Genomic DNA, 57,428 nt, shown 5'->3' on the forward strand with positions numbered 1-57,428 from the left:
ACCTCCCGCGCGGCTGGCTGCACGCGGCCACCGCACTCGGGGGTGTCTCGGCGCACCTGACCGTGGGCGTGCACGTCGTCACCCGGTTCGCCCTGGTGGAGGCGCTGACGGCGCTCGTGGCGCACGACCCGCGGCTGCGGGCGTCGCTGCCGCTCGGCGTCGACGTGGCCGACCCGGCCGCGCTCGCCCCGCACCTCGACGCCGTGCGCGACGCGCTCACCGGCGCGCTGGCCGGTGTCGACGCCGGGGACGTGGCCCGGCACGTGCGCCGGCAGGTGTGGCAGGGCGGGCGGCCGGAGCCGGTGGGCCCGCTCGCGGCGGCCGCGTTCACCGCGGGCCTCGCGGCGGGCGACGCGGTCCGGCTGCGGCTGGGCCTGCCGCACCGGCTCGTCCGGTGCGGGGAGCGGGTGCGGCTGGAGCTGCCCGACCGGCGGATCGAGCTGCCGGTCGCGTGCGCGGAACCGCTGCGCGCGCTGCTCTCCGGAGAGGCGTCTCGCGTTGGTAGCCTTCCCGGGATGGACGAAGCCGACCAGCTGGTGCTGGTGCGCCGCCTCCTGCGGGAGGGCGTGCTGGTGCCGGCGTCCCGGACGTGACGGGCCCCTGGCCGCGCTGCTCGTTCGCCGCGCAGGCGGCGGGTGACCCGATCGAGGGCACGGCCCCGCCCGGCGACCGCTGGCTGCTCGTCGAGCACCCGGGCCCGTGGCCCGCGCAGGCGCTGGCCGCGCTGCCGGTCGCGGTGGCGGCCGAGCTGGCCGGCTGGGCGGCGCGGTCGAGGGGCAGGGTGGTGCTGGTCCGGCGACCCGGGCGGGCGCGAACCGGCGGGCGCCGCCGCTGGTTCCGGGTCGACACCCGGCCGGGCCACGAGTCGGTGCGGACGGGCACGTACGCCGCCGAGTCCCGGCTGCCGGCCGTCGTCGACGCATCCGGCGAGCCGTACGACGGCCCGCTGGTCCTCGTCTGCGCCCACGGCCGGCACGACACCTGCTGCGCCGTCCGCGGCCGCCCCGTGGCCGCGGCGCTCGCCGCCGAGGACCCCGAGGCGGTCTGGGAGACCACACACGTGGGCGGGTGCCGCTTCGCGCCCGCCGTGATCCTGCTCCCCCACGGCTACGTGCTGGCGGGCCTCGACCCGGCCGACGCACCCGCCGTCGTCGACGCCTACCGCGGCGGCAGCGTCGTACCGGGACTCCTGCGCGGCCGGACGGCACTGCCGCCCGCCGTCCAGGCCGCACAGCACCACGCCCGGCCGGCCACCGGCGCCACCGGCGTGGACGACCTGCGGCTCGTGCACGTCACCGGCGACCACCATCCCGACGGCGGCACGGACTGGCACGTCGAGCTCGCCGGCCCCGACTGCTCCGTGCTCCTGCGGGAGCGGTTCGTCGACACCGGGCGCCCGCTCACGTGCGCGGCCGCCCATTCCGGCCGGATGCGGGTCTTCGAGCTGCGGAAGCTCGGCATCCCGTAGGAGGGTCAACCGGCGGCTCGCACGTCGTCGAGCGCGGTGGCGTCGAGCAGGCCCAGCTGGGCCGCGTGCGCGGCGATCTGCACGCTGTCGTCGACGGCGAGCATGGGCACCCCGGCCGCGGTGACCTCGGCGGCGAGGGCGTCGACCTCGGCGATCCGGCCGGGGAGCGCGTGGCGGGTGCGGCGGATGTAGACGGCGCGGATGCGGTCCGGGTGCTCGCGGGCGAGCACGGCGTAGATCTCCGGGTCGAGCTGCCCGCAGTCGCCGACCAGCACGAGCCCGAGCCGCGGGTGCTCCTCGAGCATCCGCTCGACCAGCCCGGCCTTGTGCTCCTGCGCACCGATCCGGAACAGGCCGCTGCGCGAGGGTCCCCAGTCGGTCAGGAGCAGCGGGCCGAGCGGGAAGCGGCGCAGCGCGACGAACTCCAGGAGCATCTCGTGCAGGTTCCACGGGCTCGTCGAGACGTAGAAGACCGGTCGGGCCGGGCCGTCGGCCGGCTCCGTGAGCGCGCGGTAGAGCGCCGCCGCGCCGGCGAGGGGCGTGCGCTCGCGCACCGGGGTGAGCAGGGTGGCCCGCACGAACTCGATCCCCCGGGTCAGGCCGGTCTCCAGGATCGTGTCGTCGACGTCGCTGACCAGGCCGACCCGCGCGTCCGGGTCGACCACCAGCACCTGCGCCGACACCGTGGCCCCGTCCCGCAGCCGCAGCTCGAACGCGTGCCATCCGGGGCGCAGCGGCTCGGCGACGTCGATCACGGCGTCGAGGTAGCCGTCGCGGTCGGCCCGGATCTGGGTGACGACCCCGGGACCGCTCACGGTCACGACGGCCCCCGGGACCTCCACGGTGAGGAAGCGCGCGACGGTGGCCCGCAGCACCGCGCGCCGCGACCGCGGGGTCGGCGCCGGCGCCTCCGGGACCCCGACCGCGGGCGCCGCCGCCTCCGGCCTGCCGAGCACGACCCGGCCGCCCACCCGCACTCGCCGGGTGGTGCCGTGGCCGATGAACGGCACGATCATCGGCAGGTGCCGGCCCCGCACCCGCAGCGTGAGCAGCACCCCGGCCTGGATCGCGCTCTCGGCGGCCATCGCGGCCCGGGCCACCAGCTTGCGCACCTGCACGCCGCAGACCTACAGCACGGCACCCGCCGGGGCCACCGCGGGGCCCACGTACCATGCGATCAGTGCGCACCGTCCTCCTTGACGTCGACGGCACCCTCGTCGACTCGGCCACCACGATCGTCGAACACCTGGCCGCGGCCATCGCCGAAGTCGGCTTCCCGGTGCCCGACGAGGCCCGGCTGCGCCGGTTCGTCGGGCCACCGTTCGAGACCGCGCTGCCCGAGCTGGGCCTGACTCAGGAGCAGACGGCGGCGGCGATCGTGGCGTACCGCGCCTCCTACGACGCGGTCGCGGCCACGGTCACGCCCGTCTACCCGGGGATCCCCGCGTTCCTGGAAAGGCTGCGCGAGGACGGGATGCGCCTGGCGACCGCGACGTCCAAGCCCGAGGAGCTGGCCCGCAAGATCATCGCCGGCACCGGCCTCGCGAGCTACTTCGACCTCGTGGGCGGGGCCGATCACCTGGGCGGCCGCGTGGGCAAGGCGGCCGTCGTCGGGTCCGTGCTCGAGCGGCTGCGGCTCGACCCCGCGCGCCACCCGGTGGTGCTCGTCGGCGACCGCCACCACGACGTCGAGGGCGGCGACGCGCACGGGGTGCCCACGATCGGCGTCGCCTGGGGCTACGCGGAGCCCGGCGAGCTGGCCGGCGCCCGCCGCATCGTGGCGGACCTCGACGAGCTGGCCGCGGTGCTGCGCGGCGACGAGGTGTGGTCGACGACGGCTCCGCGGGACGCGGCCTGACCACCGGCCCGTTCCTCGACCCGGGACTGCGCTACTTCCTCGCCGTGGCGCAGGCCGGCTCCATCGCGGAGGCGTCCGCCGAGCTGCACGTCGCGGCGTCGGCGATCAGCCGCCAGATCACCCGCCTCGAGCACGAGATCGGCGTGCCGCTGTTCGAGCGGCAGCCCCGCGGGATGCTGCTCTCCGACGCCGGCGTGCGGCTGGCCGCCGTCGTCCGGCGCAACGTCGCGGACGTCGACCAGGTGATCGGGGACATCCGGCGCTCCCGGGGCGGCCACCGCGTGCGGATCCGGGTGGCCAGCGCCGAGGGCTTCGCGTGGGACCTGCTGCCGGAGGCGATCGCCTCCTTCCACCGCGACCACGCCGACGTCGGCTTCGACCTGCACGTCACGTCGTCGGCAGCGGCCACGGAGCGGGTGCGCGACGCCGCCGCGGACCTCGCGGTGACCTTCAACCTCACGCCCGCCCGTGACGTCCGGGTGGAGTACTCGCAGCGCGAGTACGTCCACGCCGTCGTGGGCGCCACGCACCCCGTCGCGGGCCGGCCCGCGGTGTCGCTCGCCGAGCTGCGCCCGTACGCGCTCGCGATCGTCGACGACTCCACCACCGTGCGGCAGCTGTTCGACGTCTGCTGCAGCGCCGAGGGGCTCACGTTCGACCCGGTCTTCGAGACCGACTACTCCGGCGCGCTCTACACGTTCGCGAAGCTCGCCGACGCCGTCACCCTGACCGGCCGGCTGCCGGCCCGCCGCCGGCTCGCGGCCGACGGGCTCGTCGCGGTCCCGCTCACCGACCGCGGGATGCACCAGCGCTACGTGCAGATCCAGTCCACGGCCGGGCGTGAGCTGCCACCCGTCGTGCAGGAGTTCGTGGCCCACCTCGTGGGGCGCGTGCAGGCGCCGTAGGGCGCCGTCCCGCGTAAACGCGGCGACGCCGATGGCCGTCCCCGCGATGATGGCCGGCATGGATGCGGTCGAGATCGTCGTCGCCCACCAGGAGCGCACGACGCTGCGCGTCGGCGACGTGTTCCTGAAGGTCGACGTCGATCAGGCGCGCACCGACGTCGAGGTCCGGGCGATGGCCGTGGCACCGATCCCGACTCCCCGGGTGCTGTGGCACCAGCCGCCCGCGCTCGCGCTCGCCGCCGTCGGCGGCACGGCACTCGGCCGCCTCGGCGAGCCGTCGAGCGCGTCGCCTGCGGCGTGGGCCGCGGCGGGTGCCGCCGTGCGGGAACTGCACGACGCGCCGCTGCCGCCGTGGCCCGGTCGGAGTGTCGAGGAGATCGCATCGGAGCTCGACCGCGAGTGCGAGTGGCTCGCCGCGTCCGGCACGCTCCCCGCCGCCGTGGTCACGCGCAACCGCGCGGTCGCCGAGGCTGCGCTCCGGCCGTGGACCCCCGTGTTCACGCACGGCGACCTGCAGCTCGACCACGTGTTCGTCGACGGTGACGAGGTCACCGGCGTGATCGACTGGTCCGAGGCGGCGCCGGGCGACGCCCTGTACGACCTCGCCACCTTGACGTTGGGGCACCAGGAGCGCCTGGGAGACGTCGTCGCGGGTTACGGCGCCGACGTCGACCTCGACGTGATCCGCGCGTGGTGGTCGTTGCGGAGCCTGCGGGGCGCGCGCTGGCTGGTCGAGCACGGCTTCGACCCGGACTCGCCCGGCTGCGAGTTCGACGTGCTGAGATCCCGGATGTGAGGCGTCCGACGGGGCCCGTGGTCCGTGCGCCGTGCCGCTACGGCAACGGTCGTTGCCGGATCGGTGATGGTCGCCGGGAGGAAGCGCTCCTACGCTTCGCCGAAACCGGTTCCGGCAGGCGGAGGAATGCCAGTGACCCGCAGCGACGCCATCGGGCGCGCAGCCACGTACGTCGACTCGGGCGCATTCCGGGAGGAGCTCGGCCGCCGGGTCGCCCTGCGCACCGAGAGCCAGGACCCGGCCGCGCTGCCGCAGCTGCACCGCTACCTCACCGGCGAGATCGGACCGGCGCTCGACCGGATCGGTGCGCGCTGGCACGTGGTCGAGAACCCGCTCCCCGGCGGTGGCCCGTTCCTGATCGGGCACCGGGCCGAGGACCCAGCCCGGCCCACCGTGCTCGTCTACGGGCACGGCGACGTCGTGCTCGGCCAGCCGGAGCGGTGGCGCGCCGGGCTGTCGCCGTGGTCGATCACGGTCGAGGGCGACCGCTGGTACGGCCGCGGCACTGCCGACAACAAGGGCCAGCACACCCTCAACCTCGCGGCGCTGGAGCAGGTGCTCGCCGCGCGCCGCGGGCGGCTGGGCTTCAACCTCAAGGTCCTCGTCGAGACCGGCGAGGAGGCCGGGTCCGCCGGGCTGCGCGAGATGGCCGCCGCGCACGCCGACGAGCTCGCCGCCGACGTGCTGATCGCCTCCGACGGCCCGCGCCTCGCGGCGGACCGGCCGACGGTGTTCCTCGGGTCGCGCGGAGCGGTGGGCTTCACGCTGAGCCTGGACCTGCGCGAGGGCACCTACCACTCCGGCAACTGGGGCGGGCTGCTGCGCAACCCGGCCACCGTGCTCGCGAACGCGATCGCGAGCCTCGTCGACGGTCGGGGCGTGATCCGGGTGCCCGGCCTGCGCGCTCCCGCCATCCCGGAGTCCGTGCGCCGGGCGCTCGCCGACATCTCGCCCGGCGGCGGCCCGGACGACCCGGCCATCGACGAGGGCTGGGGCGAGCCGGACCTCGGTCCCGCCGAGCGGCTGCTGGGCGCGAACTCCCTCGAGGTGCTCGCCTTCACCGCCGGCACCCCGGACGCGCCGGTCAACGCGATCCCGGCCACCGCGCGGGCGCACTGCCAGCTGCGCTACGTCGTCGGGACGCCCGCGCAGGACCTGCAGTCGATCGTGCGCGAGCACCTCGACGCGCACGGCTTCGGCATGGTCGCCGTGCACGTCGACCACCTGATGGCGGCCACCCGCGTCGACCCAGACCACCCGTGGGTGCGCTGGGCCGTCGACTCGATCGCGCGCACCACCGGGGCGCCGCCCGCCGTGCTGCCCAACCTCGGCGGCTCGCTGCCCAACGACGTGTTCACCGACGTCGTCGGGGTGCCGACGGTGTGGGTCCCGCACTCCTACCCGGCCTGCGCACAGCACGGGCCGGACGAGCACCTGCTCGTGCCCGTCGCCCGCGAAGGCGCGCAGATCATGGCCGGCTTGTTCTGGGACCTCGGCGAGCCCGGCCCCGACGGCCCGCCCGCCTGACCGCAGCGGAGAGGACGCCCGGATGTCGAATGCCCCGGAGTCGGCGCAGCAGACGAAGCAGCCGAGCCCCGCCCGGATCATCACCGCGGCGTGCGTCGGCAACGCACTCGAGTGGTACGACATCGCCGTCTACAGCTACTTCGCGGTGTACGTCGCGAAGGTGTTCTTCCCCGCGAGCGACCCGACCACCGGCCTGCTGCTCGCACTCGGCACGTTCGCCGTCTCGTTCCTGATCCGGCCGATCGGCGCGGTCGTCCTCGGCTCGTACGCCGACCGGGCGGGCCGCAAGCCCGCGCTCGCGCTCTCGATCGCCCTGATGGTGCTCGGGACGCTGATCATCGTCGTCATGCCGTCGTACGAGGCGGTGGGGCTGCTCGCGCCGATCGGGATCCTCGTGGCGCGGCTCGTCCAGGGCTTCTCGGCGGGTGGTGAGTTCGGCAGCGCCACCGCGCTGATGGTCGAGCACCTCCCCGGGCGACGCGGTTACGCCGCGAGCTGGCAGTTCGCCAGCCAGTCCGCGGCCACGCTGCTCGCCGCCACGCTCGGCACCGTGCTCACCTCCACGCTGTCGGACGACCAGCTCCTCTCGTGGGGATTCCGGATCCCGTTCGCCGTCGGGCTGCTGGTCGGTCCGGTGGGCTGGTACATCAGGCGCCACGTGCCCGAGGCACCGCAGTTCGCCCGCACGGACGACCTGGCGCCCGACCACCGGCCCGGCCGCGTGATCCTGCGCGAGCAGAAGGTGCGCGTGCTGCTCACGATCGGCGTCCTCGCCGCGACGACCTGCCTCAACTACCTGATCAGCTACATGCCGACGTTCGCGATCAAGAACCTTGGGCTGCCGGCGTCGACCGGGTTCGCCGGGGTCATCCTGGGCGGGCTCGTGCTGCTGATCGCCACGCCGCTGGCCGGACACCTCTCGGACCGGTTCGGGCAGATCAAGATCATGGTCCCGGCCGCGGCGCTGATCCTCGTGCTGATCTACCCGCTGTTCGCGCTGCTCGTCGCGGTTCCCGGGCTGACGGTCATGCTCGGCATGCTGGCGGTGCTCGGCGTGCTGAAGGCCGCGTACTTCGGGCCGATGGGCGCGCTCATGGCGAACCTCTTCCCCACCGGGACCCGCGCCACCGGCATGGCGGTGGGCTACAACATCGGCGTCGCCGTGTTCGGCGGCTTCACCCCGTTCATCGCCACCTGGCTGATCGCCACGACCGGGAGCCCGCTCGCCCCCAGCTTCTGGGTGATGGTCACCGCCGTGCTGAGCCTCGGAACGCTCGCCACCATCCGCCGCCTCGGGCTCCACTGACCCGTCGAACCCATCAGAGCCCGATCGCCGGGGTCCGGCCCGGAATCCGATGACACCCCGCCCATCTCGGGTGAGGCGGGACCTCGGGCCCCGGGCGAAGGCTGACCGGACCGCGACGGCGTCGAGGGAGGCCCTGGTGCGAACGTTGCTGAACGTGATCTGGCTACTCCTCTGCGGGATCTGGCTGGCCATCGGCTATGCGCTGGCCGGTGTGGTCTGCTGCATCCTCATCGTGACGATCCCGTTCGGGCTGGCGTCGTTCCGGATCGCCGACTTCACGCTGTGGCCGTTCGGCCGGAGGCTCGTACGGCGCGACGACGCCGGTGTCCCGTCCGTGCTCGGCAACATCATCTGGATCATCGTTGCGGGATGGTGGCTGGCCATCGGGCATCTCGCGACGGCGGTGGCACTGGCCGTGACGATCATCGGGATCCCGCTGGCCCTGGCCAACCTGAAGCTGATCCCCGTGTCGCTCCTCCCGCTCGGGCGGGTCATCGTGGATACGGACGACCTGCAGGCCGGGCGGTATCCGATGGTGAGCTGACCCGCGGCCGTCGGCGGCGACGGTCAGGACGCGACGCCGGCGACCCGCGATTCCCCGGCGCTGTGCGCGATCGCGTTCAGCGCAGCCAGGCAGACCAATACTCGCCGGCCGGATCACGGTGGTGGCGGCGAGGACGAGTGCCTCCGTGCTCATGGCACCGGAGCGCGATCAGGAGCTCAGGATGGTGCGCTTCTGCAGCACGTCCTCCGGCACGCTCGCATCCGCGAACTCCACGACGATGTGGTCGACCGGCCCCATGACGTCCATCCCGTCCCTCATACTGCCCCCCTTCGCAGCGTTGGTGCGTCCGACATGGTGAACCCGGCCATCCCCGCGGCCTCACCTGTCGGGGATGAGCGGCCGGCGATCAGGTCTGGGCGGGCGAAACACGCGGGCCCCGCCCCCTACCTATCGGCGTGCGGCGTGGCCAGGTGCGATCATCGCCCTCAGGCGCGCGAAGAACCACGTCAAGAGCCACCCGAACAGCAGCCACACCAGCCGTGGCAGCCCCCGGGACGGCGGCGCCGCGGGGGTCGACCGGGTTCGCACCGCCTCGGCCCGCTGCGGCCCGGGCACGACCCGCTCCTCCCCACCCGGGCCCGCAGCGCCCGCCGTGTCGGCGCCGGCCGGTGGGCCGGGAGGCACCCGGTCACCCCCGGCGTCGCGGCTCAACCGGGCCCGGAACACGTGGTACGCCCAGCCCTGGTAGACGAGGACGACGGGCAGCAGGACGACGAGCGTGACGGTCATGACCCGAAGCGTGTACGGCGACGACGCGGCCGCGCTCACCGTGAGGTCGTTCGCCGCCCCGAGGCTCGAGACCATCACCCGTGGGTAGAGCTCGGCGAACAGCGCCACGACGACGGCCGCCATCGTGGCGCAGGTGGCGGCGAAGGCGGCGCCGTCGCGATCCGCGTGGATCAGCACGGCCGCCGCGATCACGGCGATCACCGCGCCGAACTCGATCGCCGACCACAGGACGCCGCTCCCGGAGTCGATCTGGGTGGAGACGACGAAGGCGATCACCGCCACGGTGGTGATCGGCCCCAGGATCCGGCCGGCGCGCAGCGCCCGCTGCCGCACGTCGCCGTCCGTCCGGAGGGCGAGGAACGCCGCGCCGTGGAACAGGCAGATCAGCGTGATCGTCACCCCGACCGTCACCGCGTAGGGGCTGAACAGGTCGCCGACGCTCCCCACGAACTCCTGCCGGTCGTCGATGGGGACCCCGCCCAGGAGGCTTCCGAGCACGATCCCCAGGCCGAGCGGGGTGACGAAGCTGCCCACCGTGAGCGCGAGACCCCAGAACCGGCGGCCGCGCTCTCCCGCTGCGTGGGCGCGGTACTCGAAGGAGACGCCACGCAGGATCAGCGCGACGACCACGACGAGGAAGATCGGGTAGAAGCCGGACAGCATCGTCGCGTACCAGTCCGGGAAGGCGGCGAACGTGCCGGCGACCGCGACGATCAGCCAGACCTCGTTGCCGTCCCACACCGGACCGATCGCCCGGATCGCCGTGTCCCGTCCGGCCTCGTCCCTGCCCACCACCCCGTGGAGCATCCCGACGCCGAAGTCGAAGCCCTCGAGCAGCAGGAAGCCCGTCCACACGACGACGAGGACGATGAACCAGAAGGCGGCAAGTGTCATCTCGGCCGTCCTCAGTAGGTCGGTTGCACTTCGGGCTTCGTGGCCTGCGGCTCGTCGGGCGACGGAGCGGGCTCGAGCTCCTTGCGGGCGTAGCGCGCCATCAGCCACCAGTCGACGACCGCGAGCACGGCGTAGAGCAGCGCGAACACCGCCAGGCTCGTCACGATCGCCCCCGGGCCGACCGAGGGCGACTCGGCGTCCTCGGTGCGCAGCAGCCCCTGCACGATCCAGGGCTGGCGGCCGTTCTCGGTGAGGATCCAGCCCGCGGTGTTCACGATGAACGGCAGCGGCAACGTCCAGATCGCGACGCGCAGGAACCACGGCGAGCTCGCCAGCCGGTTGCGCCGCCACAGCCCCCACAGCGCGACGAGCAGGATGAGGCTGCCGAGGTAGGCCATCGTCCGCATCGACCAGTACTGGATGAAGACGTTCGGGACGTAGTAGCCCGGCCCGTACTGCGCGGTGTACTGGGCCTGGAGCTCGTTCAGCCCCACCACCTGCCCGTTCCAGGAGTTCGTCGCGAGCACCGACAGCAGGTGCGGCACCTGGATGACCTTCGTCGGGGTCTGGTCCTCGTTGCCGCCGCCGATCTGGAACAGCGAGAACGAGCACGGCTGGCACGTCTCCCACTGCGCCTCGGCGGCGGCGATCTTCATCGGCTGGTACACGCCCTCGGTGACGCCGAGCTCGCTGCCCACGAGCAGGTTGAGCGCGACGGCCGGCGTCAGCACCACGAGCGCGATCCGCGCCGACAGGTCGAACTCCTTCGCCCCGCCCCGGCGCAGGTGCCACGCCGAGACCGCCAGCATCACGACGGTGGCGGTGACCAGCGACGCGAGCAGCACGTGCAGGTAGCTGCGCAGGAACACCGGGTTGGTCAGCACCGCGCCGATGTCGGTGAGCCGCGCCTGGCCGGTGGTGGGATCGATCGTGTAGCCGACCGGGTTCTGCATCCACGAGTTGGCGGCCATGATGAACGCCGCCGACAGCGCCCCGCCCACGGCGACCGCCCAGATCGTGGCCAGGTGCACCCGCGGCGAGAGCCGGCCCCAACCGAACAGCCACAGGCCGAGGAACACCGACTCGAGGAAGAACGCGGCCAGTCCCTCCATCGCGAGCGGGGCCCCGAACACGTCGCCCACGAACCGCGAGAAGCCCGACCAGTTCATCCCGATCTGGAACTCCTGCACCAGCCCGGTGACCACCCCGATCGCGATGTTGATCACCAGGAGAGTCCCGAAGAACTTGGTCAGGCGCAGGTGCCCCGGCTCGCCGGTCCGGTGCCACCGCGTCTGGAGCAGGGCGGTGAGGAACGCGAGCCCGATCGTGAGCGGCACGAACAGGAAGTGGTAGATCGTCGTGGTGGCGAACTGGAGGCGGGCCAGGTCGACCGCGGACACGTCAGCTCCCCGTCACCGCCGGGCCTTCGCCCGGTCGAGCTCCTCGTCCAGCGTGATCGCGGCGTCGATCAGCGCGAGGTGCGTGAATGCCTGCGGGAAGTTGCCGATCTGCTCCCCGGTGATGGCGATCTCCTCGGAGAAGAGCCCCACGTGGTTGGCGTAGGTGAGCATCTTCTCGAAGGCCAACCGCGCGTCCTCCAGCCGGCCGGCCCGGGCGAGCGCGTCCACGTACATGAACGAGCAGAGCGAGAACGTGCCCTCCGCGCCCAGCAGCCCGTCGGGAGAGGCCGCGGGGTCGTACCGGTAGACGAGGCTGTCGGTGACGAGCTCGTCGTCCATCGCCCGCAGCGTCGAGCCCCACATCGGGTCGTGCGGGGTGATGAACCCGACGCTCGACATGCGCAGCAGCGACGAGTCCAGCACCGGGCTGCCGTAGTGCTGCACGAAGGCCTTGCGGTCGGGGTTCCAGCCCTTGTCCATGATCTGGTCGTAGATCGCGTCCCGGGCCTCGGTCCACGTCGCGACGGCACCCGGCCGGCCGTGGGTGGCCGCCATCCGGATGCCGCGGTCGAAGGCAACCCAGCACATCAGCCGTCCGTACGTGAAGTCCTGGCGCCCGCCGCGGGTCTCCCAGATGCCCTCCTCCGGCTGGTCCCAGTGGGTGCTCAGCCAGTCGAGCAACTCCCGGACCGAGTTCCAGCCGCGATGGCCGACCTCGAGGCCCCGGCGGTCGGCGAAGTAGATGCTGTCGAGCGCCTCGCCGTAGATGTCGAGCTGGAGCTGGTCGGCGGCCCCGTTGCCGATCCGGACCGGCCGCGAGCCGCGGTAGCCGGACCAGTGCTCGAGCGACTCCTCCTTGAGGTCGGACGAGCCGTCGACCCGGTACATGATGTTGAGCGGGCCGCCCTCGCCGCCCACCCGCTCGGCCACGCGGTCCCGCAGCCAGCCGCTGAACTGCGCCGCCTCCTCGGTGAACCCGAGCCGCAGCAGGGCGTAGACGGAGAACGACGCGTCCCGCACCCACGTGTAGCGGTAGTCCCAGTTCCGCTCGCCGCCGACCTGCTCGGGCAGGCCCGTGGTCGGCGCCGCGACCAGCCCACCGCTCGGGGCGTAGGTCATCAGCTTGAGCGTGATCGCCGAGCGCTGCAGCGTCTCCCGCCAGCGGCCGGTGTATGTGCAGCGGTGCAGCCAGCTCCGCCAGTGCAGGACGGTCTCGTGGAACATGCGCTCGAAGTCCGCCACGCGGATCTCCCGCGGTGGCCCGCCGGCGTCCGACTCCAGCACCATGCCCCGCACCTGGCCTGCCGTGAGCGCGATGCTGATGTGCAGGTCGCTCTCCTCGACCCGGGCGTGCGCGATCCGCTCGTCCCCCGGCTCCCGCACGGCGTGGATGGTGAGCGTGAGCGCGTCGGTGCCGAAGACCGCGCCGGTCGCCGACAGATCCAGCGTGTGGGCCCGGCGGCCGTAGTCGAAGCGCGGGGCGACGTCGACCTCGAAGGTCATCTCGCCGCGGATGCAGCGCACCATCCGCGCCAGCTTGTGGTTGCCGGTGGCCACCGACCCGGCGGGCGGCATGAAGTCGACCACCTCGCCCATCCCGGCCTCGGTGGTGAACCGGGTGATGAGGATGGCGGTGTCCGGGAAGTACATCTGTCGCGACTCGTAGTCGCGGTGCGGCCGGATCCGGAAGTGCCCGCCGCGTTCGTCGTCGAGCAGGGCACCGAAGACGCTCGGCGAGTCGAACCGCGGACAGCAGAACCAGTCGACCGACCCGTCCGTGCTGACCAGCGCGGCCGTCTGGAGATCGCCGATCAGGCCGTGGTCGGCGATCGCTGCCTCGGTCATGGCTGCCTCCCGCATCGGTGGTGCTCCGGAGCGGGCACCGTCGCGCCGGTCGGGATCGTTGGCATCACCCTCGTGAGGTGATGCCAGCGGCCGGGCGGTCGCAGGACCGTGGCCCGTCGCGTGCCACGACCACCACCGAGGAGGCACCGTGTCCGTCTCCGTACCCAGCGACCGGCACTACGACGTCATCGTCATCGGCACCGGCGCGGGCGGCGGCACCGTCGCCCACCGGCTCGCACCGTCCGGGAAGCGCGTGCTGATGCTCGAACGCGGCGGTTACCTCCCCCGGGAGCGCGACAACTGGGACTCGACCGAGGTGTTCGTGAGGGGGAAGTACCGGGCGCCCGAGTTCTGGTACGACCGCCACGGCCGCGAGTTCCCACCGGAGGTCAACTACTACGTCGGGGGCAACACCAAGTTCTACGGTGCGGCGCTGTTCCGGCTCCGGCCGCAGGACTTCGGGGAGATCCGCCACCACGGCGGGATCTCGCCGGCGTGGCCGATCTCGTACCCCGACCTCGAGCCGTACTACTGCGAGGCGGAGCACCTCTACCAGGTGCACGGCCGGCACGGCGAGGACCCGACCGCGGGGCCCGCGAGCCGGGACTACCCCCATCCCCCGGTGCAGCACGAGCGGCGGATCCAGCAGCTGTCCGACGACCTGGAGAAGCAGGGCCTGCACCCGTTCCACCTGCCGATCGGGGTACGCCTCACCCAGGACGCGCAGGGCATGGCCACCCACGACAGCGTGTGCATCCGCTGCGACCGGGTGGACGGGTTCCCGTGCCTGGTGGGCGGCAAGGCCGACGCGCAGGTGATGTGCGTCGACCCCGCCGTGGCGCACGAGAACGTCGAGCTGCGCACGGGCGCCCACGTGACGCGGTTGGAGACCGACCCGAGCGGGCGCACCGTCACCGCGGTGGTCACCGAGCTGGGCGGCGACACGGTGCGGTTCGCCGCGGACGTGGTGGTCGTCGCCTGCGGGGCGGTGAACTCGGCGGTCCTGCTGCTCCGGTCCGCGAACGACCGGCACCCGAACGGCCTGGCCAACGGCTCCGGCGTGGTCGGCCGCCACTACATGCGCCACAACAACCTGGCCATGATGGCGGTCTCGAAGGAGCCGAACCCCACCCGCTTCCAGAAGACCCTGGCCTTCAACGACTGGTACTCCGCGTCGGCCGAGTGGGACTACCCGATGGGCGGCGTCCAGATGCTCGGCAAGTCCGACGGGGAGCAGATCCACGCGAACGCCCCGCGCTGGGCCGGTCACCTCACCCCCGACATGCCGCTGGAGGTGCTCGCGCACCACGCGGTCGACCTCTGGCTCTGCGGGGAGGACCTCCCGCACCCGGACAACCGCGTGACGCTAGACGGCGAGGGGCACGTCCACCTCTCGATCGACGAGAGGAACAACATCGAGGGCGTGAAGCGGCTGCGGCACGCGGTGGCGAGCCGGCTCGGCGACCTCGGCATGCACGAGCACCACCTGCTGGACCACAGCATCTACCTGCACAAGGGCATGCCGATCGGCGCGACCGCACACCAGGCGGGCACCGTGCGGTTCGGCACCGACCCGGCGAGCTCCGCGCTCGACACCGACTGCAAGGCGCACGAGCTCGACAACCTCTACGTCGTCGACACCAGCTTCTTCCCGAGCATCGGCGCCGTGAACCCGTCGCTGACGGCGATCGCGAACGCGCTGCGGGTCGGGGACCGCGTGCTCGAACGACTCGGATGATCGAGAGGGAGAACCATGGCGACGGACCGAGTGGACGCTCTGGTCATCTTCGGGGCGACCGGTGACCTGGCGAATCTGGAGACCTTCCCGGCGCTGGTGGGGCTGGTGGACCGGGGGGTGCTCGACGTCCCGATCGTCGGGGTCGCCAAGAGCGGCTGGGGCCTCGACCAGTTCCGTGACTACGCCGCGCGGTCCCTGCGCGACAACGGCATGGACGAGGGCTCGCAGCCGGCCCGCAAGATGCTCGGCCTGCTCCGTTACGTGGACGGGGACCTCGACGACGACGCCACCTACGCGGCGATGTCCCGGGAGATGGGCGACGCGCCACGAGCCCTCTACTACCTGGAGGTGCCCCCGTTCCTGTTCGGCCGCATCGCCGAGGGGATCTCGAAGGCGGGACGCGCCGAGGGCGCCCGCGTGATGGTGGAGAAGCCCTTCGGCACCGACCTGGCCAGCGCCGTCGCGCTCAACGCGACGATGCACCGGTACTTCCCGGAGGACGCGATCTACCGGGTCGACCACTGGCTGGGCATGGATCCGCTGAACGACGTACTCGTCGCCCGGTTCGCCAACTCGATGATCGAACCGCTGCTCAACCGCGACCACGTCGAGAGCATCCAGATCACCATGGCCGAGGCCTTCGACGTGGCCGATCGGGGCCGCTTCTACGACAGCGCCGGCGCGATCCGTGACGTCGTGCAGAACCACATGCTGCAGGTGTTGGCCACCGTGGTCGCCGACCCGCCGGACGGCTCCGGCCCGAGCTCATGGCTGGACGCGAAGTCGCGGGTGATCTCCGCGCTGCGCCCGCTGACGCCCGCGGACACCGTTCGCGGCCAGTACGACGGCTATCGAGAGGTCGAGGGCGTCGACCCGCTGTCGACGGTGGAGAGCTACGTCGCGGTCCGGCTCGCGCTCGACTCGTGGCGGTGGGCGGGGGTGCCCATGCTCATCCGCGCGGGCAAGACCATGCCCGTGACCGCCACCGAGATCAGCATCCGGTTCCGCACGGTGCCCTACAACGTGTTCGGCATGTTCGGGGTGACCGGCCGGGAGGTCACCAACGCGCTGCGGTTCCGCATCTGGCCGAACACCCGGATCAGCCTGGCGCTGGCCGGCAAGAAGCCCGGCGCCGGGGCCGAGCCGCAGCTGAACGACCTCGTCTTCGCCGAGCACGGCAGCGAGGACATGCGCCCGTACGACCGGCTCATCGGCGCGGCCCTCGACGGGCAGCGGATCTTCTTCGCCCGCGAGGACACCGTGGAGGCCGCATGGCGCGTGGTCGACCCGGTGCTCGGTGACGTCGTCCCGGTGCACACCTACCCGCGGGGCAGCTGGGGGCCCAAGGAGGCCGACGACCTCCTCCCGGACGGCGACGCCTGGCACGACCCGGCCTGAGGGGCGGCGAACACGATGAGTCGGACACCAGGAAGTGGTGCGCCCGCGCGCCGGGTCGTCATCGTCGGAGGCGGCTTCGGCGGCCTCTTCACGGCGCGGGCGTTGCGCCGCCGCGACGAGTTCGCGATCACGCTGGTCGACCGCGCACAGCACCACCTGTTCCAGCCGCTGCTCTACCAGGTGGCGACGGGAATCCTGTCCGAGGGCCAGATCGCGGCGCCGCTGCGCGACGTTCTCAAGCGCCACCGCAACGTCGAGTGCGTCCTCGCCGAGGTCGTCGAGGTCGACACCGAGGCCCGCCACGTCGTCGCGGAGCGACCGCTCGGCGAACGCATCACCCTGCCCTACGACGACCTGATCGTCGCCGCGGGCCTTCGCCAGTCCTACTTCGGGCACGACGAGTTCGCGCAGTGGGCGCCGGGGATGAAGACGATCGCCGACGCGCTCGCGATCCGGCGAAGGGTGTTCGGGGCGTTCGAGCTCGCCGAGACCGCATCCGACCCCGACGAGCAGCGCCGCTGGCTCACGTTCGCCGTGGTCGGCGCCGGCCCGACCGGTGTGGAGCTCGCCGGGCAGATCCGCGAGCTCGCCACCCGCACGCTGCGCGCGGAGTTCCGGCACATCCGGCCGGAGGACGCCCGGGTGCTGCTCTTCGACGGCGGGGACGAGCCGCTGGCGTCGTTCGGGCCCGCGCTGTCGGCCAAGGCCGCGGGCCAACTGCGCGAACTCGGCGTCGAGCTGCACATGGGCACCATCGTCACCCGCGTGGACGGCGACGGCCTCGAGACCCGTGACCGGGCGGGGACGACGGTCCGCCACAAGGCCGGGACGGTGCTCTGGGCGGCGGGGGTCGAAGCACCCGCCGTGGCCGGCTCGCTCGCGAAGGCCACGGGAGCGCGGCAGGACCGCGCCGGGCGCATCGAGGTGGAAGCCGACCTCACGATCGCGGGCCACCCCGAGATCTCCGTCGTCGGGGACCTGATGAGCCGCGACCGGCTGCCCGGGGTCGCCGAGGTCGCGATGCAGTCCGGCCTCTACGCGGGGCGCCGGATCCGGCACCGGGTCGAGGGCAAGCCGATCGGCCCGTTCCGCTACCACGATCTCGGTTCGGCCGCCTACCTGTCCCGTGGCAACGCGGTCGTGTCGGCGGGCCCCCTGAAGTTCGCCGGGTTCGCGGGCTGGCTCTCCTGGCTGTTCATCCACATCGCCTTCCTCACGGGGTACCGCAACCGCGCCGGCGCGGTGCTCACCTGGGCGGCGGCCTTCGCCCGCGACGCCCGGCGCGAGCGGGCGTTCACCACCCAACAGATCGAGAGGTTGCGGGACGTCTACCGGCCGCCCTCCGGGAAGGACCGGCCGCCGGTCCCGTCGTGAGCGGGCTGGACCGGCGGCTGTTGCGGCACGCGCCTGCGGTCCGTGGGTTCGTCGGGCTCGGCGCCGGCATCGGGCTCGCGTCGGCGGTGCTGGTGATCGCCCAGGCCGGGCTGCTCGCGGACACGATCGCCGCCGCGTTCCTCGGGGGCGCCGGGCTCGAGACGCTCGCGGTGCCGCTCGCCGCACTGGCCTGCGTGGTGGTGGGCCGGGCCGCCCTCGGCTGGGCCGCCGAGGTGGCGGCGGCCCGCGCAGCGACGACGGCGGTGGCGCAGCTGCGCGCCGCCCTGCTCGACCACGTCCTGCGGCTGGGGCCACGCCACCCCGGGCTGCCGTCCACCGGACAGCTCGCCACGCTCGCGAGCCGCGGCGTGGACGGTCTCGACGGCTACGTCGGCCGCTACCTCCCCCAGCTGCTGATCGGCGCCACCGTGCCCCTCGTCGTCGGCATCCGGATCCTCACGGCGGACTGGGTCTCGGCGCTGATCATCGGCATCACGATCCCGCTGATCCCCGTGTTCATGGTGCTGATCGGCCTGCGGGCCAGGGCGACCACAGCGCGGCAGTGGAACGCCCTGGCCGCCATCGGTCACCACTTCGTCGACGTCGTGGCCGGGCTCGACGTGCTGACCGCCTACGGCCGGGCCCGCCGGCAGACCCGCCAGATCGCGGCGATGTCCGAGCGGTACCGCCTCGAGACGATGCGCGGGTTGCGGGTGGCGTTCCTGTCCTCGCTCGCGCTGGAGCTGCTGGCCACGCTGTCGGTGGCGCTGGTCGCGGTGTCGGTCGGGCTGCGGCTCGTCGAGGGGCACCTCGACCTGGCGACCGGCCTCCTCGTGATCGTGCTGGCCCCCGAGGTCTACCAGCCGCTGCGCGCCGTGGCCGCCCGCTACCACGACAGCGCCGAGGGGACCGCCGCCGCCGCGGAGGTCTTCGCGGTGCTCGAGCTCCCGGTAGCCGCTTCGGGGCCCACCGCGGCGCCCGACCCGGCCGCCGGCCCGGTCCGGCTGCACGCGGCCGGCGTCGACGGGCGGGCCGGCGCGATCTTCGACGAGATCTCGGTCGCGGTCGGCCCGGGCGAGGTCCTCGGGATCAGCGGCCCCAGCGGCGCGGGGAAGTCCACGCTCCTCGACCTGCTGCTGGGCTGGCGCCTGCCCGACCGGGGCGCGGTGACCGTCGACGGCGTCGACCTCGCGGGCGTGGACCGCGAGGCGTGGCTGCAGCGCGTGGCCTGGGTGCCGCAGCGCCCGGTGCTGATCGCCGGGACCGTCGAGGACAACGTGCGGCTCGGCGCCCCGCACGCCACCGCGGCCGAGCTCGCCGCCGTCGCCGCGACCGCCGTGCTGGACCTCCCGCTCGACGGGCCCGTGCACGAGCGGGGCCTGGGGCTGTCCACCGGGCAGCAGCGTCGCGTCGCGCTCGCCAGGGCGCTGTTGACGGACCGGCCCCTGGTCCTCCTCGACGAGCCGACGGAGGGCGTCGACCCGGACACCGAGGCGGCGCTGCTCACCGGGCTCAGGGCCGCGCTCGCCGGCCGGAGCGCGGTGGTGGTCAGCCACCGGCGTGCCGTGCTCGATCTCTGTGACCGGGTGATCGCGCTGCCCGGTCGGCCGTCGCGCCCCCGACCGGCGCCCCGCCCGCAGGCATCGCCGCCACCGCAGGACACCGCCCCTCGCTCGACGGGTGCGGCAGGGGACACCGACCGCGAACCGGACGCACGGCGGGGTGACGTGCGCGCGCTGCTCGCGCTGATCCGTCCGCACCGCCGGCGGCTCGCCGTGGCCGTGGCCGCGGGCAGCGGGGCGCTGGGCAGCACGGTCGCGCTCGCCGCGACGTCGGCGTGGCTGATCTCGGCGGCGGCGCTGCAACCGCCCGTGCTCACGCTCCTCGTCGCCATCGCAGCGGTCCGCCTGTTCGGGCTGGCCAAAGGCTTCCTCCGCTACGGCGAGCGGCTGGCGTCCCACGACGCCGCGCTGCGGATGCTCGCCGACCTGCGCGCCCGGCTGTGGGGCGCGCTCGTGCGGCTGGGGCCTGCGGTGACCGGACGGCTGCGGTCGGGCGAGCTGCTGTCCCGCATGATCGGCGACATCGACGCCCAGCAGGACGTGGTGGTGCGCGCGCTCGTTCCCGCCACCGCGGCCGCCGTGGTGGGACTCGCAACCACGGCGGGCCTCGGCCTGGTCCTCCCCGGCGCGGGCATCGCGCTCGCGGCGGGGCTCGCCTGCGCGGGAGCCGTCGCCCCCGCGCTCACCGTCGCGCTGGCCGGGCGGGCGACGACCCGGACCGCGGCGGCCAGGGGCGCGCTCGCCGGTGCCGTCGTCGAACTCCTCGACGCGCGCCCCGACCTGATCGCCTTCGGTGCCGCCGTGCGACGGCGCCGCACCGTCGCAGCCCTCGAGCAGCGTGTCTCGGCGCTGAACCGCCGCGCCGCCGCCGCAACCGGCGTGGGGGCGGGCCTGACCGTGCTGGCCGTCGGGGGTTCGACGGTGTGCTGCACGGTGCTCGGTGTGGCGGCGCTGCGCGCCGGGTCCCTGCCCGGTACCGCACTCGCCGTCGTCGCCCTGACCCCGCTGGCGACCGCCGAGCTGGTCGCGGCGCTGCCGGACGCCGCGCAGCGGCTGGCGACCGCGCTGCCCGCGGCGCGCCGGCTCGCGGAGCTGGAGCGCGCTCCCGCCGCCGTGGGCGAGCCGGTTCGACCGCTCCCCGCGCCGCCCGGCCGGTGGCTGGACGTGGACGGGCTCACCGTCCGGTGGCCGGGTTCCGACCGGGACGCCGTGACGGGCCTCGACCTCGGGCTCCCCTCCGGCACGCGACTCGTCCTCACCGGTCCGACCGGCTGCGGCAAGAGCACCGTGCTGGCCACGCTCATGCGCACCCTCGAGCCACGGGCGGGAGCCGTCCACGTCGACGGGATCGACACCCGTGACGTGCTCGGCGACGACCTGCGCACCCGCATCGCGTGGTGCGGCCCCGCCACCCACCTGTTCGACAGCACCCTGCGGCAGAACCTGCTGCTCGCCGGCCCCGGCGCGGGCGACGGCCGGCTCGTCGACGCCCTCGGCCGCGCCGGGCTCACCGACTGGCTGGCCGAGCTGCCCGACGGGCTGGACACCCCGGTGGGCAGGCGCGGCGGCGCGGTCTCCGGCGGGGAACGCCAGCGCATCGGGCTCGCGCGTGCCCTGCTAGCGGATCGACCGCTGCTGCTGCTCGACGAGCCGACCGCGCACCTCGACGACGCAACCGCCGCACTGGTGCGCGCCGACCTGCTGCGCGCGACGGCGGGCCGCACGGCACTCGTCGTCAGCCACCGCCCGGACGAGCTACCCGGGCTCCCCCGGGTGTGCCTGCCGGCACCGGCCCGGCTCGGAGTGCGTCACGAGCGCGCCGACCGCGGCGAGTAGGTGTTCTTCTCGTGGTCCTGCCAGGCGCCCGCGCCGGCGCTGGCGGCGGCCTTGACCTGGTGCCACTTCAGGTTCGCGAGCTCGTGGGGGGCCAGATCGGCGCGCCGGTACCAGCTGCGGGTGGCACCGAACAGCGCCGCGCAGAACATGGCCAACCCGGCCAGCCCGGCAAGGCCGGCGGCGGCGAGCAGCGCTCCAGCTCCGATCAACACGCCGCGGTTGAGGTCCTGCAGTGACGGGTCGGTCCGGCGATCGTTCATCTCGGGCTCCCTGTCTCGTCACGATCACGACGCGGTGGCTCGCGCAGAGCGTGCTGTGCCGCCCGACCGTCCCGCCTCACCCGACGGGGATGATGCTCGGCCGGCTCAGCCGGCGGGCCGCTCCCGGCCGGGCGTCGCCGGGGTGCCCGCGTCGTCGCGCGGTCCGGGCGGCGCTGCGGGCCGGGCAGCGAGCCTGGCCGACACGACGTGCGCGACGACGACCGCCACGATGACGATCGGCGTGACCGCGAGGCCCTCCTCGAACATCAGCAGCGTGGCCAGCATCACCGAGGTCAGAGGCAGCTTCAGCATGACGACGCACATCGCCCCGATCCCCATGGCCACCCCGGCGACCAGCGGCAACCCGGGCAGGTGCGACATCGCGATCCCACCCGCGGCGCCGATGAAGATCGCCGGGAACACCGGACCACCCCGGAAGGCGGAGAGCGACAGGCTGTAGGCGAGCCCCTTGCACACGACGAGCAGGAACAGCGCACCGAGCGAGTAGTCGGCGCTGTGCTGCAACAGCAGGCCGACGTCCTCCTCGCCGGAGCCCAGCACGTCGAAGGCACCGTGACCGGTGGCGGCCGTGTAGATCATGACGATGCAGGCGACGCCGAGCCCGACCGCGGCCGTGAGGAGCACGGTGCGGCGCTCGACGTACCCCCGCAGGCAGATCCCGAGCCAGCGGATGCCCGATCCGACGAAGGCGGCGAGCACGCCGATCACCAGCGCCCACCCGAACTGTGCGATGTCGGGGTGCGCGAAGGGCGGTAGTCCCGGCAGCTCCAGCGCGACCGTCCCGAGACCGCTCAGCTGGTTGAGCCCGACGAAGACCAGCGATCCGATGCCGGCGGCCAGCAGCCCCGGGAGCAGCACCAGCCCGAGCACCGGGCCACCCAGGCCGGCCGACTCCATGAGGAGGAAGGCGCCGAGGAGCGGCGAACCCAGGAGGGCGCTGATCGCCGCGAAGCTCCCGGCCGACGCCACCACGGCGGCGGCCCGGTCGGGCACGTCCCGGCGGGTCAACCGCACCGCCAGCACGGCGAGCCCGCCGCCCAGGGCGATCAACGGCGCCTCCGGGCCCAGCACAGCTCCCAGCCCCAGGCTCGTGATCGCCGCGAGCAGGATGCCCGGCAGGTCGGCCGGGTGCGGCGTGTGCCCGCCGGCGAAACCGTCGAGCGGGGAGTGCCCACCGCCCCCGGGGAGGTGCCGGATCATCAGGCCGACGAGCACCCCCGCGATGCCCAGGAGGGGCAGCGGCCACCACAGCGGCGTCCCGGTGAACCCGAAGGCACGGGGCAGGTCCGCGTAGACCCAGAGTTGGATCGCGTTGACCAGGTGCAGGAAGTAGTAGGCCGCCGCCGAGATGGGCGCGCCGACGACCGCCGCGAGGAGCAGCAGGCGCAGGTACGCCGCGGACCGGAGCTGGTCGGTGGGGTCCGCCGGCCGGCCGCCACGTGCCGCGTCGCCTGCTGGAGCCGCCGCTCCGGCCCCGTCTGCCATCGCCGCACCTCGGTTTCCTGGTCGTGCACCCCGCGGGCGGCGGCGACCGTGCCCTCCCCCGGCGGGTCGTGCATCGCCCCCGCCGGGTGAGCCGCGCCTGCACTACCGCGTCGTCCGGTTCACCTCTCCGACCTGCCGTCGCTGCCCGAGCCGCTCGAGCCACGCGACGAGCTGGTGGTGCACCGCGTCGGCACCGACGAGGGTCCGGTCGACGAGCCAGTCCGCCGGGTGGACCAGCACCGCGCGGGACTGCCAGCCGCCCAGCCCGCCGTGACAGCCGACGAGCTCCTCGAACGCGGCCACCTCGCCGGTGGACACGTCGATCCGGCTGTTGACCAGGATGTCGCCGACGTGCGGGAGCTCGTGGTGGCGCCTCAGGTCGTCCGCCGCACGGGGCCCGAACGGCGCCAGGGGGTCCACGCCTTCCACGCGGTCGTCGTGCAACCTGCGCATGCCCTGGGGCCCGAGGACCAGCGGGCCGTGGATGAGCGAGCGCACCATGACGAACCCGACACCGGGATGGGTCGCGAGCCCGTGCAGCAGTTCGGGGTGCAGCTCGTCGATGTCCTCGATGGTCAGGTGCCCCGGCACGCGGGGGAAGTAGATCAGCCCGAGATTGCCCGACGCGACGACGACGAGGTCCGGGCGCTCGGCGTCCGGCGGTCGACGGTCCGCGAACCCGCCGTCGTCGCGGGGGTGCCGGCGCCGGATCCGGCGCGAGACGTCGCCCGACGTCCCACCCTCCGCGTCCATCCCGGCGAGCAGCGCGTCGACCCGGCCCCACTGCTCGCCCTCGTGCGTCGCCGCCGCCGCGACGTCGACCCCGGTGCGCATCAGCTGCCGGACGAGGTCCTCCAGCCGCAGGCCGTAACGCTGCAGGAACGTGGCGCCCTGGCTCTGGCCGTGGTCGGACAGCACCACGAAGCGGTACGGCCTCGGTGCGGCGTTCGCGACCTGCTCGAGCGTGCCGAGCACGTTGTCGATCCCTTCGAGCGAGGCGAGCGCCTCGGGGCGGGTCGGGCCGGCGTGGTGGGCGATCTCGTCGTAGTCGACGAAGTCGCAGAAGAGCGACGGCACGCCGCCGCGGAGGTGCACCGCGACGAGGTAGGTGTTCAGCTCCCGCAGCAGCACGTTCGTCACGCCGCGCAGGGCCACGTAGGAGGCGCCGCGGTGGATCCTCGGCTCGATGCCGCGCAGCCGCTGGCGGCGGCCCTGGTAGAGCTCCTTGACCAGCTCGGCCACGGTGAGCACCAGTGAGCGGGTCAGCCCGAAGGGGTTCACGAGGTAGGCGCCCAGCGCGCGGGTCGGACCGCGACGGCCGGAACCCGACCCGACCGTGCTCATCGTCAGCAGGCTGGTCGGCGCGTCACCGGAGAAGACGTTCGCGATGCTCACCCCGCCGTCGGCGAGCAGCCCGCGGCCGTCCGACAGCCGCGACTCGACCAGCGTGCTGTCCCGGGGGTGGTTGGTGACCATGAGCCGCCCCGGGTCCTTCTCCCACCAACGGAAAGCGGGCACCTCGTCGCTCGCGCCGTGCAGCAGTCCGGCCTGGCTGGCCGGGGTCGTCGCGGGCAGCTCGGCGTGCCACTCCTCGAGGGCGTGGCTGCCCGACCGGATCCAGCGGCTCAACGTCGGCAGGTTGCCCGCCTGGATCGCCCACCGCGCGAGTGGCGCCGACAGACCGTCGATCTGGATCATGACGACCCCGGGGTCGTCGGTCCGCGCGGCGGTCCGGTCGGCGCGGCGAGTGCTGCGCAGGAGATGGGCGATGACCGCGCCGTTGTCGCCCGCCGTGACGAACCAGCTGGCGATGCTCACGAGGATCGCGTAGATCCACGAGGCCCAGAACGCGTCCCACCACCCCCACACGTGGATCCCCGGCGTGACGGCGAGGGTCAGGTACATCAGCACGGCCTGCGCGAGGAGCCACCCCGCGACGACGCCCGCCCAGCCGAGCCATGCCGCCACCACCACGAACACCGGCCGAAGCGCCGCCGCGAGCAGTCCGAGGAGCACCGTGGCGAGCAGGACGTCCCAGCCCCGCTCCGCGGAGATACCGGGCAGCACCGCGATCGTGCATCCCAGTGCCGCCCATCCGATGGGGACCATCACGGCCACGTGGCACGCGACCGCCACGCCTCGCCGCCATCGCGAGGGGCGACCTGTGGCCATGGCGCGAGCCTGGCGTGATCAGCCGGGGTCCGTCTCGTCCGGCAGAGGTGAACCGCCGTGCCCCGGCTCCGCCCGGGTGCTCATCCGGCCGGGGTGAGGCGCACCGCCGTGCGGGCCTTCTCGACGGGCCCTTTCTCATCGAGCCACGCGGGCCGCGTCACTCCTCGGCCGGGGTCTGCACCCAACCGTAGGAGCGGTTGACCGCACGCCCCCAGTTCTCGTGCTCGCGACGGCGCAGGTCGGCGTCCATCGCAGGTTCCCACGCCGCGGCGCGGTGCCAGTTGGCGCGCAGCACCCCGAGGTCGGGCCAGTACCCGACGGCGAGCCCCGCCGCGTACGCCGCTCCGAGCGACACGGCCTCGGATCCGAGCGGGCGCTCCACGGGCACGTCCAGGACGTCGGCGACGAACTGCATCAGCAGGTGGTTGGCGGTCATCCCGCCATCGACCTTGAGCCGGGCGACCGGCACGCCGGAGTCGGCGTTCATCGCGTCGACGACCTCGCGCGTCTGCCACCCGGTCGCTTCCAGCACGGCGCGGGCCAGGTGGCCGCGGTTGATGAACGAGGTGAGCCCGACCATCACGCCCCGGGCCTCGGGGTGCCAGCGCGGCGAGTACAGCCCCGAGAACGCGGGGACGATGTAGCAACCGCCGTTGTCGCGGACCGAGCTCGCGAGCGTCTCGATCTGGGCGGCGGTGCCGATCATCCCGAGCGAGTCGCGGAACCACTGCACGAGCGAGCCGGTGACGGCGATGGCGCCCTCCAGGGCGTACACCGGCTTGTCGTCGAAGAGGTACCCCACGGTCGGGATGAGGCCGTGCGTCGACTCCGCGAGGCGGTGCCCGGTGTTCATGAGCAGGAACGCCCCGGTGCCGTAGGTGCACTTGATCTCGCCCGGGGCGAAGCAGACCTGGCCGACGAGCGCCGCCTGCTGGTCGCCGAGCGCACCCGCCACCGGGACCCCGGGCAGTACGGTCGTGCAGGTGCCGTAGACCTCGGCGTTCGGCCGGATCTCCGGAAGCATCCGCCGCGGCACCCGCAGCACGTCGAGCAGCTTGTCCGACCACTGCAGCGCGCGTATGTCCATGAGCATCGTCCGGCTCGCGTTCGTGACGTCCGTGACGTGCCGGCCGGTCAGCCGCCAGATCAGCCAGCTCTCCATCGTGCCGAACAGCACGTCCCCCGCCTCCGCGCCCTCGCGCGCGCCGGGAACGTGGTCGAGCAGCCAGCGCAACCGCGGGCCGGCGAAGTAGGTGGCGGGAGGCAGGCCGCAGGTGGACGTGATGAGCGGCGCATGCCCCTCTTCGACCAGGCGCGCGACGATCCCGTCCGTTCGCGTGTCCTGCCAGGTGATCGCATGGGCGAGCGGCACACCCGTGTGCCGGTTCCAGATGACGGTGGTCTCGCGCTGGTTGGCGATACCGAGCCCCACGAGGTCGTCCGGGGCGAGGCCCGCGCTCTTCAACGCGGCCGGCACGACGCGGGTGACGTTGCGCCAGATCTCGGCGGCGTCGTGCTCGACCAGCCCGGGCCGCGGGTAGAACTGCCGGTGCTCCCGTTGCGCCACGGCCAACATCCGGCCGGCCCGGTTGAACAGGAGGCACCGCGTGGAGGTGGTGCCCTGGTCGATGGCGGCGACGACGCGCTCGCTCACGGGCTCGCCATCAGCGCCGCCGAGACCTCCCGGGCCGCCGCCACCAGCTGTTCCGCCAGCCAGGGACGCAGCTCACCGCCGATCCCGTAGAGCTGCTCGACCGGGCCGACCACGGCGAGCGCGCCGACCACGATCCCCCCGCTCGCCCGCAGCGGGGCGGCCGCACCGCCGGCGCCGGACTCGTACTCGCCGGTGTCGCTCGCCCACCCTCGCCTTCTGGCGAGGGCGAGCTGCGACTCCAGCGCGTTGGCGGTGACGCAGGTGCGCCCGGTCCAGCGCTGCAGGTCCAGGTCGCGGGCGGGCGGAGTGGCGACCGGCGCGAACGCGAGGAGGCACTTTCCGAGCGCCGTGGCGTGCAGCGGCTGCTCCTCGCCGGTGCGGATCCGCTGCGGGGTGCCGTCGGGGCGGAAGACGTGGTGCACGAGCCGCACCGCGCGCGGCACCGCGACGCCGAGGTGAACGGCGAGGCCGGTGCTCCCGGCGAGCGAGTCGGCCCAGTTCATGGCGCGAGCCCGCAGGTCGTGCCGGTCCCAGCCGCCGCGGCCCAGCTCGTGCAGCGCGGAGCCGAGCCGGTAGCGGGACGACGTGACGTCCTGGTCGATGAAGCCGACGTCGCGCAGCGTCCGGACGATCCCGTGGGCGGTGGGTCGGGGCAGGTCCAACGCGGCCGCGAGCTCGTTCAGCCCGAGCGGCCGGTCGGTGCTGCCCAGCAGCCGCAGCACGGCCGCGGCCCGCTCGATGGACTGGATGGCGCCAGGCACGCCGCGACTCTACGACAACGAATGTGACCTTCGTCCGATCGGCGGTTCGACAATGCCGAACGTCGGGCGTTGACCACCGGGCCCGGCGTTCCTACCGTCCGCTGCACCCCGCTGCGAGGCGGGACACATCCAAGGAGGACTTCGATGGCGAAGAACTCGTACATGGGGGAGCTCTGGGCCGAGTTCTTCGGCACCATGATCCTCATTCTGTTCGGCGTCGGCGTGGTCGCGCAGGTCGTCACCACGCCCGACGGAAGCCTCGGCGACCACGACTCCATCGCGTGGGCCTGGGGCATCGGCGTGATCCTCGGCATCTACGTGTCGGGGCGCCTGTCCGGCGGGCACATCAACCCGGCGGTGACGATCGCGTTCGCGGTGTTCGAGGGGTTTCCGTGGCGCAAGGTCGGTCCCTACATCCTGGCGCAGACGGCGGGCGCGTTCATCGCGGCGCTGATCGTGCGCGTCGCCTACGCCGACCTGCTCTTCAAGGTCGACCCGGAGCACACGATCGACACCCAGTTCGTCTTCTCCACGCTGCCGGGCAACGGCGCGGACGGCGTCAGCATCCCGACCGCCTTCCTCGACCAGATCATCGGCACCGCGATCCTGCTCTTCGTGGTCTGCGCGCTCGTCCACGCGCGCAACAACCCACCGCTGTCCAACCTGGCCCCGGTGGTCATCGGGCTGCTGGTCGTCGGGATCGGCATGGCCTGGGGCGCGAACGCGGGGTACGCGATCAACCCGGCCCGCGACTTCGGTCCCCGGCTGGCCTCGTTCATCACCGGCTACGAGACGGCCTGGATGGACCAGAACGGCGTCGTCTACTTCTGGCTACCGATCATCGCACCGATCATCGGCGGGCTGCTCGGCACCGCGCTGTTCAAGTACCTCGTCGCGGCCTACATCCCCGCGGACGAGACGACGCCCACGCCCGTCGGCCGCGACATCCCCCAGTAGACCTGCAGAGGAGAGCCCCCCATGGCCGAGTTCGTCGGTGCCATCGACCAGGGCACCACCAGCACGAGATTCATGATCTTCGACCACTCCGGGAACGAGGTGGGCCGCCACCAGCTGGAGCACGAGCAGATCCTCCCGCAGGCCGGCTGGGTGGAACACAACCCGACCGAGATCTGGGAACGCACGTCGTCGGTGGTCCAGAGCGCCCTGAACGGCGCGAAGCTCACCGCGTCCGACCTGGCCGCGATCGGCATCACCAACCAGCGCGAGACCACCGTCGTGTGGGACAAGAACACCGGGCGCCCGCTCCACAACGCGATCGTCTGGCAGGACACGCGCACCGACCGCATCGCCTCGGCCCTGGAGCGCGACGGGCGCGGCGACGTCATCCGCCGCAAGGCGGGCCTGCCCCCGGCCACGTACTTCTCCGGCGGCAAGATCCAGTGGATCCTGGAGAACGTCGACGGGGCGCGCGAGGCGGCCGAGCGCGGTGACGCGATCTTCGGCAACACCGACGCCTGGGTGCTGTGGAACCTCACCGGCGGCCGGGACGGCGGGGTGCACGTCACCGACCCGACCAACGCCAGCCGCACGATGCTGATGAACCTCGAGACGCTCGACTGGGACGACGAGCTGCTCGGCTTCTTCGGCATTCCCCGCTCGATGCTGCCGCAGATCCAGCCCAGCTCGAACCCCGCGGGCTACGGCACCACGCGGGCGAACGGCCCGTTCGGCGCCGAACTGCTGATCACCGGTGACCTCGGCGACCAGCAGGCGGCCACCGTCGGCCAGGTGTGCTTCGCGCCGGGCGAGGCGAAGAACACCTACGGCACGGGCAACTTCATGCTGCTCAACACCGGCACGGAGCTCGTGCGCTCGGAGTCCGGGCTGCTCACCACCGTCTGCTACAAGTTCGGCGACGAGCCGGTCGTGTACGCCCTCGAAGGGTCGATCGCGGTCACCGGCTCGGCGGTGCAGTGGCTGCGCGACCAGCTGGGGATCATCTCGGGCGCCGCGCAGAGCGAGTCGCTCGCCCGGCAGGTCGAGGACAACGGCGGCGTCTACTTCGTGCCGGCGTTCTCCGGGCTGTTCGCGCCGTACTGGCGGTCCGACGCGCGCGGCGCGATCGTCGGGCTGTCGCGCTTCAACACCAACGCCCACCTGGCCAGGGCCACGCTCGAGGCGATCTGCTACCAGAGCCGCGACGTCGCCGACGCCATGGCGAAGGACTCGGGCGTGCAGCTGGACGTGCTCAAGGTCGACGGCGGTGTCACCGCCAACGAGCTGTGCATGCAGATCCAGGCCGACGTGCTCGGCGTGCCGGTGAGCCGGCCCGTCGTCGCGGAGACCACGGCGCTCGGCGCGGCCTACGCGGCGGGGCTCGCCGTCGGGTTCTGGAAGACCACCGACGAGCTGCGCACCAACTGGAACGAGTCGAAGCGTTGGGATCCGCAATGGAGTGACGAGCAGCGCACGACCGGGTACGAGCGCTGGAAGAAGGCCGTCACCAGGACGTTGGACTGGGTAGACGTCGGCTGAGTTCCACAGCGACGCTTCGAGAAGGGACACACCATGAGATCGGTCGCGCTCTCCCCGCAGGCCCGTGAGGCCGCGCTCGACGCGATGAGCTCGACCGAACTCGACGTGCTGGTCGTCGGGGGCGGTGTCGTGGGCAGCGGTGCCGCCCTCGACGCCGCCACCCGCGGCCTCTCCGTCGGGCTCGTCGAGGCGCGCGATTTCGCCTCGGGCACCTCGAGCCGGTCCAGCAAGCTGATCCACGGCGGCCTGCGCTACCTGGAGATGCTGGACTTCCGGCTCGTCGCCGAGGCGCTGCAGGAACGCGGGCTGCTCATCCAGACGCTCGCGCCGCACCTCGTGAAACCGGTGCCGTTCCTCTACCCGCTCACCCACCGCGGGTGGGAGCGGCTCTACGCCGGGGCAGGCCTTGCCCTCTACGACTCGCTCGGGCTGCTGTCCGGACGCTCCCGCGGCGTGCCGGCGCACCGCCACCTCACCCGCCGCGGCGCGCGCAAGATCGTGCCGTCGCTGCGCAAGGAGTCCCTCATCGGGGCAATGCTCTACTTCGACGCCCAGGTCGACGACGCGCGGCACACCATGTTCGTCGCCCGCACGGCCGCCGCGTACGGGGCGCACGTCGCGTCCCGGTCGCGCGTGGTCGGGCTGCTCCGCGAGGGCGAGCGCGTCACCGGCGCCGAGGTGCACGACCTCGAGTCCGGCCGCACGCTGCAGATCCGCGCCCGCCAGGTGATCAACGCGACCGGGGTGTGGACCGACGAGACCCAGGGGCTCGTCGGCGAGCGCGGGCAGTTCCACGTGCGGGCGAGCAAGGGCATCCACCTCGTCGTCCCCCGCGACCGGATCCGCGGCGACTCCGGGCTGATCCTGCGCACCGAGAAGTCGGTGCTCTTCGTCATCCCGTGGGGCCGGCACTGGATCATCGGCACCACAGACACCGACTGGAAGCTCGGCCTCGCTCATCCCGCCGCCAGCGCGGCCGACATCGAGTACCTGCTCGACCACGTCAACGCGGTGCTGGAGCAGCCGCTCACCCACGAGGACGTCGAGGGCGTCTACGCAGGCCTGCGGCCGCTGCTCTCCGGCGAGTCGGAGTCCACGTCCAAGCTGTCCCGCGAACACGCCGTGGCACACACGGTGCCGGGGCTGGTGGTCGTCGCGGGCGGGAAGTACACGACGTACCGCGTGATGGCGAAGGACGCCGTCGATGCCGCGGTGCACGGCCTGCACATCAAGGTGCCGCCATCGGTCACCGAGAACGTGCCGCTGCTGGGCGCGGAGGGCTTCGAGGCGCTGAGGAACTCCGCCCCGCTGCTCGCCGACCGGTACGGGCTGCACGAGCAGCGCATCCTCAACCTGCTCGGGCGCTACGGCTCGCTGATCCACGAGGTGCTGGAGCTGGTGGTGGCCGACCCCAGCCTCGGCGAACCCCTCGCCGGCGCCCCCGACCACCTCCGCGCGGAGATCGTCTACGCCGCCTCGCACGAGGGCGCCCGGCACATCGACGACTTCCTCGCCCGCCGCACCCGCATCTCGATCGAGACGTTCGACCGGGGCGTCGGGGCCGTGGAGGAGGTCGCGCAGCTCGTCGCGCCCGTCCTCGGGTGGAGCGACGAGCAGATCGACCGGGAGGTGGAGCACTACCGCAAGCGCGTCGAGGCCGAGCGGGAGAGCCAGAAGATGCCCGACGACGAGACGGCCGACTCCGCCCGGATGGGAGCGCCGGAAGTGGTGCCGGTGGTCTAGGCCTCACCCGTCCGGTTGCAGGGAGAGATGTGGAGCCAGGTGTCGATGCAGTACTACTTGCAGGTATGACCGACGAGAAGCCCGCCCGGGGTCGGGAGCACATCGACCTGTCCCGCGACCCCACCCCTGGGGTGGCCGACCACGCCGCGCCCGAAGGCGCCGAGCTCGACCCGCTGATCGACCTGTCCCGCGACCCGAGCCCCGGGGTGGCCGACCACGCCGCACCGGAGGACGACGAGGGTTCGGCCGGGCGGCACCAGCGGCCGGCCGGCTAGCTCGTCTAGATGATCGATTCCTTGAAGGTGGTGTGTCGATCGGCCAGGAGCGCGCCCGGGGAGGTGATGGTCGTCGCGTTCCACGGTCCGCATCTCCGCGCATGATCATGTCGACACCATGGGTCCCGTTCCCTTGATCGGAGACGCATGACGTCGACATGACCACAAGACGCTCTCGTGGGCGCGCCGTTCCCGGCCGGTGGCGGACTGCATCGCCCGCCTCGCCCGGGCCTCTCGTGCGTTCCCCCGGTTCGGCCGCCCCCTTCGCGCGGGCAGCGTTGTGGGGGGCAAGGGGACGGGACCACAGCAGGTTGCGTCCCACCCGACCGCAGCACCTAGTCCTCGTCCCACACCGCCAGCAGGCTGACCAGCACGAACACCTGAACCGCCGGCGGCAGGCCCGGAAGCTCCGCCTCGGCCTCGCCGAACCAGGCACTGGTGCTCCGGACCGCGCCGACGGGCTCACCGTCGCGCAGGAGCACCTGGTCGCGCCGCCACGGGGAGGGCCGCTCGAACGCGTGCACCTCTCCGCCGGTCTCCACGGTCCAGGTCGGCCGGCCCACGCCGTCCGCGAGCGCGACGAGGTTGCCGGACTCGTCACGCAGCCGGTAGCGCCGGCCTGTCCAGCCGCCGCGGGCCACGTCGTAGCGGTGCCCGTCGAGCTCGAAGCTCCCGCCGCCGATGAAGGCCGACGGCTTCCACGTGCAGATCGCAATGTCGTCGCGGGTGATGTCGTAGCGGGTGCTCAGCAGCCCGGCCCGGGACGCGCGCAGCACGCTGCCACCCCATCATCCGGCGGCGTGATCCGCCAGCCCTCCGTAACGTGGGAACGTGCCGGATCTGATCTCCCTCGACCACATCGCCGCCGCTGCGGAGCGCATCGCGCCCCACGTGCTGCGCACGCCGACCGTGCCCAGCCCCGGCCTCGCCGACCACCTCGGCGTGCCGGTCACCTGCAAGCTGGAACTGCTGCAGCGCACGGGCTCGTTCAAACCGCGCGGCGCGATCCACAAGCTGCTCGGGCTCTCCACCGCCGAACGGTCGGCCGGGGTGGTGGCGGTCAGCGGCGGCAACCACGGCATCGCGCTCGCCGACGCCGCCGCCGCGCTCGGGGTCTCGGCCACGGTGGTGATGCCGGAGGCGGCGCCGCGACGTTCGATCGCGGCCGCGCAGGCCCGCGGTGCCGAGGTCCGGCTCACCCCGGACGTGTCGGCGGCCTTCGCGCTCCTCGACGAGCTGGTCGCGGCGGGGCGCACCCTCGTGCACCCCTTCGACGACCCGGCGGTGATCGCCGGGCAGGGCACCGTCGGGCTGGAGCTCGCGGCCGACGCGCCGGACGTCACCGACGTGCTGGTCAGCATCGGCGGTGGCGCGCTGATCTCCGGCATCGCCACCGCGCTGCGTGCACTCGTCCCGGGCGTGCGGGTGTGGGGGGTGGAGACCGATGGCGCGGACTCCATGTCCCGGGCGCTCGCCGCGGGAGCGCCGGTGCCGACCACCCCGACCTCGATCGTCACCACGCTGGCGCCGCCGTACGTCTCCGATCTGACGCTCGCGCACGTCTCCGCTCTCGTCGAGGACGTCGTCGTCGTCCCGGACGCCGACGCGGTGCGCGGCTGTCTGACGTTCGCGGAGGAGGCGAAGGTCTGGGCGGAGCCGGCCGCGGGTTGCCTGGTCCCGGCCGCGCACCAGGTGCTCGACCGGGTCGGCCCGGACGCCCGCCTGGCCCTGGTGGTCTGCGGCGGCAACGTGACGGCGGCCGAGGTGACGGCCTGGACGCGCCGCTTCGAAGCGACCCCTCTCCCCCACCGCGCCCCGAGCCGGCGCCAGCATGGTGGCGATACTGCCGCGGTATGCCGGTGAAGCCACCATGCCGGCGTTCGGGGCGGGACTTCTCCACGCCTCGGCTGCGTTGGGCCGGGTGTGGGGGATGCGAGTGATGTCGTCGTCATCGGCGCCGGGCAGGCCGGGCTCTCCGCCGCGTACGGGCTGCGCCGGGCCGGGCTCGCGCCCGGCTCCGGGTTCGTCGTGCTCGACGGCGAGGACGGGCCGGGCGGCGCGTGGCGGCACCGCTGGCGCACGCTGCGCGTCGACCGCGCGCACCGCATCGCGAGCCTGCCGGGCCTGCCGTTCGAGCCCGCCGACCGCACCCGTCCGGCCGCCGAGATCGTGCCGGACTACTTCGACGCGTACGAGCGCGCGTACGACCTGCAGGTGCGGCGCCCGGTGCGGGTGAGCGCGGTCCGCTCGGCCGGGCCGGACCTGGAGGTCGAGACCGACTCGGGCATGTGGACCACCCGCGCCTTGATCAACGCCACCGGCACGTGGACGCGGCCCTTCCGCCCGAGCTACCCCGGGGCGGAGACCTTCCGCGGCCGGCAGCTGCACACGGTCGACTACTCCGGGCCGGACGAGTTCGCCGGCAAGCGGGTGGTCGTCGTCGGCGGGGGAACGTCCGCGGTGCAGCTGCTGATGGAGATCGCCACGGTGGCCGCGGGCACGACGTGGGTCACCCGGCGCCCGCCGGAGTTCCACGACGAGCCGTTCGACGAGGGCTACGGCCGCGCCGTCGTGGCGCGCGTCGAGGAGCGGGTGCGGGCCGGGCGGCCACCGGAGAGCGTCGTGAGCGTCACCGGGCTCCCGCTCACGCCGGAGGCGCGGGCCGCGCAGGCCGCCGGGGTGCTGGAGCGGCTCCCGATGTTCGACCGGATCACCCCGGACGGCGTGGTGTGGGCCGACTCCACGTCGGTGGCCGCCGACGTGATCCTCTGGGCCACCGGGTGGCGCGCGGCGCTGGGCCACCTCGCCCCGCTGCGGCTGCGCGGGCCGGGCGGAGGCATCGCCGTCGACGGCACGCGGGTGGTCACCGACCCGCGGATCCACCTCGTCGGCTACGGGCCCAGCGCCAGCACGATCGGCGCGAACCGGGCGGGGCAGGCGGCGGCGCGCGAGGTGGTCGCGCTGCTGCGGGAGCCGGCCGCGGCGTAGGCGCGCGTTCCGGGCCGAACCGTCGGTGCTGCGTGCCACACTGACCGCATGACGGCACTCCCCTTCCAGCGGCCGAAGCTGCTGACGGTCGCCGAGTTCGCCGCGCTGCCAGAGGCAACCGATGGGCGCTACGAGCTCCAGGAAGGGAATCTCGTGATGTCGCCGAGCCCGGTGCCAGCGCACCAGTTCTGCCAGCACCGGCTCCAGGTACAGCTCGACCCGCAGATCCCGGACGACTTCCGCCTCCTGCCCACGGTCGATGTCGATCTCGAGCTCGTTCCCCCCGCGAGGCCCGGATCCGTTCGCATCCCGGATCTCGTGGTGGTCACCCGGTCCGGCTTCGAGCGGAGCCGCCGCGGCGGCGGCCTCCTCCGCGCGAAGGAGGTCGTGCTGGCCGTCGAGATCGTGTCCGACGGCTCGCAACGCACAGACCGGACGATCAAGCACGACGAGTACGCAGACGCCGGCATCCCGCATTACTGGATCGTCGACATCGACGATCGCCCGGCACTCATCGCATGCCACGAGGCGGGTGAGTTCGGCTATGTCGACGCGGCGCCCGTCAGCGGGATCTTCGCCGCCGACGAGCCCTTCCCGGTGCGGCTGGATCTCGACCGGCTCGGCTGAGCCCGGTCCCGCCGCTGCCGCGCGAGGCGACTCTCACATCACATCGAATCGGCTCGACCGCGCCGCACGTTGCCCTTAATATTCGGCGCGGAGTAATCGGCGTGGAGTGATGGGAGGGCTCGGCGATGACGACGGTGACCCCGCTGGGCATCTCCGTCCTGGCCCTCCTCGTCGAACGCCCCATGCACCCGTACGAGATGTACCGGCTGCTGCTGGAGCGGCACGAGGACCGGCGCGTGAAGGTCCGGCCCGGTTCGCTGTACCACACGGTGGACCGGATGGCCGAGATCGAGCTGGTGGAGGCCACCGGCACCGAACGCGACGGCGGCCGCCCGGAGCGCACGACGTACCGGATCACCGACGCCGGCCGGGCCGCCCTCGAAGAGCGGATCCGGACGCTGCTGGCCACACCCCTGAACGAGTACCCGCAGTTCCCCGTCGCCCTCGGCGAGGCGCACAACCTCCCCCGCCACGAGGTGGTCGAGCTGCTGCGGGAACGCGCCAGGCGGGTCGAGGGCGACCTCGCCGAGGGTGCCGCGGTGCTGCGCGCCGCCGCGGACAGGAAGGTCGAGGAGGCCTACCTGCTCGCCGCGCACTACCTCCAGGAGCAGCTCGCCACGGAGCTGAGCTGGCTCACCGACCTCGTCGGTCGGCTCGAACGCAAGGAGCTGCGGTGGCCGAACGAGGACGCGTTGTGACCGGCACGCCCGCCAACCCGTGGCACGCGCTGTGGGCGCTGGTCGTCGGGTTCTTCATGATCCTGGTGGACGCCACGATCGTGTCGGTGGCCACGCCCGCCATCATGGAGGATCTCGGCGCCGACGTCGCCTCGGTCGTGTGGGTCACCAGCGCCTACCTGCTCGCGTACGCGGTGCCGTTGCTCGTCACCGGCCGGCTGGGTGACCGCTTCGGCCCCAAGCAGGTCTACAGCGTCGGGCTCGTGATCTTCACGTTGGCGTCGCTCTGGTGCGGGCTCACGACGACCGTCGAGCAGCTGATCATCGCGCGGATCGTCCAGGGCCTCGGCGCGTCGATGATGAACCCGCAGACGATGACCGTCATCACCCGCACGTTCCCACCCGACCAGCGCGGCCGCGCGATGAGCCTGTGGGGCGCGGTCGCCGGCGTCGCCACCCTCGTCGGCCCGATCCTCGGCGGGCTGCTGGTCGACGGCCTCGGCTGGGAGTGGATCTTCTTCGTGAACGTGCCGGTCGGGGTGGTCGCACTCGTCCTCGCGATGCGGCTCGTGCCGGACCTGCCCACCCACGTCCACCGGTTCGACCTGCTCGGTGTGCTGCTGAGCGGCGTCGGGCTGTTCCTGCTGGTGTTCGGCATCCAGGAGGGGCAGACCTTCGGCTGGGGCCCGATCGTCGGGCCGATCCCGGTGTGGGCGCTGATCGTCACCGGGCTCGTCGTGCTCGCCGCGTTCGTGTTCTGGCAGGTCCGCAACCGGGGCGAGCCGCTGATGTCGCTCACGCTCTTCCGGGACCGCAACTTCAGCCTGGCCAACATCGCGATCACCACGGTCGGGTTCACGGTCACGTCGCAGGCGTTCCCGATCATGCTGTACGCGCAGGCCGTGCGGGGCCTCACCCCCACCGAGGCGGCGCTGCTCCTCGCCCCGATGGCCGTGCTGTCCGGGGTGCTGGCGCCGCTCGTCGGACGGCTGGCCGACCGCCACCACCCGCGCCACACCGCCGGCGCGGGGCTCCTCGGCGTCGCGGTCGCGCTCGGGTGGCTCGCGGCGGTGATGGTGCCGGGCGCGCCGATCTGGCAGCTGATGCTGCCGCTCGCCCTGCTGGGCGCCGCGTACGCGTTCGTCTGGGCACCGATCGGGAGCACGGCCACCCGCAACCTGCCGATGGCGCACGCCGGTGCCGGTTCCGGGGTCTACAACACCACCCGGCAGGTCGGCGCCGTGCTGGGTAGCGCGGGCATCGCGGCGATCATGGAGGCGCGGCTCGCGGCGCTCCTGCCGGGGGCGTCCGGGGAGGCCGAGGCCGCCGTCGGGGAACTGCCGGCGGCACAGCACGGGGCCTTCGCCGCGGCCATGGCGCAGTCATTGCTGCTGCCCGCGGGCGTCCTGCTGATCGGGCTGGTCGCGGTGCTGTTCTTCGCCAGGCCCACCCACCTGCGCCGGGCCGACCCTAGGAGCGCCGGTGCAGCCACACCCCTGCGGCGATAGTCATGGCCATGGCGAGCACGAGGACCGCCGGCAGCACCACGATCACCGAGAGCAGCATCCCGAGCAGGCCGACCACGAGCACGAGAACGGGCCACAGTCCCGACGAGCCCCCGCCCCGCGGCCGCCACCGGCTGAGGCGGCGGGCGAACTCGGGGTCCTCCTCCCGCAGCCGGCGTTCGATCTCCTCGAGCCGGCGCCGGTCGTTCTGGCTGAGCATCGCATCGTCTCCCCCGCAGGAACCCCGCGCACGCGTCTCCGGCTGGGGTGACCTGCGAGTTCCCGCTGGCGGAGCGCTCAAACGGCGCGCCGGCCGGATTCCGGGCCGCCCCAGTACTCGTCGGGTTCGGGGTCGTAGGCGGGCGCGTGGCGGGCGCACCAGCCCAGCTGCACCGGGCGTTCCCGGCAGCCCTCCGCGTCGCAGCGGGTGAGCCAGGTCCACAGCTGCTCCAGCCGCGACGGCGTGCCCTGCGCACGCCCGTCCGGTTGTCGCGACGCGATCGTCATGCTTCCCCCCGTGCAACCCCCGTTGCGCTAGCAGTATCGGGCGGCGGGTGATCTCCGTTAGCAGTTCGTGGGGGAGATCGCCGAGAAGCACCTCGGGTACTGCTGGATCGAGCGCGGGGGCGCCGTCCTGTTCCTGCGCCGCACGCCCGGCACGTTCCTCGGAGGGAGGTGGGAGCTGCCGGGCGGCACGGTCGAACGCGGCGAGACCGCGGAGGCCGCCGCCGTCCGCGAGGTGCACGAGGAGACGGGGCTGGCCGTGCGGCTCACCCGCGAGCGCAGCCGGCACGACTGGCCGGACGTCGCGGGCCGCGACCTCCGGATCCACGCCCGGGTGTTCGAGGCCGAGGTGCTCGGGCCCAACGCGGTCCGGCTCGACCCGCGCGAGCACGTCGAGTTCGCGTGGGTGTCACCGGACCGTGCGGCAGGACTGGACCTGGGACGGCACTTCCGCGAGACACTGGCCGCACCGGGCGATGCTCGCCCCACGGCACAGGAGGTCGCGATGCCTTCCCGTCTCAACCCCTACCTGAACTTCGCCGGCGACGCGCGGGCCGCCATGGAGTTCTACGCCGACGTCTTCGGCGGCACCCCCACGCTCAGCACCTACGGCGAGTACGGCTCCCCGGACGCGCCGGAGGCCGGCAAGATCATGCACGGGATGCTGGAGACGCCGGCCGGCTACACGCTCATGGGCGCCGACAACCCGCCGGGGATGGACCTCGACCCCGGCAACGACGTCTCGCTGAGCCTCAGCGGCGACGACGCCGACGAGCTGCGCGGCTACTGGGCGAAGCTCGCCGACGGCGGCACCGTGACCGTCCCGCTCGAGAAGCAGATGTGGGGCGACGAGTTCGGGATGTGCGTCGACCGGTTCGGCGTCCGCTGGATGGTGAACATCGGCCGGTGACCGCTGTCCCCGGCCCTGGTGGTGAACTTCTCGCCGGGGGGCCGCGTGTCCCCCTGTGGCGGGCCGGCGGGGTCCGCGGGACCCGGAGGTGCGCGCGAAGATGATCCTGCGACGGCGGGCGGGAGCCGAGACGGAACCCGCCCGATGGCGCCCGTTCGCGGCGCGGCTGGTCACGGTGCTCGCCGCCCTGCTCGTGCTCGCCGCCCTCGTCGCGCCGGACACGATCACCGACCTCGCCCCGGCCGCCTTCCTGCGGTTGCCCGTGGAGGTGCTCGGCGCCGTCGCCGTGCTGCTCGCGCTCCCCGACCGGGCCCGCCGGCCGGTGGCGGTGGCCGGCGGTGCCGTGCTGGCCCTGCTCACCGTCCTGAAGATCCTCGATGTCGGCTTCTCCGCCGTGCTCGCCCGCCCGTTCGACCCGGTGCTCGACTGGGCGCTGCTCGACGACGGCCTCGGCTTCCTCGGCTCGTCCACCGGCCTGGCCGGACAGGTCGCCGCGGTCGTCGCGGCCATCGTCGTGACGGTCGCGGTGCTGGTCCTCGTGACGCTGTCGGTCGTACGGCTGGCCGGCGTCACCGTCCGCCACCCGCGACCCGCGACCCGCGCCCTCGCCGTGCTCACGCCCGCCTGGGTGGCGTGCGCGGTGCTGGGTGCGCAGCTCGTCCCGGGGGTGCCGGTGGCCTCGGCGGCTGCCGCGATCGCCGCCGGGCAGCGGGCGGTGCAGGTGCCGACGAGCCTGCTCGACCAGCAGGCGTTCACGGCAGCGCTCACCACCGACCCGTTCCGCGACGTGCCGGGCGACCAGCTGCTCACCGCGCTGCGCGGCAAGGACGTCGTGCTGGCGTTCGTCGAGAGCTACGGGCGCAGCGCGCTCGAGCAGCCCGAGCTCGCGGGGCCGGTCACGACCGCGCTCGACGCGGGGGACGCTCAGCTGGCCTCCGCCGGGTTCTCGGCCCGCAGCGGGTTCCTCACCTCACCGGTGGCGGGCGGCAGCAGCTGGCTCGCACACGCCACGATGCTGTCCGGGATGCGCGTCGCCAACCAGGCCCGCCACGACGCGCTGATGGCGAGCGACCGGCTCACGCTCCCGAGCGCGTTCGCCGCCGCGGGCTGGCGGACCGCCGCCGTCATGCCGGGTACCACCGGCGAGTGGCCGGAGGCGCGGTTCTACGGCTACCAGCGCGTCTACGACTTCCCGGCCCTCGGCTACCGCGGGCCCGACCTCGGCTGGGCGAGCGTGCCCGACCAGTACACGATGTCGGCGTTCGAGGGCGCGGAGCACGCACAGCCCGACCGTCCACCGCTGTTCACCGAGATCGCGCTCGCCTCGAGCCACATGCCGTGGCCGCTCATCCCGCCGGTGATCGGCTGGGACCAGGTCGGCGACGGCTCGGTCTACGGGAAGTTCGCGACCGGCGAGCCTCGCGAAGCCGTATGGGCCAAGGGCCCCGACGCCGTGCACTCCGCGTACAGCCGCTCGATCGCCTACTCCCTGGGGACGCTCACCTCGTGGGTCCAGACGTCGGGCGACGACGACCTGGTGCTCATCGTGCTAGGCGACCACCAGGCAGCCCCGATGATCATCGGCCCGGACGCGGGCCGCGACGTCCCCGTCTCGATCATCACACGGGATCAAGGCGTGCTCGACCGGATCGCGGGATGGGGCTGGGAGGACGGCCTGCGGCCCGGGCCGCAGGCCCCGGTCTGGCCGATGGAGGACTTCCGGGACCGGTTCCTCACCACCTTCGGCCCCCGGGACCCGGCGGCGCACTAGCACCTCCACGAGGAGGTCATGGCCCTTAGGGTGGCAGCGTGAACCGGGCGCTCGCGGTGCTGACGGGCGGTGCGTTCCTCACGCTGCTGATCGGGGCCGTCGGGTCGGGCCGGCCCCTGGTGGTGGTGCCGCTCGGCGCCGTGTACGCGCTGCTGGGCACGGCCGGCTTCCGGTGGGTGCGCAGGCGCGGCCGGCCGGCCTGGTCGGTGGCCTACGTCGCGGTCCAGCTCGCGCTGGCCTTCGCGACGTTCGCGTTGCAGCCGGGCGTCGCCACGACGCTCTTCCTCGTGGTCCTGGTGAGCCAGTGCGTGCTGCTGCTCCCACGCCCCGCCACCGTCGTGGTGGTCCTGCTCATCCCGTTCGTGCACGCGCCGATGGACTCGTGGCAGGCGGCGTTGCGCGAGGGCGTCGGCCTGTTCGCCTCGGTGGTGTTCGCCGCGGTCATCACCGAGCTGCTGCAGCGCGAGCAGCAGCTGCGCCGCGACCTGGCCGCGGCGCACGAGCAGCTGCGCGACTACGCCGCACAGGCCGAACGCCTCGCCACCGCCCAGGAGCGCAACCGGGTGGCCCGCGACATCCACGACGGGCTCGGCCACTCGCTCACCGTCGTGCAGATGCAGGTCAAGGCGGCCCGGGCGGTACTTCCCGCCGATCCGGGGAAGGCCGACGACGTGCTCGCGAAGGCGCAGCACCAATCGGAGGAGGCGCTCGGTGCGGTGCGCAGGTCGGTGTACGCGCTGCGCGAGCCGCGCTCGACCGGGCCGCTCCCCGAAGCGCTGAGCCTGCTCGCCGAGGAGGCGTCCGCCGCGGGCGTACCCACCCGGCTCGACGTGTCCGGCACCGAGCGGCCGCTGCCGGACGACACCCGGGAGGCGCTGTACCGGGCCGCCCAGGAGGGGCTCACGAACGTCCGCAAGCACGCCCGGGCCAACCGCGCCGACCTGCTGCTGGACTACGGCGAGACCGCCGTCCGCGTGGCGGTCCGCGACGACGGCGTGGGCACCGGCGACGGCCGGGCAGCGGGCTTCGGCCTGGTGGGGCTGCGGGAACGGGCCGCGCGGCTCGGTGGGCAGCTGCACGTCGAGTCGGTGCCCGGTGCGGGCTGCACGCTGACGATGGAGGTGCCGGGGTGACGGCTGTCCGGGTCCTGCTCGTGGACGACCAGGCCCTCTTCCGGGAGGCGCTGGCCACGCTGCTCGCCGTGCACGAGGGGGTCGAGGTGGTCGGCGAGGCGGGCGACGGCGACGAGGCGCTGCGCAAGGCCGCGGAGCTGGCGCCCGACGTCGTGCTCATGGACCTGCGCATGCCCGTGCTGGACGGCATCGGCGCCACCCGCAGGCTGCGCGTCGAGCAGCCGGGCGTCCGGGTCATCGCGCTCACCACGTTCGACGACGACGAGGACGTGTTCGCGGCCCTGCGCGCGGGCGCGGTCGGCTACCTGCTCAAGGACGTGTCCTCGGCGCGGCTGGTCGAGGCCGTGCACGCGGCCGCCCGCGGCGAGTCGGTGCTGCAGCCGTCGGTGGCGGCGAAGGTGGTGGCCCGGTTCGCCCAGCTGCCCGACGACGCACCGCAGGAGCGCGCGCCACAACCCCTCGTCGTGCCGCTGTCGGAACGCGAGCTCGGGGTGCTCCGCCTGCTGGCCGACGGCCGCAGCAACCGGGAGATCGCCGCGGAGCTGTTCCTCGCCGAGGGCACCGTGAAGAACCACGTGACGAACGTGCTGGCGAAGCTCGGCGCCCGCGACCGCACCCAGGCGGCGCTGCGCGCTCGCGGCCTCGGGCTGCTGTAGGGCTGTCGGGCGGAACCCCGGCGGCGCGGACGGGTCACTCGGTCACGCCGGAGTCATGACCCCCGCACATGACTTCCGGCACCTGGCAGGGACGCCGATCGCGACGACCCTTCCCGGCATGACAACGACGCACACCGCCCGGACCAACTCCCGCAAGCTGGTCCGCTTCGCCGCCCACTACGTCGAGATGGTCGTCGCCATGGTCGTCGGGATGGTGGCGCTCGCCCCGCTCTGGCCCACCGGGTGGGTGGCCCGGCCGGACGTGAACGCGATGTCGATGGCCATCGACATGACGATCGCCATGGCGCTGTGGATGCGCATCCGGCGCCACTCGTGGCCCCGGACCGCCGAGATGAGCGCGACGATGTTCCTGCCGTTCGCCGTGCTGCTCGTGCCGTACTGGCTGGGCGCGATCTCCGCGATGACCGTGATGGTCGCCGCCCACGTGATCATGTTCCCGCTGATGCTGGGCGTCATGCTCTGGCGGCGCTCCGACTACTGGCACTGACCGTGCGACGCGCGTTGCCCGTGTCCCTGCCTTCGCAATGTCCGCCACATCAAATCATCACCAAGATCCTCGACCGCATGCGTGGTATCCGTCACACTCATTCGCCATGGTGGACTCAGCCCCGGCCCAGGCCCAACCCGAACTCAAGCGGGCAATCGGCCCTGGTCTCCTGCTGTTCTTCGTGGTCGGCGACATCCTCGGCACGGGGATCTACGCCCTGACCGGTTCCGTGGCCGCCGAGATCGGCGGCGCCCTCTGGATACCGTTCCTCGGCGCCTTCGTCGTCGCGTTCCTGACCGCGTTCAGCTATCTGGAGCTCGTCGGCAAGTTCCCGGGCGCGGGCGGGGCGGCGCTGTACACGCACCGCGCGTTCGGCGTCCAGTTCCTGACGTTCATGGTCACCTTCACGGTGATGTGTTCCGGGGTGACGTCCGCGGCGTCGGCCGCCAAGGCGTTCGGCGACACCTACCTGAAGCAGTTCGCGGTGCTGCCGCTCTGGATCGTCGCGCTGGTCTTCGTCGCGGGCCTCGCACTCATCAACTTCCGGGGCGTCGGGGAGTCGGTCAAGGCGAACGTGCTGCTCACCTGCATCGAGGTGAGCGGCCTCGCGATCATCATCATCGCCGGGCTCTGGGCGATCGGCGGCGGGCAGGGCGACGCCAGCCGGCTCGTGGAGATCGACACCACCGACTCTGGGCCGTTCCTGGCGATCACCACCGCGGTGTCGCTCGCCTTCTTCGCCATGGTCGGGTTCGAGGACTCGGTGAACATGGCCGAGGAGACCAAGGACCCGGTGAAGATCTTCCCGAAGGCGATGCTGCTCGGGATGGCCGTCGCGGGCAGCATCTACGTGGTCGTCGCAATCGTCTCCTCGATGCTGATGCCGGCGGGCGACCTGGCCGAGGCGGGGAGCGGCGCGCTGCTCGCGGTGCTGGAGGTCAGCGCGCCCGGCTTCCCGCTCCAGCTGTTCGCGGCGATCGGCCTGCTCGCTGTGATCAACTCGGCGCTGATCAACATGCTGATGGCGAGCCGGCTGCTCTACGGCATGGCCAACGAGCGGGTGCTGCCCACCGTGTTCGCCACCGTGCACCCCACCCGCCGCACCCCGTGGGTGTCGATCGTGTTCAGCAGCGTCATCGCCTACGTCCTGGTGGTGACCGTCGACCTGAGCGTGCTGGGTGGCACCACCGCGCTCCTGCTGCTCGCCGTGTTCACGATCGTCAACATCGCCGTGCTGGTGCTGCGCAAGCACAAGGTCGAGCACAAGCACTTCCGCGCCCCGACCTGGGCACCCGTCGTCGGCGTGTTCCTGTGCGGCTTCCTCGCCACGCCGCTGTCCGGCCGCCCGACGTCCCAGTTCATCATCGCGGGCATCCTGCTTGCGGTCGGCGTGGCGCTCTGGTTGATCAACCACCTGGTGGTCGGGAAGGTCGAGTTCGATCCGACGCACCTGGACGACAGCCGGGAGCACCCACACCCCATGGATCCGGAGAAGTGACCCCTATTCGGGTGTCAGCACGAAGTGGACGGTTCCGCCCGTCCTGCTCCGGCCGACCCGATGGGCCAGCGGGACGAGCAGCCCGTGCAACAGGGGGTGTTTGCGGCGCAGCAGCCGGGCGGCATCCCGGGCCTCCGCGCCATCGAGCAGCCGGGCCGTGCCGCGTATCGCCGGCCCCGTCGGGCGGCCGCGGAACGTCGACGGGGCCACCTCCACCGCGGGGTCGCGCCGCAACCTGCGGGTCTTGCCGGCCTTCACGAAGGACCGGAACACGGCGCGCTCACCGTGCACGGCGAGGCTCACCGCGGTGCTGACCGGGGTGCCGTTCCGCCGGTAGGTCGTGAGCGCAACCGTCCGTTGCCTCACGAAGGGCGCGAGCGTGATCGACATCAGGGGCCTCCACGGGTCGGGTCACCCCCTGAGACGGATCCACCCCCGAAGCTGTGACACCAGTGGCCAGCCTGCCGCGCCGGCGCAGCCGAGCGGGCCGGACCGCCTGGATCGCCGCGTTGAGGTACGCACCGAGGATCACGGCGAGCGCGATGAAGTACATGCCGAGCAGGAAGGCGATCGGCGCGGCCAGCGCCCCGTACGTGTAGCCGGTGCTCGTGACCCAGTCGAGGTAGAGCCGCAGGCCGGTGACACCCACCAGGAACACGACCGCGGCCAGCACCGCCCCGGGCAGGCCGCGGTACCAGGGCGGCTTGAACGGCAACGCGATCTTGTAGAGCGTGGTGAGCGCCAGCACCAGTACCACGACGACGACCGGGAGGTAGACGACGTTCACCACCGCCCGCGCCGCCGGCTCGACCGCGTCGGGCAGCAGCGGGAGCAGGCGGTCGGGGCCGAGCGCCGCGACCGGCAGCAGCACGATGCCGACGGCGAGGCCCGCCAGGTAGAGCAGGATCGCGAGGGCGCGCTGCCACACCCAGCTTCGCACCGGGTACTGGTCGTGGGCCCGGGTGATCGCGTCGACGAACGTCGCCATCGCCGAGGAGCCGGACCAGAAGCTCAGCACGAACCCGATCGAGACGACCTCGCCGCGCGCGGTCGTCAGGACGTCGGCCACGGTGGGGACGATGATCTCGTCCACGGCGTTGCGGCTGAACACCCCGCTGGTGAGCCGGATGATCCACTCCTGCACGGCGACCACCGTGTCCGGACCGAACCAGCGCTCGGCGTACCCGAGCAACCCGAACAGCCCGAGCAGCAGCGGGGGCAACGAGAGCGTCTGCCAGAACGCCGCCGACGCGGACTGGCTCAGCACGTCGTCGTCCCACGCCCGGCGGAGCAACCGGGTGATCACGCGCCGGAGCGGGCCCGGCGCCCGCACCGCGCCCGGCGCGGCCGGGCCGCGCCGCGACATGCCGGGGCTCAGTCGGGCGGCGCGGGCCGCGGCTGCCCGCCGTTGGTGTTCGGGATGCCGTCGGGCACGGCGGCGTCGGCGACGGCCTCGGCCGCTGCCTCCTCGGCCTGCGCCGCGTCCTCCGCGGCGAGCGCCGCGAGCCCGTCCGACGACGTCCGCTCGCGGGTGGCGGGCGAGGGCGGAACGGCCTCGGAGAAGGCCTTCGACACGCCCTGCAGCGCGGAGGTGACCTCGCTGGGGATCACCCAGAACGTGTTGCCGTCGCCCTGCGCGAGCTGCGGAAGCACCTGCAGGTACTGGTAGGCGAGCAGCTTCGGGTCCGGGTCGTTGCGGTGCACCGCCTGGAACACCTCGTCGATCGCCCGGGACTGGCCCTCCGCCTTGAGGATCGCCGACGCCCGGTCCCCCTCGGCGCGCAGGATCGCGCCCTGCTTGTCGCCCTGCGCGGTGAGGATCTGCGACTGCCGCTGGCCCTCGGCGGCGAGGATGGCGGCGCGCTTGTCCCGCTCGGCGCGCATCTGCTTCTCCATCGCGTCCTTGATGGTCTTCGGCGGGTCGATGGCCTTGATCTCCACGCGGTTGACCCGCAGGCCCCACTTGCCGGTGGCCTCGTCGAGCACCCCGCGCAGGAGGCTGTTGATCCGGTCCCGCGACGTGAGCGTGACCTCCAGGTCCATCGAGCCGACCACGTTGCGCAGCGTGGTGACGGTCAGTTGCTCGACGGCCTGCAGGTAGCTGGCGATCTCGTACGCCGCGGCGCGCGGGTCGGTGACCTGGAAGTACAGGACGGTGTCGATCTCGACGACCAGGTTGTCCTCGGTGATCACCGGCTGCGGCCGGAACGACACGACCTGCTCGCGCAGGTCGATCACCGGGTAGACGCGGTCGATGTAGGGGATCACGAAGTTGAGGCCGGGCTGCAGCGTGCGCTGGTAGCGGCCCAGCCGCTCGACGTTGCGGGCCCGGGCCTGCGGCACGATCCGGACGGTCCGCATCACGGTGATGACGGCGACCAGCGCGATGAGCAGACCGACGATGATCAGGGCCAGGTCCATGGTCACTCCCTGGGGTAGACGACGGCGGTGGCCCCGTCGATCTGCAGGACGCCGACCGTGGCGCCGGCCGGGATCACGACGGTGTCGTCCACCGCGCGCGCGGTCCACTCCTCGCCGCCGATGCGCACCCGGCCCTCCCGGCCGTTGACCTCCTGCAGGACGTACCCCGGCTTGCCGACCACCGCGTCGACCCCGAACGGTGCGCCACCGTGCGGGCCCTTCAGATGGCGCCGCGCGACCGGGCCCAGCAATCCGACCCCGGCCACGGCCGCGCCGGAGAACACGACGAGCTGCAGCGGCAGCGGCAACCCGAGCGCCGCCGAGAGCGCGGTGATCAGGGCGGCGCCGCCGAGGATGCCGAGTGCCGCGGTGAGCGTGAAGACCTCGAGCACGATGAGGCCCACCGCAGCGATCAACCAGACGACCCACATGTCCACGGGCATCGGTCCCTCCCGCCCACGAAAAGGGGGGCTGACCACCCCAGTATGCGCCGCCGGACCTGGGAGAAGAAGGCCGATCGCTCGGTCGGTACGCGTGGAGGCCCCGCGCAGAGATCGGGTGCCGCGGCCGTGGCACGCTCTGCCGGTGCGGGTGCTGGTGGTCGAGGACGACGACGGGGTGGCGGGCGCCGTGGTGGAGGCGCTCGCGACGCACGGTCACCGCGTCGAACGGGTGGCGCGGGCCGCGGACGTGTGGCCGCCCCTGCGCGACGCCGAACTCGTGCTGCTAGACCTGGGCCTCCCCGACGGCGACGGCATGGACGTGCTGCGCAGGCTCCGCCGGATCACCGGCACCCCCGTGCTGGTGCTGACCGCCCGGGACGCCGAGCGGGACATCGTGCGCGGCCTGCGGCTCGGCGCCGACGACTACCTCGTGAAACCGGTACGGCTGCGGGAGCTGCTGGCGCGGGTCGACGCCGTGGCGCGGCGCACCCGGCCCCCGGAGGCGACCCCCACCGACGTCGTCGAGGTCGAGGACCTGCTGGTGGACATGGGCGCCCGCCGCGCCGCGGTCGGGGGCGAGGAGGTCGCGCTCACCGCCAAGGAGTTCGACATCCTCGCCGCCCTCGCCCGCAGGCCGGGGGCGGCGGTGAGCCGCCAGCAGCTGCTCGACGAGGTCTGGGGCGACGCGTACCTCGCCGTGAGCCGCTCGCTGGACGTCCACCTGGCGTCGTTGCGGAGCAAGCTGGGCCGCCCCGGGCTCGTGTCGACGATCCGCGGCTTCGGCTACCGGCTGGGCCGCTAGGCCATGTCCCGCGGACCTTGGCCGCGCTATTCGCGCCCAGATCGTCCCTGGCTGCGTTGTCGGCCCGACCGGGTATGCCCATACAACGGCTCGGACCTCCGCCTTGCCGGGAACGATCTGGACGCGAATCCCATCGACCAAGATCCACGGGACACGGCCTGATGCGGCGGCGGCTGCTGATCGTGCTGTCGGCGTTCGCGTTGGCCGCCGTGGCCGGGTTCGCGGTGCCGCTGCTGCAGAGCACCGCCGCGCGCCGCACCCAGGAGTTCGTCCTCACCCGCGGGGGCGATCTCGACCGGTTCGCCGGGCTGGCCCAGCAGGCAACCGGCCCGGCCGGGACGGGCACCCTCGCCCAGGAGGTGCAGGCCCACCACGCCGTCTACGGCGAGGGAGTCGCGGTCGTCGACCGCTCGGGCCGGGCGATCGTGGAGGCCGGGCTGCGCGCCGACGACCCGGCCGTCGTCGCCGCGGTGGACGCGGCGCTGCGGAACCAGCCCGCGGCCCGGCCGGTCGGGCTGCGGCCGTGGTCGACCGACCCGATCCTGCTCGCCCGCCCGATCGGCGCCGGCACGGAGGTGGGAGGCGCCGTCGTGCTGCGGGCCGAGCCGGCCGCCGCGGCCGCCGACATCACCATCGCGTGGGCGACCGTCCTGCTGGGGGCCCTGCTGGCGGCCGTCGCGTTCGCGGCGCTCGCGCTGCTACTGGCCCGGTGGGTGCTGCGCCCGATCCGGGAGCTCGCGGCGGGCGTCGGGGAGGTCGCGGCGGGGCATCCGGGGGCGCACGTGTCCCCGCGGGCAGGCCCCACCGAGCTCCGCGAGCTCGCCGCCGCCTTCAACCGCATGTCCGACGCCGTCGAGACCAGCGCCGAGGAACAGCGCAGGCTCGTGGCCGACACCTCGCACCAGCTCCGCAACCCGCTCGCCGCGCTGCGACTGCGCGTCGACACCCTCGACCCGCACGTCGCCACGGCCGGACACCCGACCTACCGGTCCACCGTGGTGGAGCTGGACCGCCTCGAAGCGCTGCTCGACGGGCTGCTCGACCTGGCGTCCGCGGAGAGCCGGGCCACCGCACTGGCCGCCGGGGCCCAGCCGGACGACCGGGCCGAGCTCACCGCCGTCGTCGCCGAGCGCCTCGACGCCTGGCGCCCGGCCGCGCAGGAGGCCGGTGTCCGGCTGCGCGCGACGTCGGCCCCGGAACCGGTGGAGGCCGCTTGCACCGCCTCGGAGGTGGAGCAGGTGCTCGACGTCCTGCTGGACAACGCCGTCAAGTACGCGGGCCGCGGCGCCACCGTCTCGGTCGCGCTCCGCTCCGTCGACGGGCGGGCGCTGCTCGAGGTGCGCGACGACGGGCCCGGCCTGCCGGCCGAGCAGCTGGAGCGGGCGACGCAGCGGTACTGGCGGGCGCCCGGTAGCGCCGCGCGCGGCTCCGGGCTGGGCCTGCCGATCGCGGAGCGCCTGGTCACCGCCCGCGGCGGCGCCCTGCGCGTCGCGTCGCCGCCGGACGAGGGACTCGTGGTGACGATCGAGCTGCCCTCATGACCGACGCCCCGACGGCCCTGTCCCGCCGCGCGCTGCTGCGTGGGCTGCTCGCCACGCCGCTGGTCGCCGGCTGCACGGTCGGCGCGGCGCCTCCCCTCGCACTGGCGGCCGGTGAGCCGGGCGGGTTCTACGTCGAGTTCGGGGAGCTGCTCGGCACCGCGCTCCGGGCGGCAGGCCTGCCCGTCACGGTCGTGAGCACCGGGGGCAGCGTCGAGAACATCGAGCAGCTCCGCGACGGCACGGCCGCGCTCGGGCTCGCGCTCACCGACATCGCGCTCACGGCCCGGGTCGGGGAGGGTCCGTTCGGCGCGCCGGTGCCGCTGCAGGCGATCGGCCGCGTCTACGAGAACTACATGCAGCTGGTGGTGCGGGCCGAGGACCACGCGACGAGCACCGCGGACCTCGCCGGCCGTCCGGTCTCGCTCGGCGCCGTCGGCTCCGGCGCGGCCGTGTTCGGGGACCGGCTCCTCGCGGCGGCCGGGATCGCGGCCGACGTGACGCACCGCCCGCTCCGGGACGCCGTCGCCGCGCTCGAGTCGGGTTCGGCCGACGCGCTCCTCTGGTCGGGCGGGGTGCCGACGCCCGCACTCGCCGAGCTCGCCGCCCGGCGCCCGGTCCGGCTGCTGCCGCTCGTCGAGCACCTGCCGCAGCTGCGGTCCCGGCACGGCGGCGTGTACGGCCCGGTCACCGTGCCCGCCGACGCCTACGGACCCGCCGCGCCGGTCCCGACCGTCGGCGTCGCGAACCTGCTGGTCTGCACGCCCGCCCTGCCGCCCGCGACGGCGGGCGCCGTGGCGCGCACGCTCGTGGCCGCGGCGCCGGACCTGGTTCCCGAGTCGGCGCTGGGCACCCAGTACCTCGACCAGCGCTCGCTCATCGGCACCGGCGAGATCGCACTGCACCCGGGGGCGGTGGCCGCGTACCGCGCCATGCACGGCTGACGAACATCTTGCCGGCCGCCGGCCGGTCCTGGCCGGGGCATGATCAGCGGATCCGTGACATGAACCGCACATCGAGGCTGTTGCCAGATCCAGCCGCCGGGCGGCGGCCCGTGATCAGCGGTATCGGTTGTCCATGGTTGCGGCAACGACGATGTGCACCCGATAACGGCAGATCAGGGCGACGATCAAGGGATGATGGTCGCTGTTGAAGATCGACTAGCGACCATTTCCCCTTGATCGCCGAACACCGCCGCGGCCGATTAGGCAACACCCTCCATCTGCGGCTCATGTCACGATCGTGGCGATCAAGGCGGCCGCTCTGTTCCACCGGGAGCGGCTTGATCAGCGGCGCTCCTGGGAGCGGCTCCTCTCCTAAGGACTTGTAAAGATCGCGCGCTGCCCGCGTCCGGCCGACCTACGGTCACCGGGCGGCAATCCCCGGCATCGACGAGGAGCGGGATCGGATGAGTACCTCTGGAACGACGACGGCGAGGCCACCCGTCGGATTCGGCGCGAAGGTCAAGCAGGTCGGGCCGGGGTTGCTCGCCGCGGCCGCGGGCGTCGGCGCGGGCGACCTGGTCGCGACGATGGTGGCGGGCGCCCGGTTCGGGACGCTGCTGCTGTGGGCGGCCGTGCTGGGCGCCGTCCTCAAGCTGGCGCTCGCCGAGGGCGTGGGGCGCTGGCACCTCGCGTCGGGTTCCACCCTGCTCGACGGCTGGCGGCGGCTCGGCCGCTGGGCCACCGTCTTCTTCGGCGTCTACATCGTGATCTGGGGCTTCGTGTACGGCGCCACCGCGATGTCGGCGGTCGGGCTCCCGCTGAACGCCCTGTTCGGCGGCCTCGACGTCCGGTACTGGGCGATGATCGCCGGCGTCGTCGGTCTCGTGCTGGTGTGGCTGCAGCGCTACCAGATCTTCGAGAAGCTCATCACCGTCCTGGTATTGATCAAGTTCGTCTCCGTCGTCTCCGTGGCCTTCCTCGTGGCGCCCGACCTCATGGCGCTGAGCAACGGACTGGTCCCCCGGCTGCCCGAGGGCTCGGTGATCTACGTCCTCGGCCTGGTCGGTGGCGTCGGCGGCACGATCACGATGGCCGCGTACGGCTACTGGATGATCGCGAAGGGCTGGAAGGGCACCGGCTGGTTGTCGATGATGCGGCTCGACAACGCCGTCGGCTACGTCATGACCGCGATCTTCGTGATCGCCATGCTCATCATCGGCTCGGAACTCCTGCTCGGCCGCGACCTCACCGAGAGCGACAAGGGCCTTCTCGTGCTGGGCACGGAGCTCGGGACCAGGTACGGGGACTGGGCGCGCATCCTGTTCCTCGTCGGCTTCCTCGCGGTGACCACCACCTCGCTCCTCGGCGTGTGGAACGGCGTCAGCCTGCTGTTCACGGACTGGACGCGCACGATCCGGATGCCGCACGGCGCAGCGGCGGAGGTCGGCGCAGGCCACAGCCACCAGCACGATGAGACGACGAGCGACACGGGGTACGAGGCCACGGAAGCCGAGCGCAGCACCCCCTTCCGCGCATACCTGATCTGGCTGACGATCCCGCCGATGGCGCTGCTGTTCTTCGACAAGCCGTTCGCGTTGACGCTGGTCTACGGCGTGCTCGGGGCCGCGTTCATGCCGTTCCTCGGGGTCACTCTGATGCTGTTGCTGAACTCCAAGCGGGTCGCCGCCGCCGGCCGGTCGGGATGGCTGTCGAACGTGCTGCTCGCGCTGGCGTCGGCGCTCTTCGTGGTGCTGCTGGCGATCGACATCTGGAACCGGGTCAGCTAGGACCGGGGCAGGGCGAGGAGCGGTCGGCGCCCGCCGGGAGGAGGGCGAGCGCCCCGGCGCTCGGCTCGCCGGGGAGCAGGCGGCAGAGCTGGGCCTGCCAGTCCCCGGCCCGCAGGGGGATCACCTCGGGGAGGTTGCCGCTCCCGCCCTGGATGGAGAGCGAGCCGTCCGCGATCGTGCTGCCCACCACCCGCATCGGCTCGATCCGTCCGGCCTCGGCGCGACGCTCGAGGTCCCAGAGGACGATCTCCCGGCCCTCGGTGAAGCTGGTGACGGCCACCAACCGCCCCTCGGGGTCGAAGCCGATGAGCTCCCCCGTGCCCGGCGTGAAGATCGGGGGCCCGACCGGCTCCATGTCCGGGAGCCGGCGCACCTCCAGGTTGCCTTGGGGGGTGACCGCGACGAGGGTGTCGCGGTCCGCGACGACGCTGCGGGAGCTCTGCACGACGAGGGCGGTGCTGCCGAGTCGCCGCCCGGCGGGGACGTCCCAGAGCTCGAGGTGGCCCGCGGTCGCCACGACCGCCTGCCCGGGATGTCCCTCCCGCGCCCAGGTCATGCCGGCGAAGTCGCCGTCCACGTCGACCGGCCCGCCCAGCCGCGACCCGGTCCGGGCGTCCCAGGCCGTGAGCGAGCCGGGGGTGTGGACGAGCGCGACGTCCGTGACGCCGTCGGTCGACGTGGCGAAACCGATGTCCTGGTCGGGCGCGACCGGCACCGGCGGGAGCTCCAGGGCCGGCGTGAGGGTCGCCAGGTCGTACCGCTGGAAATGCCAGAAGTCCGCGTCGTCCTGCCCGAAGAGCCACATCACGTCGCCCTCGATCATCGAGGAGTGGTTCGGGACGTTCCCGCGCGCGGCGATCTGCCGTCCGGTGCGCGGGTCGTGGAGGGCGAAGTCGAAGCCGTTGGCGCCGAAGGGGGTGCCGGCATCCGGTGCGTCGGGGATCTCGTTCGCGATCAGCAGGCCGGCGGAGGTGTTCCACACGTACGGGCCGATCCCGCCGCCCGTCAGGCCCGGGGGCTCGGGCAGTGCCTGGAACCGCACCAGCCGCGGCCCGAGCGCCACGTACACGTCGAGGCCGCCGTCGGCGCTCGGCCGGGCGCTCACCGGCTTCCGGCCGCGGTCCCACGCGTTGTAGTCGAGGGTGGGGGCGGTGAACCGGAACGCCGCGCCGGAGGTCAGGTCGACGATCCGGCTCCCCTCCGCGGCCGAGGGGGAGCCCGCCGTCACGCTCTCCACCGCGTACCTGCCGTCGGCGGTGAAGTGGGCGTCCGAGCAGAACCCGGTGAGGTCGATGCGTCGTGCCTCCGCGCCGGTGACGACGTCCTGTACCACCAGGTCCCCGGCGGTCCCGGAGGTACAGCTCGTCGCGTACGCCGCCCCACCACCGAGGGTCGCGTCAGCGGGCAGCGTGCGCACCACCGCGCCGGTGCTGACGGACCGGACGGTCAGGCCGTCGCCGGCGCGGACGACCGCGAGGCCGGGATCGGCGGTGAGCACCACCTCGAGCGTTCCGGCGGGGAGCGGCATCGGCGAGGTGCTGGTCCGGCCGGTCCGCACGTCGTGGACCCGCAGCGCCGGGCCGGACTCGGGGCCCTCGAGCCAGGACAGCCGCGCGCGGTCCGCGGCGAGCCGTGGTGACCGCGGCGAGCCGGACGGGCCCGCCAGCTCGACGGCCGGGGCGGACGCGCCGACGTCCCACAGGCCGAGCTCGCCGGCGGTGGTGAGCAGGGCGATCCGGGGACCGTCGGCGCCGAGGAACACGAACTGCACCTGCGCCGGGTCGACCGGCGCCCACGGCTGCGGAGCGGGCCCGTCGATCCCGGTGACCAGGGACGCACCCGCATCGTTCCCGATGACGAGCAGCCCGTCGGCGACGAGCGCGGAGTTCGCGGACCGCCCGCCGGGATCGGTGTGGACGACGGCCTCGGCGCCGGACATGGCGAGGTAGGCGTCGGCGAGGGCGGTGCGCGCCGCCGGGACGCCCGGATCGCTGCGCCAGGCCGCCAGCGCGAGCTCCGCCGCCAGCACCGGATCGGTCCGCTGCCGGGCGCCCGCCTCCCGGGCGAGCGAGTCCGCGTTGGCGGTGGCGAGCTGGTCGGCGACCTGGTCGCCACGCCGGACCGCGACCACGGCGAGCGCGCCGGCCGTCAGCACCAGCACGCCCAGCACCGCGGCCACCACCCGCCACCGGCGCACCTCGCGGCGCTGGCGGGTCCGGCTGCGCCGCACGTAGTCGGCGTGGCCGGCCCCGAGATCAGTGGGGCGCTCCCCGACCCACTCGCCCGCCGTCTCCAGCGCCGCCCCGCGCAGCAGCGCCCCGTCGTCGCGGCCGCTCTCCTCCCACCGCTCGCGGGCGGCGTCGAGCTCGGAGCGCCAGGCGAGGAACTCCCGGTCGGCCGCCAGCCACCGGCGCAGCCGCGGCCAGTGGTCGATCAGCGACTGGTGGGCGAGCTCGACGGTGCCTCCGCCCGCCTCGCCGGTGACGACCACCAGCCGGGCCCCGGCCAACACCGCCACCATCGGGTGCAGCGCGGGAGGCAGCTCGTCGAGCCGCACCGGGCGGCGCAGCACGCGGCCGTCGCGTGCCGTGGTGGCCAGGCGCACGCACAGCTCCCGCAGCGGCCCGTCGTCGCCGTCGGGGCCGCGGACGGCGGCGGCGACCCGCTCGGCGTGCGCGGCGAGCGCGCCCGCCACCCCGCCCGCCGCCTCGTAGCCGCGCACCGTCAGGGACCCGCCCTCGCGGCGCTCCCACAGCTGCGCGAGCAGCGACTCGACCAACGGCAGCTGGCCCGGCTCGGTGCCGGCCTCGTCGAGGATGCGGTCGACGAGGCCGTCCTCGAAGTCGAGCCCGGGCGCCCGCTCGGCGGGCCCGACGACCGCGGCGCGCAACCGGGCCCGGTCGAGCGGGCCGACGAACACGCTGCCGGCCCCCAGCGCGTCGGCCGCGTCGGGGGTGAGGATCTCGTCGATCGCCGTGCCCCGCATCGTCAGCACGACGCGCACGTGGGAGCCCTCGGCGGTGGCGACGGCGACGAGCGCGGCCAGCAGCTCCCTGGCCGCGACCGGATCGGCGTCGGCGAGCTCCTCGAACTGGTCGACCAGCAGCGCGCACCCCAGCCCGGCCTCCTGCTCGCGCAGCGCCGCGGCCATGTCCTCGAGCACCGGCGCGCCCGGTCGCACCCGCAGCTGCGCCACCGGGGTGCCCTCCCGCCGCAGCCGGGGCAGCAGCCCCGCCTTGACCAGCGACGACTTCCCCGAACCGGACGGCCCGGCCACGACGACGATCGGGTTGGCCCCGGCGGCGGCGACCAGGCGCTCGATCTCCGGCGCCCGCCCGAAGAAGTACTCGGCGTGCTCCTCGTCGAACGGCTCCAGCCCCCGGTACGGGCTCGGGAGCAGCTCCGGGTCGAGGCCGAGCACCTGCTCGACGGGCACGAGGTAGGCGGTGGTGACGTCCGGGTCGCGATCGGCGGCCACGGTCATCCCGACCACGGCTCCGGTGTCGGCGTCCCACACCGGTGCCCCGCTGAACCCGCCCTCGACGCGCTGGTCGCCGGCGACGCTCTGCAGCTGGTACCAGCCGGTGCCCTGCCCGCCGCGGATCCGGCCGGTGGACCACACCCCGTCCCAGCGGCCGTCCGGGAACCCGAACACGTGGAAGGCGTGGTCCCACAGCCGGTCGACGCGCCGGAGCGGCGGCATCACGGCCCCTGCGGGGGCCGGCTCGGCGAGCCGCAGCACCGCGACGTCCCCCGTGCCGTCCTCGGCGATCGGCACCCACCGGTGCACGCGGGCGGACCGCACCGTCGTACCGCCGGGGACGGTCGGGAAGTCGATCGTGACGGTGGCCGCAGGCGGCTCGGCGTCGTACGCGTCCGTGCGCAGAGCCGCAGGCGGCTCGGCGTCGTACGCGTCCGTGCGCAGCGCGGCGGCCACGACGTGGGCACAGGTGGCCACGAGATCGGTACCGACGAGGAACCCCGAACCCACGACCTCGCCGGCGGCGTCGCGCACCCGCACGCAGGCGGTGGTGGCGAGCCCGGCGGCCGCCGCCCGACCGACCTGCATCGACACGCCCCCGGCCCCCCTCCGGCTCGCGAACCCTCAGGGTAGGGCCTGGGGGCTCAGCGGAGCGCCTCCAGGTCGATCTCGACCGGGAACGGTTCGGTGGCCGCGAAGCGACCCGTCACCGTGCCGCCATCGGCGTAGCCGAACTCGCCGGCCGGGTGGCAGGCGAGCAAGGTGACCGGCTCGGTGAGGTCGACGATCCAGTAGTGCGGGATTCCCGCGTCCGCGTACTCGTTGCGCTTGGCCACGTAATCGGTACGAGTGGAGCCCGGCGACACGACTTCGACGACGAGCGCGACCTCTGACGCTCGGAGCACGCCACCCTCGCGGCGCACCCGCTGCACGCCTTCCTCGCGCACCACCGCCAGATCGGGTCGCCGGACCGTGCCCGGCGCCTCCGGTGGAGCCAATTGCAGATCGACGTCGATGCCGGGGATCACGCGCAAGCCCGCGGGCAGCCCCGCGCGTAGGACGACAGCCAGCTCCAACGCCGCGCTGTTGTGGTCCGGAGCCGGACTCGGCGACATCAACAACCGCCCTTCCACCAGCTCGATGTAGCCGAGCTCGACCTCTCCGATC

49 protein-coding genes and 1 pseudogene (2 of these 50 running past the window's edge) are annotated in these 57,428 nt (G+C 73.5%); 32 read left to right on the forward strand and 18 right to left on the reverse strand.

Annotated features, from left to right (window positions below; genetic code table 11):
• Together ACU436_RS06925 and ACU436_RS06930 are read left to right on the forward strand one after the other, a co-directional pair.
• Positions 1-593, forward strand: the 3' portion of a protein-coding gene (locus ACU436_RS06925) for a cupin domain-containing protein (RefSeq protein ID WP_459022829.1). The gene continues 673 nt to the left of window position 1, outside the view; 593 of the gene's 1,266 nt are visible here — the last part of the coding sequence; the start codon falls outside the window, past its left edge; its stop codon occupies positions 591-593.
• A complete protein-coding gene (locus tag ACU436_RS06930; protein WP_459022831.1) occupies positions 590-1,468 on the forward strand; it encodes a sucrase ferredoxin in 879 nt (292 codons plus the stop codon). Before ACU436_RS06925 ends, ACU436_RS06930 begins: the two co-directional genes overlap by 4 nt.
• Before the next feature lie 5 nt (positions 1,469-1,473).
• Here ACU436_RS06930 and ACU436_RS06935 read toward each other — a convergent pair whose 3' ends face one another.
• Positions 1,474-2,586 (reverse strand): App1 family protein, encoded by a 1,113-nt coding sequence (locus ACU436_RS06935; RefSeq protein WP_459022833.1) that lies wholly within the window; start codon positions 2,584-2,586, stop codon positions 1,474-1,476.
• Positions 2,587-2,648: 62 nt separating this feature from the next.
• On the opposite strand from ACU436_RS06935, the gene ACU436_RS06940 reads away from it, so the two are divergent.
• The 6 genes from ACU436_RS06940 to ACU436_RS06965 all read left to right on the forward strand — a co-directional run bounded on the left by ACU436_RS06940 (position 2,649) and on the right by ACU436_RS06965 (position 8,404).
• Complete coding sequence (locus tag ACU436_RS06940) at positions 2,649-3,326, forward strand: HAD hydrolase-like protein (protein WP_459022834.1); 678 nt, start codon at positions 2,649-2,651, stop codon at positions 3,324-3,326.
• Positions 3,293-4,231, forward strand: coding sequence for a LysR family transcriptional regulator (locus ACU436_RS06945; RefSeq protein ID WP_459022836.1), 939 nt, complete (start codon positions 3,293-3,295; stop codon positions 4,229-4,231). Before ACU436_RS06940 ends, ACU436_RS06945 begins: the two co-directional genes overlap by 34 nt.
• Before the next feature lie 31 nt (positions 4,232-4,262).
• Positions 4,263-5,027 carry a phosphotransferase family protein gene (locus tag ACU436_RS06950; protein ID WP_459022838.1) on the forward strand — a complete coding sequence of 255 codons (765 nt, stop codon included), beginning with the start codon at positions 4,263-4,265 and terminating at the stop codon, positions 5,025-5,027.
• A 126-nt stretch (positions 5,028-5,153) separates the two neighbouring features.
• Positions 5,154-6,554 carry a M20 family metallopeptidase gene (locus ACU436_RS06955; protein WP_459022839.1) on the forward strand — a complete coding sequence of 467 codons (1,401 nt, stop codon included), beginning with the start codon at positions 5,154-5,156 and terminating at the stop codon, positions 6,552-6,554.
• Positions 6,555-6,576: 22 nt separating this feature from the next.
• Positions 6,577-7,860, forward strand: a complete 1,284-nt coding sequence (locus ACU436_RS06960) for an MFS transporter (RefSeq protein WP_459022841.1) — start codon at positions 6,577-6,579, stop codon at positions 7,858-7,860.
• A gap of 136 nt (positions 7,861-7,996) precedes the next feature.
• Positions 7,997-8,404, forward strand: coding sequence for a YccF domain-containing protein (locus ACU436_RS06965; protein ID WP_459022843.1), 408 nt, complete (start codon positions 7,997-7,999; stop codon positions 8,402-8,404).
• A 408-nt stretch (positions 8,405-8,812) separates the two neighbouring features.
• Here ACU436_RS06965 and cydB read toward each other — a convergent pair whose 3' ends face one another.
• The 3 genes from cydB to ACU436_RS06980 are packed head-to-tail and all read right to left on the reverse strand — an operon-like array spanning position 8,813 to position 13,293.
• Positions 8,813-10,048: a cytochrome d ubiquinol oxidase subunit II gene (gene cydB, locus ACU436_RS06970; protein WP_459022845.1), complete on the reverse strand. Its 1,236-nt coding sequence runs from the start codon at positions 10,046-10,048 to the stop codon at positions 8,813-8,815.
• 11 nt (positions 10,049-10,059) lie between these two features.
• Positions 10,060-11,448 (reverse strand): cytochrome ubiquinol oxidase subunit I, encoded by a 1,389-nt coding sequence (locus tag ACU436_RS06975; protein WP_459022847.1) that lies wholly within the window; start codon positions 11,446-11,448, stop codon positions 10,060-10,062.
• A 12-nt stretch (positions 11,449-11,460) separates the two neighbouring features.
• Positions 11,461-13,293, reverse strand: coding sequence for a glycoside hydrolase family 15 protein (locus tag ACU436_RS06980; protein ID WP_459022848.1), 1,833 nt, complete (start codon positions 13,291-13,293; stop codon positions 11,461-11,463).
• A 148-nt stretch (positions 13,294-13,441) separates the two neighbouring features.
• Here ACU436_RS06980 and ACU436_RS06985 point away from each other — a divergent pair, with 148 nt between their 5' ends.
• Genes ACU436_RS06985 through cydD form a run of 4 tightly spaced genes read left to right on the forward strand, consistent with a single transcriptional unit; the run spans position 13,442 to position 21,201 of the window.
• Positions 13,442-15,031 (forward strand): GMC oxidoreductase, encoded by a 1,590-nt coding sequence (locus ACU436_RS06985; protein WP_459022850.1) that lies wholly within the window; start codon positions 13,442-13,444, stop codon positions 15,029-15,031.
• Between the two features lie 15 nt (positions 15,032-15,046).
• Positions 15,047-16,429, forward strand: coding sequence for a glucose-6-phosphate dehydrogenase (gene zwf, locus ACU436_RS06990; RefSeq protein ID WP_459022852.1), 1,383 nt, complete (start codon positions 15,047-15,049; stop codon positions 16,427-16,429).
• Positions 16,430-16,444: 15 nt separating this feature from the next.
• Complete coding sequence (locus ACU436_RS06995; RefSeq protein WP_459022854.1) at positions 16,445-17,803, forward strand: NAD(P)/FAD-dependent oxidoreductase; 1,359 nt, start codon at positions 16,445-16,447, stop codon at positions 17,801-17,803.
• On the forward strand, positions 17,800-21,201 hold the full coding sequence (gene cydD, locus ACU436_RS07000) for a thiol reductant ABC exporter subunit CydD (RefSeq protein WP_459022856.1): 3,402 nt from the start codon (positions 17,800-17,802) through the stop codon (positions 21,199-21,201). Before ACU436_RS06995 ends, cydD begins: the two co-directional genes overlap by 4 nt.
• Here the strand turns inward: cydD and ACU436_RS07005 are convergent.
• From ACU436_RS07005 to ACU436_RS07025, 5 genes are all read right to left on the reverse strand, one after another.
• Positions 21,174-21,461, reverse strand: a complete 288-nt coding sequence (locus ACU436_RS07005) for a hypothetical protein (RefSeq protein WP_459022857.1) — start codon at positions 21,459-21,461, stop codon at positions 21,174-21,176. The two genes, cydD and ACU436_RS07005, sit on opposite strands and share 28 nt — an antisense overlap.
• 105 nt (positions 21,462-21,566) lie before the next feature.
• Positions 21,567-22,967 carry a chloride channel protein gene (locus ACU436_RS07010; RefSeq protein ID WP_459022859.1) on the reverse strand — a complete coding sequence of 467 codons (1,401 nt, stop codon included), beginning with the start codon at positions 22,965-22,967 and terminating at the stop codon, positions 21,567-21,569.
• 102 nt (positions 22,968-23,069) lie between these two features.
• On the reverse strand, positions 23,070-25,076 hold the full coding sequence (locus tag ACU436_RS07015) for a phage holin family protein (protein ID WP_459022861.1): 2,007 nt from the start codon (positions 25,074-25,076) through the stop codon (positions 23,070-23,072).
• Between the two features lie 220 nt (positions 25,077-25,296).
• Positions 25,297-26,793, reverse strand: a complete 1,497-nt coding sequence (gene glpK, locus ACU436_RS07020) for a glycerol kinase GlpK (protein ID WP_459022863.1) — start codon at positions 26,791-26,793, stop codon at positions 25,297-25,299.
• The gene (locus ACU436_RS07025) at positions 26,790-27,554 is read right to left on the reverse strand and encodes an IclR family transcriptional regulator (RefSeq protein ID WP_459022865.1); all 765 of its coding nucleotides are present in this window, start codon (positions 27,552-27,554) and stop codon (positions 26,790-26,792) included. The genes glpK (ACU436_RS07020) and ACU436_RS07025 overlap by 4 nt, the downstream gene beginning before the upstream one ends.
• A 144-nt stretch (positions 27,555-27,698) precedes the next feature.
• Between ACU436_RS07025 and ACU436_RS07030 the strand changes: the two genes are divergently transcribed.
• From ACU436_RS07030 to ACU436_RS07045, 4 genes are all read left to right on the forward strand, one after another.
• Positions 27,699-28,511 carry an MIP/aquaporin family protein gene (locus tag ACU436_RS07030; protein WP_459022867.1) on the forward strand — a complete coding sequence of 271 codons (813 nt, stop codon included), beginning with the start codon at positions 27,699-27,701 and terminating at the stop codon, positions 28,509-28,511.
• Between the two features lie 21 nt (positions 28,512-28,532).
• Positions 28,533-30,050 carry a glycerol kinase GlpK gene (gene glpK, locus ACU436_RS07035; protein ID WP_459022869.1) on the forward strand — a complete coding sequence of 506 codons (1,518 nt, stop codon included), beginning with the start codon at positions 28,533-28,535 and terminating at the stop codon, positions 30,048-30,050.
• A gap of 33 nt (positions 30,051-30,083) precedes the next feature.
• A complete protein-coding gene (locus ACU436_RS07040; protein ID WP_459022871.1) occupies positions 30,084-31,793 on the forward strand; it encodes a glycerol-3-phosphate dehydrogenase/oxidase in 1,710 nt (569 codons plus the stop codon).
• 65 nt (positions 31,794-31,858) lie between these two features.
• Positions 31,859-32,068, forward strand: coding sequence for a hypothetical protein (locus tag ACU436_RS07045; protein ID WP_459022873.1), 210 nt, complete (start codon positions 31,859-31,861; stop codon positions 32,066-32,068).
• Positions 32,069-32,403: 335 nt separating this feature from the next.
• Here ACU436_RS07045 and ACU436_RS07050 read toward each other — a convergent pair whose 3' ends face one another.
• Positions 32,404-32,844 (reverse strand): hypothetical protein, encoded by a 441-nt coding sequence (locus tag ACU436_RS07050; protein ID WP_459022874.1) that lies wholly within the window; start codon positions 32,842-32,844, stop codon positions 32,404-32,406.
• 55 nt (positions 32,845-32,899) lie between these two features.
• On the opposite strand from ACU436_RS07050, the gene ACU436_RS07055 reads away from it, so the two are divergent.
• The 5 genes from ACU436_RS07055 (at position 32,900) to ACU436_RS07075 (ending at position 37,868) form a co-directional block, all read left to right on the forward strand.
• Positions 32,900-33,931 (forward strand): threonine/serine dehydratase, encoded by a 1,032-nt coding sequence (locus ACU436_RS07055; RefSeq protein WP_459022876.1) that lies wholly within the window; start codon positions 32,900-32,902, stop codon positions 33,929-33,931.
• A 60-nt stretch (positions 33,932-33,991) separates the two neighbouring features.
• Positions 33,992-35,056: an NAD(P)-binding domain-containing protein gene (locus ACU436_RS07060; RefSeq protein WP_459022878.1), complete on the forward strand. Its 1,065-nt coding sequence runs from the start codon at positions 33,992-33,994 to the stop codon at positions 35,054-35,056.
• 48 nt (positions 35,057-35,104) lie between these two features.
• On the forward strand, positions 35,105-35,683 hold the full coding sequence (locus ACU436_RS07065; protein WP_459022879.1) for a Uma2 family endonuclease: 579 nt from the start codon (positions 35,105-35,107) through the stop codon (positions 35,681-35,683).
• A gap of 125 nt (positions 35,684-35,808) precedes the next feature.
• On the forward strand, positions 35,809-36,381 hold the full coding sequence (locus ACU436_RS07070) for a PadR family transcriptional regulator (protein ID WP_459022880.1): 573 nt from the start codon (positions 35,809-35,811) through the stop codon (positions 36,379-36,381).
• Positions 36,378-37,868: a DHA2 family efflux MFS transporter permease subunit gene (locus ACU436_RS07075; RefSeq protein ID WP_459022882.1), complete on the forward strand. Its 1,491-nt coding sequence runs from the start codon at positions 36,378-36,380 to the stop codon at positions 37,866-37,868. Before ACU436_RS07070 ends, ACU436_RS07075 begins: the two co-directional genes overlap by 4 nt.
• On the opposite strand, the gene ACU436_RS07080 is transcribed toward ACU436_RS07075, so the two are convergent.
• Entirely contained in the window at positions 37,831-38,085 is a 255-nt protein-coding gene (locus ACU436_RS07080) for a DUF3040 domain-containing protein (protein WP_459022884.1), read from the reverse strand. The genes ACU436_RS07075 and ACU436_RS07080 overlap by 38 nt on opposite strands.
• 77 nt (positions 38,086-38,162) lie before the next feature.
• Positions 38,163-38,372, reverse strand: a complete 210-nt coding sequence (locus tag ACU436_RS07085) for a hypothetical protein (protein ID WP_459022886.1) — start codon at positions 38,370-38,372, stop codon at positions 38,163-38,165.
• 67 nt (positions 38,373-38,439) lie between these two features.
• Between ACU436_RS07085 and ACU436_RS07090 the strand changes: the two are divergent.
• The 7 genes and pseudogenes from ACU436_RS07090 to ACU436_RS07120 form a co-directional block, all read left to right on the forward strand.
• Positions 38,440-38,823: pseudogene (locus ACU436_RS07090) on the forward strand (NUDIX domain-containing protein); the annotation flags it as partial.
• A gap of 51 nt (positions 38,824-38,874) precedes the next feature.
• Positions 38,875-39,279: a VOC family protein gene (locus ACU436_RS07095; RefSeq protein WP_459024277.1), complete on the forward strand. Its 405-nt coding sequence runs from the start codon at positions 38,875-38,877 to the stop codon at positions 39,277-39,279.
• A gap of 100 nt (positions 39,280-39,379) precedes the next feature.
• On the forward strand, positions 39,380-41,050 hold the full coding sequence (locus tag ACU436_RS07100) for a sulfatase-like hydrolase/transferase (RefSeq protein ID WP_459022888.1): 1,671 nt from the start codon (positions 39,380-39,382) through the stop codon (positions 41,048-41,050).
• A 38-nt stretch (positions 41,051-41,088) separates the two neighbouring features.
• A complete protein-coding gene (locus ACU436_RS07105; RefSeq protein WP_459022889.1) occupies positions 41,089-42,183 on the forward strand; it encodes a sensor histidine kinase in 1,095 nt (364 codons plus the stop codon).
• Positions 42,180-42,839: a response regulator gene (locus ACU436_RS07110; RefSeq protein WP_459022891.1), complete on the forward strand. Its 660-nt coding sequence runs from the start codon at positions 42,180-42,182 to the stop codon at positions 42,837-42,839. The genes ACU436_RS07105 and ACU436_RS07110 overlap by 4 nt, the downstream gene beginning before the upstream one ends.
• A gap of 118 nt (positions 42,840-42,957) precedes the next feature.
• Positions 42,958-43,347, forward strand: coding sequence for a hypothetical protein (locus ACU436_RS07115; RefSeq protein ID WP_459022893.1), 390 nt, complete (start codon positions 42,958-42,960; stop codon positions 43,345-43,347).
• 106 nt (positions 43,348-43,453) lie between these two features.
• Positions 43,454-44,845 (forward strand): APC family permease, encoded by a 1,392-nt coding sequence (locus tag ACU436_RS07120; protein ID WP_459022894.1) that lies wholly within the window; start codon positions 43,454-43,456, stop codon positions 44,843-44,845.
• Between the two features lie 3 nt (positions 44,846-44,848).
• Here the strand turns inward: ACU436_RS07120 and ACU436_RS07125 are convergent, their stop codons facing one another.
• From ACU436_RS07125 to ACU436_RS07140, 4 genes are read right to left on the reverse strand one after another with little or no spacing between them, the layout of a single operon-like run.
• Positions 44,849-45,235 carry a PPOX class F420-dependent oxidoreductase gene (locus tag ACU436_RS07125; protein ID WP_459022896.1) on the reverse strand — a complete coding sequence of 129 codons (387 nt, stop codon included), beginning with the start codon at positions 45,233-45,235 and terminating at the stop codon, positions 44,849-44,851.
• Positions 45,126-46,211, reverse strand: coding sequence for a YihY/virulence factor BrkB family protein (locus tag ACU436_RS07130; RefSeq protein ID WP_459022898.1), 1,086 nt, complete (start codon positions 46,209-46,211; stop codon positions 45,126-45,128). The genes ACU436_RS07125 and ACU436_RS07130 overlap by 110 nt, the downstream gene beginning before the upstream one ends.
• Positions 46,212-46,219: 8 nt before the next feature.
• Positions 46,220-47,266, reverse strand: a complete 1,047-nt coding sequence (locus tag ACU436_RS07135) for an SPFH domain-containing protein (protein WP_459022899.1) — start codon at positions 47,264-47,266, stop codon at positions 46,220-46,222.
• A gap of 2 nt (positions 47,267-47,268) precedes the next feature.
• On the reverse strand, positions 47,269-47,709 hold the full coding sequence (locus tag ACU436_RS07140) for an NfeD family protein (protein ID WP_459022901.1): 441 nt from the start codon (positions 47,707-47,709) through the stop codon (positions 47,269-47,271).
• Between the two features lie 142 nt (positions 47,710-47,851).
• On the opposite strand from ACU436_RS07140, the gene ACU436_RS07145 reads away from it, so the two are divergent.
• The 4 genes from ACU436_RS07145 (at position 47,852) to ACU436_RS07160 (ending at position 52,780) form a co-directional block, all read left to right on the forward strand.
• Positions 47,852-48,511, forward strand: coding sequence for a response regulator transcription factor (locus ACU436_RS07145; protein ID WP_459022903.1), 660 nt, complete (start codon positions 47,852-47,854; stop codon positions 48,509-48,511).
• Positions 48,512-48,672: 161 nt separating this feature from the next.
• Entirely contained in the window at positions 48,673-50,052 is a 1,380-nt protein-coding gene (locus ACU436_RS07150; protein ID WP_459022904.1) for a sensor histidine kinase, read from the forward strand.
• Positions 50,049-50,993, forward strand: coding sequence for a TAXI family TRAP transporter solute-binding subunit (locus ACU436_RS07155; protein ID WP_459022906.1), 945 nt, complete (start codon positions 50,049-50,051; stop codon positions 50,991-50,993). Before ACU436_RS07150 ends, ACU436_RS07155 begins: the two co-directional genes overlap by 4 nt.
• Positions 50,994-51,457: 464 nt before the next feature.
• A complete protein-coding gene (locus ACU436_RS07160) occupies positions 51,458-52,780 on the forward strand; it encodes an Nramp family divalent metal transporter (RefSeq protein ID WP_459022907.1) in 1,323 nt (440 codons plus the stop codon).
• On the opposite strand, the gene ACU436_RS07165 is transcribed toward ACU436_RS07160, so the two are convergent.
• Complete coding sequence (locus ACU436_RS07165) at positions 52,773-56,849, reverse strand: nSTAND1 domain-containing NTPase (protein WP_459022909.1); 4,077 nt, start codon at positions 56,847-56,849, stop codon at positions 52,773-52,775. The two genes, ACU436_RS07160 and ACU436_RS07165, sit on opposite strands and share 8 nt — an antisense overlap.
• Before the next feature lie 56 nt (positions 56,850-56,905).
• Positions 56,906-57,428: the 3' portion of a Uma2 family endonuclease gene (locus ACU436_RS07170; protein ID WP_459022911.1), read on the reverse strand. 56 nt of this gene lie beyond the right edge of the window; 523 of the gene's 579 nt are visible here — the last part of the coding sequence; its start codon lies off the right edge, out of view — the gene reads right to left on this strand; the stop codon is at positions 56,906-56,908.

The organism is Pseudonocardia wallangbongensis (genome assembly GCF_054486945.1).

Excerpts from the sequence above, each read along its gene's own strand:
- ACU436_RS06995 (WP_459022854.1), top strand. The coding sequence starts at position 16,445 with ATGAGTCGGACACCAGGAAGTGGTGCGCCCGCGCGCCGGGTCGTCATC.
- ACU436_RS07015 (WP_459022861.1), bottom strand. The coding sequence starts at position 25,076 with ATGGTCCCCATCGGATGGGCGGCACTGGGATGCACGATCGCGGTGCTG.
- ACU436_RS07155 (WP_459022906.1), top strand. The coding sequence starts at position 50,049 with ATGACCGACGCCCCGACGGCCCTGTCCCGCCGCGCGCTGCTGCGTGGG.
- ACU436_RS07095 (WP_459024277.1), top strand. The coding sequence starts at position 38,875 with ATGCCTTCCCGTCTCAACCCCTACCTGAACTTCGCCGGCGACGCGCGG.
- ACU436_RS07100 (WP_459022888.1), top strand. The coding sequence starts at position 39,380 with ATGATCCTGCGACGGCGGGCGGGAGCCGAGACGGAACCCGCCCGATGG.
- ACU436_RS07010 (WP_459022859.1), bottom strand. The coding sequence starts at position 22,967 with ATGGCAGACGGGGCCGGAGCGGCGGCTCCAGCAGGCGACGCGGCACGT.
- ACU436_RS07065 (WP_459022879.1), top strand. The coding sequence starts at position 35,105 with ATGACGGCACTCCCCTTCCAGCGGCCGAAGCTGCTGACGGTCGCCGAG.
- ACU436_RS07070 (WP_459022880.1), top strand. The coding sequence starts at position 35,809 with ATGACGACGGTGACCCCGCTGGGCATCTCCGTCCTGGCCCTCCTCGTC.
- ACU436_RS06955 (WP_459022839.1), top strand. The coding sequence starts at position 5,154 with ATGCCAGTGACCCGCAGCGACGCCATCGGGCGCGCAGCCACGTACGTC.
- cydB (WP_459022845.1), bottom strand. The coding sequence starts at position 10,048 with ATGACACTTGCCGCCTTCTGGTTCATCGTCCTCGTCGTCGTGTGGACG.
- ACU436_RS07030 (WP_459022867.1), top strand. The coding sequence starts at position 27,699 with ATGGCGAAGAACTCGTACATGGGGGAGCTCTGGGCCGAGTTCTTCGGC.
- ACU436_RS06960 (WP_459022841.1), top strand. The coding sequence starts at position 6,577 with ATGTCGAATGCCCCGGAGTCGGCGCAGCAGACGAAGCAGCCGAGCCCC.
- ACU436_RS07080 (WP_459022884.1), bottom strand. The coding sequence starts at position 38,085 with ATGCTCAGCCAGAACGACCGGCGCCGGCTCGAGGAGATCGAACGCCGG.
- ACU436_RS07115 (WP_459022893.1), top strand. The coding sequence starts at position 42,958 with ATGACAACGACGCACACCGCCCGGACCAACTCCCGCAAGCTGGTCCGC.
- ACU436_RS07085 (WP_459022886.1), bottom strand. The coding sequence starts at position 38,372 with ATGACGATCGCGTCGCGACAACCGGACGGGCGTGCGCAGGGCACGCCG.
- glpK (WP_459022869.1), top strand. The coding sequence starts at position 28,533 with ATGGCCGAGTTCGTCGGTGCCATCGACCAGGGCACCACCAGCACGAGA.
- ACU436_RS07005 (WP_459022857.1), bottom strand. The coding sequence starts at position 21,461 with ATGAACGATCGCCGGACCGACCCGTCACTGCAGGACCTCAACCGCGGC.
- ACU436_RS07045 (WP_459022873.1), top strand. The coding sequence starts at position 31,859 with ATGACCGACGAGAAGCCCGCCCGGGGTCGGGAGCACATCGACCTGTCC.
- ACU436_RS06980 (WP_459022848.1), bottom strand. The coding sequence starts at position 13,293 with ATGACCGAGGCAGCGATCGCCGACCACGGCCTGATCGGCGATCTCCAG.
- ACU436_RS07165 (WP_459022909.1), bottom strand. The coding sequence starts at position 56,849 with ATGCAGGTCGGTCGGGCGGCGGCCGCCGGGCTCGCCACCACCGCCTGC.
- ACU436_RS07040 (WP_459022871.1), top strand. The coding sequence starts at position 30,084 with ATGAGATCGGTCGCGCTCTCCCCGCAGGCCCGTGAGGCCGCGCTCGAC.
- ACU436_RS07140 (WP_459022901.1), bottom strand. The coding sequence starts at position 47,709 with ATGCCCGTGGACATGTGGGTCGTCTGGTTGATCGCTGCGGTGGGCCTC.
- ACU436_RS07135 (WP_459022899.1), bottom strand. The coding sequence starts at position 47,266 with ATGGACCTGGCCCTGATCATCGTCGGTCTGCTCATCGCGCTGGTCGCC.
- ACU436_RS07125 (WP_459022896.1), bottom strand. The coding sequence starts at position 45,235 with ATGTCGATCACGCTCGCGCCCTTCGTGAGGCAACGGACGGTTGCGCTC.
- ACU436_RS07160 (WP_459022907.1), top strand. The coding sequence starts at position 51,458 with ATGAGTACCTCTGGAACGACGACGGCGAGGCCACCCGTCGGATTCGGC.
- ACU436_RS06950 (WP_459022838.1), top strand. The coding sequence starts at position 4,263 with ATGGCCGTCCCCGCGATGATGGCCGGCATGGATGCGGTCGAGATCGTC.
- ACU436_RS07130 (WP_459022898.1), bottom strand. The coding sequence starts at position 46,211 with ATGTCGCGGCGCGGCCCGGCCGCGCCGGGCGCGGTGCGGGCGCCGGGC.
- ACU436_RS07120 (WP_459022894.1), top strand. The coding sequence starts at position 43,454 with ATGGTGGACTCAGCCCCGGCCCAGGCCCAACCCGAACTCAAGCGGGCA.
- ACU436_RS07150 (WP_459022904.1), top strand. The coding sequence starts at position 48,673 with ATGCGGCGGCGGCTGCTGATCGTGCTGTCGGCGTTCGCGTTGGCCGCC.
- zwf (WP_459022852.1), top strand. The coding sequence starts at position 15,047 with ATGGCGACGGACCGAGTGGACGCTCTGGTCATCTTCGGGGCGACCGGT.